The 55573-nt window shown below is 72.1% G+C and carries 54 protein-coding genes (1 of these 54 only partly in view); 35 read left to right on the top strand and 19 right to left on the bottom strand.

Going from position 1 to position 55573, the window contains the following annotated elements; all coding sequences use genetic code 11:
* Positions 1-874, bottom strand: the 5' portion of a protein-coding gene (locus tag ABZT12_RS08410) for an acyl-CoA dehydrogenase family protein (protein ID WP_356379385.1). 248 nt of this gene lie to the left of the window's left edge; 874 of the gene's 1122 nt are visible here — the first part of the coding sequence; it begins with the start codon at positions 872-874; the stop codon falls past the left edge of the window.
* A 118-nt stretch (positions 875-992) separates the two neighbouring features.
* Here ABZT12_RS08410 and ABZT12_RS08405 point away from each other — a divergent pair, with 118 nt between their 5' ends.
* Positions 993-2165: a thiolase family protein gene (locus ABZT12_RS08405; protein WP_356379382.1), complete on the top strand. Its 1173-nt coding sequence runs from the start codon at positions 993-995 to the stop codon at positions 2163-2165.
* A gap of 12 nt (positions 2166-2177) precedes the next feature.
* On the opposite strand, the gene ABZT12_RS08400 is transcribed toward ABZT12_RS08405, so the two are convergent.
* The 3 genes from ABZT12_RS08400 to ABZT12_RS08390 form a co-directional block, all read right to left on the bottom strand.
* Positions 2178-3656 (bottom strand): aldehyde dehydrogenase family protein, encoded by a 1479-nt coding sequence (locus tag ABZT12_RS08400; RefSeq protein WP_356379379.1) that lies wholly within the window; start codon positions 3654-3656, stop codon positions 2178-2180.
* A gap of 10 nt (positions 3657-3666) precedes the next feature.
* A complete protein-coding gene (locus ABZT12_RS08395; protein WP_356379721.1) occupies positions 3667-4671 on the bottom strand; it encodes an LLM class flavin-dependent oxidoreductase in 1005 nt (334 codons plus the stop codon).
* A 64-nt stretch (positions 4672-4735) separates the two neighbouring features.
* Positions 4736-5509, bottom strand: a complete 774-nt coding sequence (locus ABZT12_RS08390) for an enoyl-CoA hydratase/isomerase family protein (RefSeq protein ID WP_356379376.1) — start codon at positions 5507-5509, stop codon at positions 4736-4738.
* 146 nt (positions 5510-5655) lie between these two features.
* On the opposite strand from ABZT12_RS08390, the gene ABZT12_RS08385 reads away from it, so the two are divergent.
* Genes ABZT12_RS08385 through ABZT12_RS08375 form a run of 3 tightly spaced genes read left to right on the top strand, consistent with a single transcriptional unit; the run spans position 5656 to position 8545 of the window.
* Positions 5656-5967 (top strand): hypothetical protein, encoded by a 312-nt coding sequence (locus ABZT12_RS08385; RefSeq protein ID WP_356379373.1) that lies wholly within the window; start codon positions 5656-5658, stop codon positions 5965-5967.
* Positions 5968-5983: 16 nt separating this feature from the next.
* Entirely contained in the window at positions 5984-7489 is a 1506-nt protein-coding gene (locus ABZT12_RS08380) for a long-chain fatty acid--CoA ligase (protein WP_356379370.1), read from the top strand.
* Between the two features lie 42 nt (positions 7490-7531).
* Complete coding sequence (locus ABZT12_RS08375) at positions 7532-8545, top strand: phosphotransferase family protein (RefSeq protein ID WP_356379366.1); 1014 nt, start codon at positions 7532-7534, stop codon at positions 8543-8545.
* A gap of 28 nt (positions 8546-8573) precedes the next feature.
* On the opposite strand, the gene ABZT12_RS08370 is transcribed toward ABZT12_RS08375, so the two are convergent.
* Both ABZT12_RS08370 and ABZT12_RS08365 read right to left on the bottom strand, forming a co-directional pair.
* Positions 8574-9350, bottom strand: a complete 777-nt coding sequence (locus ABZT12_RS08370; protein ID WP_356379363.1) for a glucose 1-dehydrogenase — start codon at positions 9348-9350, stop codon at positions 8574-8576.
* Entirely contained in the window at positions 9347-10666 is a 1320-nt protein-coding gene (locus ABZT12_RS08365) for an acyl-CoA dehydrogenase family protein (protein ID WP_356379360.1), read from the bottom strand. The genes ABZT12_RS08370 and ABZT12_RS08365 overlap by 4 nt, the downstream gene beginning before the upstream one ends.
* 211 nt (positions 10667-10877) lie before the next feature.
* Here ABZT12_RS08365 and ABZT12_RS08360 point away from each other — a divergent pair, with 211 nt between their 5' ends.
* From ABZT12_RS08360 to ABZT12_RS08315, 10 genes are all read left to right on the top strand, one after another.
* Positions 10878-12110, top strand: a complete 1233-nt coding sequence (locus ABZT12_RS08360) for a CoA transferase (RefSeq protein WP_356379356.1) — start codon at positions 10878-10880, stop codon at positions 12108-12110.
* Positions 12111-12205: 95 nt separating this feature from the next.
* Positions 12206-13405: a cytochrome P450 gene (locus ABZT12_RS08355; RefSeq protein WP_356379353.1), complete on the top strand. Its 1200-nt coding sequence runs from the start codon at positions 12206-12208 to the stop codon at positions 13403-13405.
* Positions 13402-13887 carry a VOC family protein gene (locus tag ABZT12_RS08350; protein WP_356379350.1) on the top strand — a complete coding sequence of 162 codons (486 nt, stop codon included), beginning with the start codon at positions 13402-13404 and terminating at the stop codon, positions 13885-13887. Before ABZT12_RS08355 ends, ABZT12_RS08350 begins: the two co-directional genes overlap by 4 nt.
* 21 nt (positions 13888-13908) lie before the next feature.
* A complete protein-coding gene (locus ABZT12_RS08345) occupies positions 13909-15024 on the top strand; it encodes an acyl-CoA dehydrogenase family protein (RefSeq protein ID WP_356379347.1) in 1116 nt (371 codons plus the stop codon).
* Between the two features lie 136 nt (positions 15025-15160).
* The gene (locus tag ABZT12_RS08340) at positions 15161-16657 is read left to right on the top strand and encodes a fatty acid--CoA ligase family protein (RefSeq protein WP_356379344.1); all 1497 of its coding nucleotides are present in this window, start codon (positions 15161-15163) and stop codon (positions 16655-16657) included.
* 18 nt (positions 16658-16675) lie between these two features.
* The gene (locus ABZT12_RS08335; RefSeq protein WP_356379341.1) at positions 16676-17935 is read left to right on the top strand and encodes a MaoC family dehydratase N-terminal domain-containing protein; all 1260 of its coding nucleotides are present in this window, start codon (positions 16676-16678) and stop codon (positions 17933-17935) included.
* Positions 17936-17945: 10 nt separating this feature from the next.
* Positions 17946-18710 (top strand): crotonase/enoyl-CoA hydratase family protein, encoded by a 765-nt coding sequence (locus ABZT12_RS08330; protein ID WP_356379338.1) that lies wholly within the window; start codon positions 17946-17948, stop codon positions 18708-18710.
* Positions 18707-19879 (top strand): CaiB/BaiF CoA-transferase family protein, encoded by a 1173-nt coding sequence (locus tag ABZT12_RS08325; protein WP_356379335.1) that lies wholly within the window; start codon positions 18707-18709, stop codon positions 19877-19879. The genes ABZT12_RS08330 and ABZT12_RS08325 overlap by 4 nt, the downstream gene beginning before the upstream one ends.
* Positions 19876-21021 carry a thiolase family protein gene (locus tag ABZT12_RS08320; protein ID WP_356379332.1) on the top strand — a complete coding sequence of 382 codons (1146 nt, stop codon included), beginning with the start codon at positions 19876-19878 and terminating at the stop codon, positions 21019-21021. The genes ABZT12_RS08325 and ABZT12_RS08320 overlap by 4 nt, the downstream gene beginning before the upstream one ends.
* Positions 21018-22703, top strand: a complete 1686-nt coding sequence (locus ABZT12_RS08315) for an OB-fold domain-containing protein (RefSeq protein ID WP_356379329.1) — start codon at positions 21018-21020, stop codon at positions 22701-22703. The genes ABZT12_RS08320 and ABZT12_RS08315 overlap by 4 nt, the downstream gene beginning before the upstream one ends.
* A gap of 50 nt (positions 22704-22753) precedes the next feature.
* Here the strand turns inward: ABZT12_RS08315 and ABZT12_RS08310 are convergent, their stop codons facing one another.
* Positions 22754-23956 (bottom strand): acyl-CoA dehydrogenase family protein, encoded by a 1203-nt coding sequence (locus ABZT12_RS08310; RefSeq protein WP_356379326.1) that lies wholly within the window; start codon positions 23954-23956, stop codon positions 22754-22756.
* Positions 23957-24151: 195 nt separating this feature from the next.
* Here ABZT12_RS08310 and ABZT12_RS08305 point away from each other — a divergent pair, with 195 nt between their 5' ends.
* The 5 genes from ABZT12_RS08305 to ABZT12_RS08285 all read left to right on the top strand — a co-directional run bounded on the left by ABZT12_RS08305 (position 24152) and on the right by ABZT12_RS08285 (position 29921).
* Positions 24152-25633, top strand: a complete 1482-nt coding sequence (locus ABZT12_RS08305; protein ID WP_356379323.1) for an FCD domain-containing protein — start codon at positions 24152-24154, stop codon at positions 25631-25633.
* A gap of 141 nt (positions 25634-25774) precedes the next feature.
* Positions 25775-26923, top strand: a complete 1149-nt coding sequence (locus tag ABZT12_RS08300) for an acyl-CoA dehydrogenase family protein (RefSeq protein ID WP_356379320.1) — start codon at positions 25775-25777, stop codon at positions 26921-26923.
* Positions 26924-26932: 9 nt separating this feature from the next.
* Entirely contained in the window at positions 26933-27700 is a 768-nt protein-coding gene (locus tag ABZT12_RS08295) for an SDR family NAD(P)-dependent oxidoreductase (RefSeq protein WP_356379317.1), read from the top strand.
* Between the two features lie 29 nt (positions 27701-27729).
* Positions 27730-28944 (top strand): acyl-CoA dehydrogenase family protein, encoded by a 1215-nt coding sequence (locus ABZT12_RS08290; protein ID WP_356379314.1) that lies wholly within the window; start codon positions 27730-27732, stop codon positions 28942-28944.
* The gene (locus tag ABZT12_RS08285; RefSeq protein WP_356379311.1) at positions 28941-29921 is read left to right on the top strand and encodes an NADPH:quinone oxidoreductase family protein; all 981 of its coding nucleotides are present in this window, start codon (positions 28941-28943) and stop codon (positions 29919-29921) included. The genes ABZT12_RS08290 and ABZT12_RS08285 overlap by 4 nt, the downstream gene beginning before the upstream one ends.
* Before the next feature lie 17 nt (positions 29922-29938).
* Here the strand turns inward: ABZT12_RS08285 and ABZT12_RS08280 are convergent, their stop codons facing one another.
* Positions 29939-30802, bottom strand: coding sequence for a mycofactocin-coupled SDR family oxidoreductase (locus ABZT12_RS08280; protein ID WP_356379308.1), 864 nt, complete (start codon positions 30800-30802; stop codon positions 29939-29941).
* 193 nt (positions 30803-30995) lie between these two features.
* Here ABZT12_RS08280 and ABZT12_RS08275 point away from each other — a divergent pair, with 193 nt between their 5' ends.
* From ABZT12_RS08275 to ABZT12_RS08260, 4 genes are read left to right on the top strand one after another with little or no spacing between them, the layout of a single operon-like run.
* A complete protein-coding gene (locus ABZT12_RS08275) occupies positions 30996-32141 on the top strand; it encodes an amidohydrolase family protein (protein WP_356379305.1) in 1146 nt (381 codons plus the stop codon).
* On the top strand, positions 32138-32356 hold the full coding sequence (locus ABZT12_RS08270) for a hypothetical protein (protein WP_356379302.1): 219 nt from the start codon (positions 32138-32140) through the stop codon (positions 32354-32356). Before ABZT12_RS08275 ends, ABZT12_RS08270 begins: the two co-directional genes overlap by 4 nt.
* A 7-nt stretch (positions 32357-32363) precedes the next feature.
* On the top strand, positions 32364-33176 hold the full coding sequence (locus ABZT12_RS08265; RefSeq protein ID WP_356379299.1) for a mycofactocin-coupled SDR family oxidoreductase: 813 nt from the start codon (positions 32364-32366) through the stop codon (positions 33174-33176).
* Between the two features lie 32 nt (positions 33177-33208).
* Positions 33209-33397 carry a ferredoxin gene (locus tag ABZT12_RS08260; RefSeq protein ID WP_356379296.1) on the top strand — a complete coding sequence of 63 codons (189 nt, stop codon included), beginning with the start codon at positions 33209-33211 and terminating at the stop codon, positions 33395-33397.
* A gap of 10 nt (positions 33398-33407) precedes the next feature.
* Here the strand turns inward: ABZT12_RS08260 and ABZT12_RS08255 are convergent, their stop codons facing one another.
* Positions 33408-34280, bottom strand: a complete 873-nt coding sequence (locus ABZT12_RS08255) for a VOC family protein (protein ID WP_356379293.1) — start codon at positions 34278-34280, stop codon at positions 33408-33410.
* A gap of 188 nt (positions 34281-34468) precedes the next feature.
* On the opposite strand from ABZT12_RS08255, the gene ABZT12_RS08250 reads away from it, so the two are divergent.
* Positions 34469-35329: an alpha/beta fold hydrolase gene (locus tag ABZT12_RS08250; RefSeq protein WP_356379290.1), complete on the top strand. Its 861-nt coding sequence runs from the start codon at positions 34469-34471 to the stop codon at positions 35327-35329.
* 25 nt (positions 35330-35354) lie between these two features.
* Positions 35355-36005: a TetR family transcriptional regulator gene (locus ABZT12_RS08245; RefSeq protein WP_356379287.1), complete on the top strand. Its 651-nt coding sequence runs from the start codon at positions 35355-35357 to the stop codon at positions 36003-36005.
* 75 nt (positions 36006-36080) lie between these two features.
* On the opposite strand, the gene dmpG is transcribed toward ABZT12_RS08245, so the two are convergent.
* Genes dmpG through ABZT12_RS08230 form a run of 3 tightly spaced genes read right to left on the bottom strand, consistent with a single transcriptional unit; the run spans position 36081 to position 38937 of the window.
* On the bottom strand, positions 36081-37112 hold the full coding sequence (gene dmpG, locus ABZT12_RS08240) for a 4-hydroxy-2-oxovalerate aldolase (protein ID WP_356379284.1): 1032 nt from the start codon (positions 37110-37112) through the stop codon (positions 36081-36083).
* Positions 37109-38086, bottom strand: coding sequence for an acetaldehyde dehydrogenase (acetylating) (locus ABZT12_RS08235; protein WP_356379281.1), 978 nt, complete (start codon positions 38084-38086; stop codon positions 37109-37111). Before ABZT12_RS08235 ends, dmpG begins: the two co-directional genes overlap by 4 nt.
* Positions 38083-38937 carry a fumarylacetoacetate hydrolase family protein gene (locus ABZT12_RS08230; RefSeq protein ID WP_356379277.1) on the bottom strand — a complete coding sequence of 285 codons (855 nt, stop codon included), beginning with the start codon at positions 38935-38937 and terminating at the stop codon, positions 38083-38085. Before ABZT12_RS08230 ends, ABZT12_RS08235 begins: the two co-directional genes overlap by 4 nt.
* Before the next feature lie 220 nt (positions 38938-39157).
* Between ABZT12_RS08230 and ABZT12_RS08225 the strand changes: the two genes are divergently transcribed.
* Positions 39158-40759 carry an FAD-binding protein gene (locus ABZT12_RS08225; RefSeq protein WP_356379274.1) on the top strand — a complete coding sequence of 534 codons (1602 nt, stop codon included), beginning with the start codon at positions 39158-39160 and terminating at the stop codon, positions 40757-40759.
* A 176-nt stretch (positions 40760-40935) separates the two neighbouring features.
* The gene (locus tag ABZT12_RS08220) at positions 40936-41736 is read left to right on the top strand and encodes an IclR family transcriptional regulator (RefSeq protein WP_356379718.1); all 801 of its coding nucleotides are present in this window, start codon (positions 40936-40938) and stop codon (positions 41734-41736) included.
* Here the strand turns inward: ABZT12_RS08220 and ABZT12_RS08215 are convergent.
* A complete protein-coding gene (locus tag ABZT12_RS08215) occupies positions 41725-42648 on the bottom strand; it encodes an alpha/beta hydrolase (protein ID WP_356379271.1) in 924 nt (307 codons plus the stop codon). The genes ABZT12_RS08220 and ABZT12_RS08215 overlap by 12 nt on opposite strands.
* A 43-nt stretch (positions 42649-42691) precedes the next feature.
* Between ABZT12_RS08215 and ABZT12_RS08210 the strand changes: the two genes are divergently transcribed.
* Positions 42692-43168, top strand: coding sequence for a MarR family winged helix-turn-helix transcriptional regulator (locus ABZT12_RS08210; protein WP_356379268.1), 477 nt, complete (start codon positions 42692-42694; stop codon positions 43166-43168).
* Between the two features lie 109 nt (positions 43169-43277).
* Here ABZT12_RS08210 and tkt read toward each other — a convergent pair whose 3' ends face one another.
* The gene (gene tkt / locus ABZT12_RS08205; protein WP_356379265.1) at positions 43278-45506 is read right to left on the bottom strand and encodes a transketolase; all 2229 of its coding nucleotides are present in this window, start codon (positions 45504-45506) and stop codon (positions 43278-43280) included.
* A gap of 104 nt (positions 45507-45610) precedes the next feature.
* On the bottom strand, positions 45611-46084 hold the full coding sequence (locus tag ABZT12_RS08200) for a hemerythrin domain-containing protein (protein ID WP_356379262.1): 474 nt from the start codon (positions 46082-46084) through the stop codon (positions 45611-45613).
* 275 nt (positions 46085-46359) lie between these two features.
* Between ABZT12_RS08200 and ABZT12_RS08195 the strand changes: the two genes are divergently transcribed.
* Entirely contained in the window at positions 46360-46527 is a 168-nt protein-coding gene (locus ABZT12_RS08195; RefSeq protein WP_356379259.1) for a hypothetical protein, read from the top strand.
* A 56-nt stretch (positions 46528-46583) separates the two neighbouring features.
* On the opposite strand, the gene ABZT12_RS08190 is transcribed toward ABZT12_RS08195, so the two are convergent.
* The 3 genes from ABZT12_RS08190 to ABZT12_RS08180 all read right to left on the bottom strand — a co-directional run bounded on the left by ABZT12_RS08190 (position 46584) and on the right by ABZT12_RS08180 (position 49529).
* Positions 46584-47411 (bottom strand): SigB/SigF/SigG family RNA polymerase sigma factor, encoded by an 828-nt coding sequence (locus ABZT12_RS08190; RefSeq protein WP_356379256.1) that lies wholly within the window; start codon positions 47409-47411, stop codon positions 46584-46586.
* Positions 47412-47883: 472 nt separating this feature from the next.
* Positions 47884-48903 (bottom strand): hydroxyacid dehydrogenase, encoded by a 1020-nt coding sequence (locus ABZT12_RS08185; protein WP_356379253.1) that lies wholly within the window; start codon positions 48901-48903, stop codon positions 47884-47886.
* A 32-nt stretch (positions 48904-48935) separates the two neighbouring features.
* Positions 48936-49529: a TetR family transcriptional regulator gene (locus tag ABZT12_RS08180; RefSeq protein ID WP_356379250.1), complete on the bottom strand. Its 594-nt coding sequence runs from the start codon at positions 49527-49529 to the stop codon at positions 48936-48938.
* Positions 49530-49695: 166 nt separating this feature from the next.
* Between ABZT12_RS08180 and ABZT12_RS08175 the strand changes: the two genes are divergently transcribed.
* Positions 49696-50631, top strand: a complete 936-nt coding sequence (locus tag ABZT12_RS08175) for an SDR family oxidoreductase (RefSeq protein ID WP_356379247.1) — start codon at positions 49696-49698, stop codon at positions 50629-50631.
* 301 nt (positions 50632-50932) lie between these two features.
* Here ABZT12_RS08175 and ABZT12_RS08170 read toward each other — a convergent pair whose 3' ends face one another.
* Positions 50933-51640 carry a TetR/AcrR family transcriptional regulator gene (locus ABZT12_RS08170; protein ID WP_356379244.1) on the bottom strand — a complete coding sequence of 236 codons (708 nt, stop codon included), beginning with the start codon at positions 51638-51640 and terminating at the stop codon, positions 50933-50935.
* 504 nt (positions 51641-52144) lie between these two features.
* Between ABZT12_RS08170 and ABZT12_RS08165 the strand changes: the two genes are divergently transcribed.
* The 5 genes from ABZT12_RS08165 to ABZT12_RS08145 all read left to right on the top strand — a co-directional run bounded on the left by ABZT12_RS08165 (position 52145) and on the right by ABZT12_RS08145 (position 55496).
* The gene (locus ABZT12_RS08165) at positions 52145-52540 is read left to right on the top strand and encodes a nuclear transport factor 2 family protein (RefSeq protein WP_356379241.1); all 396 of its coding nucleotides are present in this window, start codon (positions 52145-52147) and stop codon (positions 52538-52540) included.
* 74 nt (positions 52541-52614) lie between these two features.
* Positions 52615-53013 (top strand): nuclear transport factor 2 family protein, encoded by a 399-nt coding sequence (locus ABZT12_RS08160; protein ID WP_356379238.1) that lies wholly within the window; start codon positions 52615-52617, stop codon positions 53011-53013.
* Between the two features lie 208 nt (positions 53014-53221).
* Positions 53222-53659, top strand: a complete 438-nt coding sequence (locus tag ABZT12_RS08155; RefSeq protein ID WP_356379236.1) for a carboxymuconolactone decarboxylase family protein — start codon at positions 53222-53224, stop codon at positions 53657-53659.
* Positions 53660-54018: 359 nt separating this feature from the next.
* Positions 54019-54213, top strand: a complete 195-nt coding sequence (locus tag ABZT12_RS08150; RefSeq protein ID WP_356379233.1) for a ferredoxin — start codon at positions 54019-54021, stop codon at positions 54211-54213.
* A gap of 44 nt (positions 54214-54257) precedes the next feature.
* Entirely contained in the window at positions 54258-55496 is a 1239-nt protein-coding gene (locus tag ABZT12_RS08145) for a cytochrome P450 (protein ID WP_356379230.1), read from the top strand.
* Positions 55497-55573: the final 77 nt, after the last annotated feature.

Here is a 55573-nt window from a genome sequence, read left to right as displayed (position 1 = left end):
TCGCCGCGTGGTAGGTGGCGGCACGGGCACCGTGCACGAGCATCGCCATGTCGGCACAGGCGTGCTTGACGGCCTGGAAGGTTCCGATCGGCCGCCCGAACTGCACGCGCGTACCGACGTGTTCGACGGTGAGTTCCAGCATGCGCTCCATCGCCCCGAGCGAGTCGGCGCAGACCAGCACCGCCGCGTCGTCGAGCAGTCGGCGGACCGCGCCGGGTCCGCCGTGGAGCCGGCTGCCGGAGGGCACGCGTACGGCCTCGAAGCGGACCTCGTAGAACGCGCGCGTCGGATCGAGGCCGCGCTGGCGCCTGACCGCCACCCCGGGAGCGTCCCGGTCGACGAGGAAGGAGGCCGGCACTCCGTCGTGCCGCGCGGTGACGAGCAGCCGGCCGGCGCCGCCCGCGTCCTGTACGGCCGTCTTGACCCCGTCGAGAACGAACTCGCCTTCTTCGCACCGGACTTCGGCGCGTACGCCGTCGGGCGTCCAGGGCGCCCGCGGCTCCGCGAAGGCCCAGGTGGCCCACGAGGTTCCCGCGGCGAGCTCGGGCAGCACCCGCGCCGCGAGCGGGGTCGGACCGGCGGCGGCGAGCGCGCGGCCGACGAGGGCGGTCGGCAGGAAGGGGACCCGTCCCAGCGCCCGCCCGGCCTCCTCGGCGACGAGCGCCAGCTCGACCAGGCCCTGCCCGGACCCGCCGTACTCCTCCGGCAGGGCCAGCCCCGGCCAGCCCAGCTCGGCCGCCGACGCCCAGAGCCGGGGGTCGGCATCGGCCTCCTCCAGCCCCGCCCGTACCCGTTCCATGGGCGACCTGTCGGTCAGCAGGTCGCGGGAGGCCGCGCGCACCATGCCCTGCTCGTCGCTGAGTTCGAAGTTCACCCGTCACCGCCTCGGTCGACAGCACTCCATTGACGATGAAGGTATCCTCTTTTGCTCCTCCGGTCGAGATTCTGACCGCGTATCGCCAGGAGCGGGAGGAGTTGAGTATCATCAATTCATGACTGATGCCGTGCTTCTCGCCGCGTGCCGCACCGCGATCGGAACCGCCCGGAGAGGCACCCTCCGGGACACCAGCGCCTTCGACCTCGCCACCGTCGTCGTCCGCGAGGCGGCGCGGCGCTGCGGGGTGCCGGCCGAGGAGATCGACGACGTGGTCCTCGGCGAATCCCTGGCCGGCGGCGGTGACATCGCCCGGTACGCGGCGCTCCGGGCGGGGCTCACCCACGTTCCGGGGCTGGCGCACAACCGGCACTGTGCCTCCGGGCTGGCGAGTGTGGCGACCGCCGCCGGCAGTGTGCTCGCCGGCATGGACCGGGTGGTGATCGCGGGCGGCACCCAGTCGTCGTCCACGGCGCCGGTGGCCCGGCGGCGCGTTCCCGGCACGGACGACTGGCAGGACCCCTGGATGTCGCCCACCCATGTGCCTGCCCCCGACGCGCCCAACGACGACATGGCGCTCCTCGTCGGCTGGAACACGGCCCGGCTGGCCGCCATCTCCCGTACGGAGATGGACGCTTGGGCACTGCGCTCGCACCGGCGGGCCGTCCGGGCCGTCGACGAGGGCAGGTTCGCGGACGAGATCGTCCCGGTGGAGGTCACCGGTCGGTCCGGCGACACCTCGCTCTTCGACGTGGACGAGCATCCCCGGCGGGACACCAGCGCCGAGAAGCTGGCCGCACTGAAGCCGCTGCACCCCGAGATCGAGGGTTTCTCCATCACCGCCGGGAACTCCAGCGGGGTCAACGACGGCGCCGCCGCGGTCGTCGTCGCCGGGTCCGACGTGGCCGCCCGGCACGGGCTCACCCCGCTCGCGACGGTCCGCGCCTGGGCGAGCGTCGGCGTCGAGCCGGTGCGGACGGGGCTCGCACCGGCCCTGGCGATCCGCAAGGCGCTCGACCGGGCCGGGCTCGCCCTGGGCGACGTGGACCTGTTCGAGATCAACGAGGCGTTCGCGGCCGTACCCCTCGCCGCGGTACGGGAGTTGGGGCTCGACCCGGACAGGGTCAACCCGTTCGGCAGCGGGTGCAGCCTCGGACACCCGGTGGCGACCACCGGCACCCGCATGATCGTCACCCTGGCCCACGAACTGCGCCGCCGGGGCGGTGGCACGGCGGTCGCCGCCATGTGCGCGGGCGGCGGCATGGGTTCCGCGCTGGTCCTGACGGCCTGAGCGGCGGCCGGGTCAGCGCGCCGCCCAGGTGACGGACTTGGTCTGCAGGTACTCGTCGAGTCCGGACGCGCCCCACTCCCGGCCCAGTCCGCTCTGCTTGTACCCGCCGAACGAGGACCGCGGACTCACCCCGGGGCTGCCGCCGTTGATGGTGACACCCCCGGCGCGGATACGGGTGGCGAGGTCGTACGCGGTCACGGTGTCGGCGCTCCAGACGGCGCCGGCCAGGCCGTAGGGGCTGTCGTTGGCGATGTGGACCGCCTCGTCGTCGGTGCGGAACGGGATGACCACGCCGACCGGTCCGAAGAACTCGGTGCGGGCGATCGTCATCGCGTTGCTCACGTCGACGAAGAGGGTCGGCTCGACGAAGTAGCCCCGGTCGAGGGCGGCGGGCCGGCCGCCGCCGCAGACCAGGCGCGCCCCCTCCTCCTCGCCGACGCGGATCAGCTTCTCCACCTTGTCGCGCTGCGCCTCGCTGATGAGCGGGCCCATCGTGGTCGACCCGTCCGCCGGATCGCCGACCCGGACCGTGGCGAGGGCGGCGCGCAGCCGCTCGACGAACTCGTCGTGGACCGACTGGTGCACCAGCGACCTGGTGAGCAGCGAACAGCCCTGCCCGGCATGGGTGGTGATGCCGGTGAACGCCGACCGGACCGCCCCGTCCAGGTCGGCGTCCGCGCGGACGATGTTCGCCGACTTGCCGCCGAGTTCGAGGACGACCTTCTTCAGCGAGGCCGCGGCCTGCGTGTGGACCATGCGGCCCACCGCGTCCGAGCCGGTGAAGCTGACGAGGTCCACGCGGGGATCGGTGGTCAGCTCCCGGCCCGCCTCGGCGTCCCCGGTCACGATGTTCAGCACACCCGGCGGCAGCCCGGCCGCGTCGGCGAAGTCCCCCAGCAGCAGGGACTCCAGCGGGGTCGCGGGCGCCGGTTTCAGGACGGCGGTGCAGCCCGCGGCGAGTGCGGGGATCACCTTCATCATGCTGAGGAAGAACGGGAAGTTGTAGGCGGGGATCAGCGCGCACACGCCGAACGCCTCGCGCCGCAGCACCCCTTGGGCGATCCCGACGCCCGGAGCCACCGTCGGCTCCATCGGGCGCTCCCAGGCGAAGGAGGGCAGTACCCGCTCGGCCATGTCCCGCAGATGCGCGAGCGGAACGCGCGTCTGGAGAGACTCGGCGAGCGACCGCACCGAGCCCGCCTCGGCCATGTTCACCGCGACGAGTTCGGGCAGCCGGCGCTCCAACTCCTCGGCCAGGCGCAGCAGTACGGCACCCCGCTCGGCGGGCCTCAGCCGCGGCCACGGCCCCTCGTCGAACGCCCTGCGCGCCGCACCGACCGCCCGGCGCACATCAGCGCCCGAGGACCGGGGCACCTCGGCGACGGGTTCCTCCGTGGCGGGGTTGCGTACGACCGTTCGGTCCCGCGACTCGCCGTCCGTGCGGCGCCCGTCGATGTAGAGCTGAGTGGAGAAGCTGTACGGCGTCGGCATGTCCGTCTCCTCAGTTTACGGCGGCCTCGGTGTCCCGTCCGGGCAGGGCGTCGAGCAGCGCCAGGCTGGAACGGGCGTACGCGGCACGGCGTTTGCGGCCGACCAGGAAGGTGGGCGGGGCGAAGTAGCCGACGTCGCGGGGGAGCGCGTCGGCGCGCGCGGCCAGGGCGGTCCGGGCGTCGGCGGTGGTGCCGCAGAGGGCGATCGAGGTGACCATCTCGTCGGTGACGGCCTTGGCCATGGCGTCGGTGTCCCCGGTGCGGAAGGCCGACCGGAGTCGCTCGACCGGGCCCTCCCAGCCGTGCCGGGCGACGAAGGGGTCGTAGGTCCGGACCGTGAGGTAGAAGGCGATCATGCGCCGGGCGTCCGCGACGGCGCGCTCGGGCGCGGCGTCGTCGATCGCGGTGATGAGCCAGCCGTGTTCGAGGGAGCGCGGCTTCTCACCCGCCCCCCGGCGCACGGCGGGGCGTACGACGTCGTTCCACCAGGAGCGGGTGAAGAGGCCGTGTCCGACGACGCCGTCGGCGACCCGGCCCGCGGTGGTGGCCATCCCGGAGTTGAACGCGGCGAGCAGGACGGGGATGTCGAGCCGGCCGAGCACCGGGGCGCGTACGTCGGCGTCGATGGCGTAGAACTCCCCTGTGTGGCGCACGGGTTGGCCGTTCTCCGCGTGCAGCCAGGTCCGGACGGCCGCGACGGTGTCGGCGATCCGGGCCACCGGCCGCTCGGCCGGTACCCCGAGCCAGTCGCGGTTGACGCGGAACGCGGCGCTGCCGAGCCCGAGGAAGAGCCGGCCGGGAGCCTGGGCGTGCAGCTGCCGCAGGGCGGTGGCGTGGGCGTAGGGGGTGCGGGAGAACGCGTACGCGATGGCGGGCCCGACGAGCGCGCGCTCGGTGTGGGCGACGATCTCCGCCAGGGTGACGTAGGCGTCGTGGTCGGCGAACTCAGCGGCGCAGAAGGCGCTCACGCCGGCTTCCTCGGCCTCGCGCCCCACCTCGGGTCCCGGCCATGGCATGCCGAACCGCATATCCACCTCCTGGATCGAATCAGTGCCCTCTTTTTAGGAGGGTAGGGAGGTGTCAGCGCAGTGTCCACTGCCCGCGGGAGACCGTTGAGCGGTCGACCTCGGCCTTGCCGAGCGGGTTGCCCAGCTGGGTGTAGGAGAGGCCGGTGCGCAGGGCCTGGGTGCGGGTCGCGTCCAGCGACTCCCAGATCGCCCGGACCGTGCCCTGGATCGCGGCGGGCGGCTTGGCGGCGATGACGCGGGCGATCTCGTCGGCCCGTTCCCACAGCCGCTCGCCCGGGATCACCTCGCTGACCAGGCCGATCTGGAGGGCGCGGGCCGCGGAGACCCGCTCGTCCAGGCCCAGCAGCGCGATCCGCAGCGCCTCGCCGAGCGGGACGCGCCGGGCCAGTCCGATCGGCTCCAGGGCCGCGGTGAGGCCGTAGCTGACATGCGGGTCGAAGAACGTCGCGTCTTCCGAACAGACCACGATGTCCGCCTCGTTGAGCCAGTAGAAGGCGCCGCCCGCGGCCATCCCCCGCACCGCGCACACCAGCGGTTTCCACACCCGGTTGAGCTTCGGCGACAGCTTCTCCCCGGGGTCGGTCTGGGACCAGACGTTGGGGTGGCGGTCGATGCCCTCCTTGACGTCCATGCCGGTGCTGAACGCGCGCTCGCCCGCCCCGCGCAGGACGACGACGCGCACGTCGTCGTCCTCCTTGACGGTGTGCCAGATCCGGGAGAAGTCGTCGAGCATCTCCTGCGTGAAGCTGTTCATGGCGTGCGGCCGGTCCAGCGTGACGGTGGCGACGTGGTCGGAGACCGCGTAACGGACGGTTGTGAGGTCCATCGGCGAAGCGTAGATCCGCCGGCCGCGGTCGCCGCCGGGTACCGCCCACTCACCGGGACGCCCCGTTCCTTCCCTCGACGTGATCGCGGTAAGCCGTATACTCTTTTTCGCCGGACGGCAGGTCGAGAGCCGCGGAGGAAGCTGCGATGAAGCCACGCGTGGGGCAGATGCTCGCCAGTACGGTCGACACGACGACGGTGGTCGTCGTGCGGGCGCCCGGCGGCGACCTGGAGATCACCTGCGGAGGGGCGGTGATGACCGAGCCGGGCGGGGGAGAGGCCGCCACCACCGGCGTCCCCGCGCCGGAGCGGACGGGCGGCTCGCTGCTCGGCAAGCGCTATGCCGACGAAGGGCTCGGCGTGGAACTGCTGTGCACCAAGGCCGGACCGGGGACCCTGGCCGTCAACGGCGTACCACTGGCCGTCAAGGGCCCCAAGCCGCTGCCGGCCTCGGACTGAGGGCGGGGCCGGGCCGATGAACCTGACGACACTGCTCGACATGGCCGCCGACGGGTTCGGCGACCGGATCGTGGTCGGACGCAACCACGACGGACTCACCCCGCGGCGCCTGCGCGCGCTCGCCGCGGGAGGCGCCCGCGCCGTCCGTGAGGCCGGCGCCGACGCGATCCTCCACCTCGCCGTGAACGGACCGGCCTTCCCGGTCGCGCTGTTCGCCGCCGCCCACGCCGGGGTGCCCCTGGTACCCGTCAACTACCGCTTGGGCGAAGCCCAGTTGGCGGTACTGCTGGCCAACCACCCGCGGGCCCTCGGCATCGCCGACCCGGAACAGGCCGAGGTGCTGCGCCGGGCCGGGCTGCCGGTGCTCACTCCGGCGCGCTGGCTGGAGACCGCCGCCGCCGGCGCGGACGGCCGCGACGGTCCGGCCGCCTCCGACGCCCCGGCCGTCATCATCTACACCAGCGGCACGACCGCGGCCCCCAAAGGTGTGCTCCTGCGCCCCCACAACCTGATGTCGTACGTGTTCGGCACCGTGGAGTTCGCCGGGGCGGACCCCGACGAGGCGGCGCTGGTGAGTGTTCCGCCGTACCACATAGCCGCCGTGTCGAACGTGCTGAGCAACCTCTACGCGGGGCGCCGCACGCTCACCCTCGAACAGTTCACCCCGCGGGGCTGGCTCGACCTCGTACGCGAACAGCGGATCACGCACGCGATGGTGGTGCCGACGATGCTCGCGCGGATCATGGACACCGACGGCCTGGACCGGTCGGTGCCGACCCTGCGTACGCTCGCCTACGGCGGGGCGAAGATGCCGCGCCGGGTGATCGAGGCCGCGCTCGGGGAGTGGCGGCACGTGCAGTTCGTGAACGCCTACGGGCTGACGGAGACCTCCTCCACGATCTCCGTCCTGGGCCCGGACGAGCACCGGGCGGCCGTCGCCGGCACCGATCCCGAGATCCGGGCGCGGCTCGGCTCGGCCGGGCTGCCGGTGCCCGGCGTGGAACTGGAGATCCGCGACGAGTCCGGCGCGGTCCTCGGCGGGGGGCGGCCCGGCCAGATCTGGGTACGGGGCGAACAGGTCTCCGGCGAGTACGCGGGACAGGGCTCCGCCACCGACGAGCGCGGCTTCTTCCCCACCCGCGACCGGGGCCGGCTCGACACCGCCGGCTACCTGTATGTCGAGGGCAGGGCCGACGACACCATCATCCGGGGCGCCGAGAACATCGCCCCGGCCGAGATCGAGGACGTCCTGCTCCGGCAGCCGGGCGTGCTCGACGCCGTGGTGGTCGGCGTCCCGGACGAGGAGTGGGGCCAGCGCATCGAGGCGGTCGTCGTCACCCGCGCCGGCGCCCGGGTCGACCCCGGGGAGCTGCGCACGGCGGTACGCGACACCCTGCGCGGATCGCGGACACCCGACCGCATCACCTACTGGCCCGAGCTGCCGCGCACCGCCACCGGCAAGCTCGTACGCCGGGACATCGTGGCGGCCCTGACCGCCGAGGGCCGGCCGGCCACCGGCTGACCATCCCGCCGAGAAGGGCAGGTCGAAGCGATGAGCACGGCCATGAACGGCACTGAACCGACAAGGGAGTTGACCGCGCGCACCGCGGCCGCGGTACGGCGGTGGGCCCCGGGGGCCGGTGTGCGCGGCGTCGAGCCGCTGACCGGGGGCACGTCGAGCCTGACCTACGTGGTCACCCTGTCGGACGCCCCGGCAGGGCACGAACGCGTCGTCCTCAAGGTGGCCCCGCCCGGCCTGGCGCCGGTGCGCAACCGGGACGTACTGCGGCAGGGGCGGATCATGGAGGCCCTGGCGGGCCGTCCGGGCGTACGGGTGCCGAAGGTGCTCTTCCACCACGAGGGCGAGCCGCCCGGCGTCCCGCCCTTCGTGGCGATGGAGCTGGTGCCCGGTGAGTGCGTGGAGCCGGTTCTCGTACCGCGCGGCACGGTCCCCGCCGAGCAGGTGCGCGCCCGCGCCCTGGACGCGGCCCGGCTGCTCGCCGCCCTGCACCGCGTCGACCCGCGCGAGTTCGTGCGGGCGGGGGAGCCGGTGGTCTCGCTCGACGACGAGATCGGCCGCTGGACACGCGCGTTCACCACCGTCCCCGAAGAACTCCGCACGGGGTACGAGAAGGTGGCCGGGCGGCTGCACGCCACCGTGCCCCGCGCGATGGACCCGGTCTTCACCCATGGCGACTACCGGCTCGGCAACACCCTGTGCGAGGGCGGGTCGGTCACCGCGGTCATCGACTGGGAGATCTGGTCGCTCGGCGACCCCAGGGTCGACGTGACCTGGCTGACCTTCTTCACCGACGAGGCGTGCCACCCCGCCGCCCTCTCCGCCGAACCGACCGGGATGCCCCGCAAGGCGGAACTCCTGGACGCCTACCAGCGGGCGCGCGGCGAACCGCTCGACGCGCTGCCCTGGTTCGAGGCACTGACCAAGTACAAGGAGTCCGCGGCGACGGCGCTGCTCATCAAACGGGCCCACAAGACGGGCCGGTTGAAGGACATGCACCGGCGCATGCTGCCCGCGCTCCCGGTGCTGCTCGACGACGCCCTGGAGCTGCTGGGGTGACCGCGTCCGCGATCACCCCCCAACTCCCCTAATACAGACCGCCGTCCACCCGGATCAGCGCTCCCGTGGTGTAACTGGCCGCGTCGCTCGCGAGGTAGAGCGCGGTGCCGACGATCTCCTCCGGCCGGCCGGGCCGGCCGATCGCGCTGCGGGTGCTCTGCCGGGACTCCGGGGCCCAGGAGCGGGAGACATCGGTCAGGAACGGTCCGGCCGAGATGGTGTTGACGCGCACCGTCGGGCCGTACTCCAGGGCGAAGACGGTGGTCAGCGCGTTCAGGGCGGCCTTGGCGCCCGCGTACGGCCCGAACCGGGGCTGCGGCATCAGCGCCCCCGACGAGGAGACGTTGATGATCGAGCCGCCGCCCGCCTCCGCCATCCGCCGGCCGATCAGCGAGGCGAGCCGGAACGGGCCCTTGAAGTTGACGCCGATCACCTTGTCGAAGAGTTCCTCGCCGGTCTCGGCCGAGGACGGGGCGAGCGGGGACATGCCGGCGTTGTTGACCAGGACGTCGACCCTGCCGAACGTGTCGTAGGCGGTGTCGGCGAGCCGGCCGAGGTCGTCCCAGTGGCCGACGTGGGCGGCGACCGGCAGCGCCCGCCGGCCGAGGGCGCGTACCTCGGCGGCGGCCGTCTCGCACGCCTCGGCCTTGCGGCTGGCGATCACCACGTCCGCCCCCGCGGCGGCGAAGGCCCGCACCATCTCCCGCCCGAGACCCCGGCTGCCGCCGGTGACCAGGGCGACCTTTCCGGAGAGGTCGAAGAGGTCCGCGGGCGCGGGGGAGGACTTCGCGGGTTCCCCGGTCATGCGTCCGCCCGGCCCGTCAGGCTCTCGTCCCCGATGATGTGCGCGTACCGCTTGCGGGCCGCTTCCCGCTTCGGCGGGATGTGCTCGCTGGGGAACATCCCCTCGGCGGGCCGGTACTCCTTCAGCACCTGCCTGGCGATCGTGGTGCGGTGCACCTCGGTCGGGCCGTCGGCGAGGGCGAGGTTGGGGGCGGCCATCCACCAGCGGGCCAGGGGCAGTTCGTTGGTGGTGCCGAGCGAGCCGTGCAGATGCAGGGCCCGCCCCACGATGTCGGGCAGCACCTTGGCGGTGGCGACCTTGCACATGGCGATCTGGGTGCGGGCGGCGCCGTGCGGCCGGTTGTCGATGATCCAGGCGGTGTGCAGGACGAGCAGCCGGAACTGCTGCAACTCCAGCCAGGAGTCCGCGATGAACTGCTGCACGGCCTGCTTGTCGGCGAGCAGGGTTCCCTGGGTGCGCCGCGACAGCGCCCGCTCGCACATCATGTCGAAGGCGCGGGCGCACTTGCCGACCGCGCGCATGGCGTGGTGCACACGGCCGCCCCCGAGGCGGGCCTGCGCCACCTTGAAGCCCTCGCCGGGGCCGCCGAGCATGGCGTCGAGCGGGACGCGTACCTGGTGGTAGCGGATGTAGGCGTGGATGCCCTCGTCGAGGGAATCGCGCTCGTCCATGGTGCCGACGTTGCGCTTGATCTCGATGCCCGGGGTCTCGGCGGGGACGATGAACATCGACATCCGGGAGTGCGGCGGCGCCTCCGGGTCGGTGACGGCCATGACGATGAGGAAGGCCGCGTACCGGGCGTTGGAGGAGAACCACTTCTCCCCGTCGATCACCCACTCCTCCCCGTCCCGCTCGGCCCGGCAGACGAACTCCTTGGGGTCCGCGCCGGCTTGGGGCTCCGTCATCGAGAAGGTGGAGACGATGTCGCCGTCGAGCAGCGGCTGGAGGTACCGCCTCCGTTGCTCCTCGGTGCCGAACATCGCCAGGATCTCCGCGTTGCCGGTGTCGGGGGCCGCGGTGCCGAACACCGTGGGGGCCCAGTAGGAGCGGCCGAGGATCTCGTTGAGGAGGGCGAGCTTCACCTGTCCGTAGCCGGGGCCGCCGAGTTCGGCGCCGAGATGGCAGGCCCACAGGCCCTGCGCGCGGACCTGTGCCTGGAGCGGCCGGAGGATGGCGCGGGCCTTCTCGTTGCGGGTGTCGTAGGGGTCGCCGCCGTGCGGGAAGAGGAGGTCGAGTGGCTCGACCTCCTCCCGCAGGAAGGCCGCGGCCCAGTCGAGCTTGGCCTGGAACTCGGGTTCGACTGAGAAGTCCAGCATCGGTCCTCCGCGCGAAAGAGTGGACGAAATAGGCGCCCCGTACCCCCGAATAAGGCGAACTGTGGGGAGCTTGATCTGAAATAAGTGTACGTAATTTCCGTCCGGTGTCTTCCTTGCATGCGAAGTCACACCTACTCTGACTCCGGGCCGTCGGCCCGGTCCGAGGTGATCCCGGTGAGTGGGCGCACCTACGTCAGGAGGGGTTGATCCGATGCCGAACCCGATGCAGGGCATACGGGTGCTGGAGGTCGCGCAGTTCACCTTCGTCCCGGCGGCGGGCGCCGTCCTCGCCGACTGGGGAGCCGAGGTCATCAAGGTCGAACACGCCGAACGCGGCGACGCGCAGCGCGGGTTGGTCCGGGTGCTCGGCTACGAGGCCACCAGCGAGGGCTCGTCGTTCTTCCCGATCATGGAGGGACCCAACCGGGGCAAACGCAGCGTCGGACTCGCGCTGGAGAAGCCGGGCGCCCGGCGGGTGCTCGACGAACTGATCCGCACCAGCGACGTGTTCCTCACCAACTTCCTGCCCGAGGCCCGCGCGAAGCTGGCCATCGACGTGGAAGACGTGCGCGCGGTCAACCCCGACATCATCTACGTACGCGGCAGCGGCTTCGGCGCCCGAGGCGCCGAGGCGGACAAGGGCGGCTACGACAGCACCGCCTTCTGGGCGCGCGGCGGCAGCGCCGCCGGTGTCACGACCCCCGGCGCGGACCGCATGACCCGGATGCCCGCCGGTGCCTACGGCGACTCGATGGGCGGACTGACGATCGCCGGGGGCATCGCCGCCGCCCTCTACTCCCGGGCCACGACCGGCCGGCCCTCCGTCGTGGACGTCTCGTTGCTCGGAGTCGGCGCGTGGGCCACCCAGTTCACCGTCAACCTCGCGCTGATGGCCGGCGGACCCCTCCCGCCCCGGAACCAGCCACGCCACGGCTCCGCCACCAACCCGCTCATCGGCGCGTATCTCACCGCCGACGGACGGTGGATCGAACTGTCGATGCTCCAACCCGGGCGGTACTGGGCGGAGTTCTGCGAACTGGCCGGCCGCGGCGAACTCGCCGCCGACGAACGGTTCGACAGCACCGAGAAGTTGATGGCGAACGCGCCCGAGGCCGCGGAACTCGTCGCCGCGATCATCGCCGGCCGCCCGTTCGCGGAGTGGGTGGAGATCCTCTCCCGGGGCGAGGGACAGTGGGCGGCCGTGCAGAACGGCTGGGAGGTCGGCCAGGACCCCTCGCTGCGCGCCAACGGGCTCATCGCGCCGCTCGTGGACGCCGACGGCGTCGAGCGCGAACTGGTCGCCAATCCCGTCCAGTTCGACGAGACCCCGGCCGCCCTGACCCGTGCGCCGCAGTTCGCGGAGCACACCGACGAGGTGCTGCTGTCGCTCGGCATCAGCCAGGAGGAACTCCTCGCCCTCAAGATCGACGGCGCTGTCAGCTGACGCGGACCTTCCCTGCCGCCCGCGTCCGGCGCCGCCGTGACGACGCGCGACGGCCCTTCGGCGCTCGGCCCCGCACAACGAAGAGAGGACCCGCGATGAGCACGACCCTCGAACCCGAGGGCACCCACGAAGGCGTGCCCGCCTACCACTTCGACAACCGTCTCGGCGGTCCGGTCCTCAGCCACCAGCACCGGTGGGACGAGATGTCCCGTGCCCACTCCGGTTTCCGGAGCACCATCGCGCAGGGCTACTGGGTCGTCACCGACGGCCCCGCCGTCCAGCGGGCACTTCAGGACTGGGAGACCTTCTCCAGCACCTCGGTGACGGCCCTCGAACCCAACCCCCGGTTCCTGTGGATCCCCGAGATGCTCGACCCGCCCCTGCACGGCAAGTGGCGCCGGCTGCTCGGCAAGGACTTCTCACCGAACGCCGTCGCCGCACGGGAGACGGAGATCCGCCGGGTCGCCGCGGACCTGATCGACGCGGTACGGGAGACCGGAGGCACCGACGTCCTCGACGCGTTCGCCCGTCGCTTCCCCACCCTGATCTTCATGCGGCTGATGGGCCTGCCCGAGGAGGACCTGGCCACCTTCCTGGCGTGGGTGCACAGCATCCTGCACCTCTCCTACGCCGAGGACCCGGACGGCGCCCGCCAGATCGCGGCCATGAACGAGGTGTCGGACTACTTCGAGGAGCAGATCGCCCTGCGCCGCCGGGAGCCCCGGGACGACCTGCTGTCGCGCGCGATGACCTGGCGGATCGACGGCGAGCCGATCGGCGACCGGGACATGCACGCCTTCTGCGTGCTGATGTTCCAGGCCGGCTTCGACACGGTACCCATCTCGATCGGCTGGGCGCTGTACCACCTCGCCACCCACCCGGAGCTGCGCGCCGCCATCGTCGCCGACCCCTCGCTCATCGCCACGAGCGTGGAGGAGACGCTGCGCGTCTACTCCTTCGTCGTCCCGGCCCGCAAGGCGGCGAAGGACGTGGAGATCGGCGGCTGCCCGGTCCGGGCGGGCGAGATGGTGATGCTTCCGCTCGCGGTCACCAACCGCGACCCCGCCCGGTTCGAGAACCCGCTGGAGGTCGACCCGCACCGGGAGACCACCAACCACGTCGCGTTCGGCTCCGGCCCCCACCGCTGCCTCGGCTCCCACCTCGCCCGGCTCGAACTGAACGTGGCCGTCGAGGAGTGGCACAAGCGGATCCCCGACTACCGGCTCACGCCCGGCCAGGAGTTGGAGCAGCACGGCAACATGTACGGCCTCAAGTCCCTCCGGCTCGCCTGGTGAGCGGCGCACGGGCCGTGCCCCGCCCCCTCGACGCGACGGATCTCTACCACACCGGGATCGTGGTGCCGGACCTGGCGGCGGGGAAGTCCGCGCTGACCGGGATCGCGGGTTACCGCTGGACGGACACGCTCGCCGTCGAGCTGCCGGTCCGGCTCGCCGACGGGGAGCGCACGCTGTGCCTGCGCTTCGCCTACTCCCTCGACGCCCCGCACGTCGAACTCGTGCAGGAGATCCCCGGCACCCCGTGGACCGCGACCCCCCACGCGGCGACCCACCACCTCGGCTACTTCTGCGACGACGTCCCGGCGACGGCCAAGCGGCTCCAGGAGGCCGGGTTCGCCCTGGAGGCCTGCGCGGTGGTCGACGGGTCTCCGGCGGTCTTCGCCTATCTGCTGGACCCGGCAGGTGTGCGGATCGAGATCGTCGACCGGGCCCGCATGCCTGACTTCCCAGAATATCTGCGGTCGAAGACCTCGGGCTGAACCCCGACGAGGAGGCACCAGGTGGCGCTGACGCTCACCGAGGAGCAGGACGAACTCCGGGCGATACTGCGCCGGTTCCTGTCGGAGAAGTCGCCGAGTGCGGCGGTGCGCCGGTGGTCGGAGTCCGAGGAGGGCCACGACCCGGCGCTCTGGCGTCAGATGGCCGGCCAACTCGGCCTCCAGGGGATGGCGTTGCCGACGGAGTACGGCGGAGCCGGATGCGGCCCGGTCGAACTGGGCGTGGTCGTACAGGAGTTGGGCCGGTCGTTGCTGCCGTCGCCGTACTTCGCGACCGTGGCCCTGGCCGGCCAGGCGCTGACCGTCAGCGGCGACGGCACCGCGAAGGCGCGCTGGCTGCCCGCGATCGCCGACGGTTCGCTGACCGCCACCCTGGCGCTCGCCGAGGAGAGCGGATCGTGGCGGCCCGAGGACGTCACCGCCGCGGCGCACCGCGGAGCGGGTGGCTGGACGCTCTCCGGCACCAAGATGTTCGTGATCGACGGCGACAGCGCGGGACTGCTGCTCGTCGTGGCGCGCGCGGACACCGGGCCGGCCCTGTTCGCCGTGGAGGGCGGTGCGCCCGGGGTGACGCGGGCCCGGCTCGACGCGCTCGACCCGACCCGGCGGCTGGCCAGGATCGATCTGGACGGCGCGCCCGCGCGGCGGATCGGCCCGGACGGCGACGCCTCCGCGTATCTGCGCGCCGTGACCGATCTCGCCCTCGTGGCACTCGCCGCCGAGCAGGTGGGCGGTGCGCAGGCATGTCTGGACGCGGCGGTGGGGTACGCCGGGATCCGGGTGCAGTTCGGCCGGCCGATCGGATCGTTCCAGGCGATCAAGCACAAGTGCGCGGACATGCTGCTGGAGGTCGAGTCGGCACGCTCGGCGGCCTACCACGCCGCGTCCGTGGCCGCGCGGGAGCCGGCCGCGCTGTCGGCGCCGGCCGCGCTCGCCGCCGCGTACTGCTCCGACGCCTTCACCCACGCGGCGAAGGAGAACCTCCAGATCCACGGCGGCATCGGCTACACGTGGGAGCACGACGCCCATCTGTATCTGAAGCGGGCGAAGTCGAGCGAGCACCTGTTCGGCGCCCCCGTGACGCACCGGGCCCGGCTGGCGGAGCTGACAGGGATCTGAAGCCCGAACATTCAGTGCACTCAAATGGCGCGATAGGAACCCTCAACGGAGTATGTGCTCCTCAAGGCGGCCAATAAGTGTACTCTGTTGAGGAATGGCGCAGTGCGTCACCTCGGCCTCCCGAAAGGCTGATCACGTGGGAATTCGCGACCGACTGTCCGTGCTGCTGGCCGAAGCGCCACCCGGCGCCGAGGCGATCGAGCACGACGGGGTGTGGTGGACATGGGGACAGGTGCAGCGGACCGCCCGTGAGGTCGGTGACGTGCTCGACACCGCGGGAGCGGGCGCCGGGGGCCGCGTCGGAGTCGTACTGGAGAACCGGCCCGAGCACATCGCGGTCGTCGCCGCCGTCATCGCCTCCCGGCGCTGCCTGGTGATGCTCAGCCCGCTGCAACCCGCCGCACGGCTGACGGCCGACGTCACCCGCTGCGCACCACCCGTCGTCGTCTCGGGCCCCGAACCCCTCGCCCGCGAGGGGGTGTTGGCCGCGGTCACCGGACACGGCACGGCGCTGGAACTGGGCCTCGACGGTGCCGTACGCGCCATCGGCGGCACCACGCCCACCGGCACCCCCACGAGTCCCGGCATCGCCGTGGAGATGCTCACCTCCGGCACCACCGGCCCGCCCAAGCGGGTGCGCCTGCGCGACGAGCAGCTCGACCAGGCGCTCGTCTCGGGCGGCCAGACACCCAAGTCCGGCCGCCTGCTGTCGGGTTCGGCGTCCCTCGTGGCCGCCCCGCTCGTGCACATCGGCGGACTGTGGCGGGCGCTGGCCTGTCTCGCCACCGGCCGCCGCATGGTGCTGCTGCCGAGGTTCGCGGTGGAACCGTGGGCCGACGCGGTGCAACGGCACGGACTGCGGGCGGCGAACCTGGTGCCCGCCGCCATCCGCGCCGTACTCGACGCCGACGTGCCCGCCGAGCGGCTGGCGAGCCTCCAGGTCGTCACCTCCGGCACCGCGCCCTGCCCGGCCGAGCTCGCCGACGCCTTCTTCCACAGGTACGGCATCCCGATCCTGATGACCTACGGCGCGACCGAGTTCGCCGGCGCCGTAGCCGGCTGGACCCTGCCGCTGCACCAGAGGTGGTGGCGGCGGAAGGCGGGCAGCGCCGGACGCGCCTTCCCCGGCGTCGACCTCCGGGTGACCGGAGACGACGGCACCGAACTGCCCGCCGGACGGACCGGGCGGCTGGAGGTGCGCACCGAACAGAGCACCAAGGGCGGTCGTACCTGGGTGCGCACCAGCGATCTGGCCCGCATCGACACCGACCGCTTCGTGTGGATCGAGGGCCGCGCCGACGACGCCATCGTCCGCGGCGGCTTCAAGGTCCAGCCCGAGACCGTCCGACGCGCCCTGGAATCACACCCGTCGGTGCGTGAGGCGGCCGTCGCCGGACTGCCCGAACCGCGCCTGGGCGAGATACCGGTGGCCGCTGTCGAGACGGAGCCGGGCCAACCGCCGCCCACAGCGGACGAGTTGGTCGCCCTGTGCCGGAAGCAGCTACTGCCGTACGAGGTGCCCGCCCATGTCGTCGTGCTCGACGCCCTGCCGCGCACACCGTCCGGAAAGGTCGGCCGGACGGAGCTGCTGGACCTGGTGCGCGCCCGCCTCGCCCACCCCACGACGGCCTGAGCGTCCGAGGAGGAACCGATGACCAGCACCGGCACGGAGCGCTTCGGCGCGCTGACCGACGAGGCGATCGAGCGCTCCCGGCGCCGCCTCGGCATCCCGGTACCGCAGCGCAACCCGCCGCACAACCTCGAGGTGAGCCAGGACGGCGTCCGCCACTTCGCGTACGGCTACGGCGACGACAATCCGCTGTACTGCGACCCCGAGCACGGGAAGAGGAGCCGCTGGGGAACGCTCGTGGCGCCGCCCACCTTCCTCTACACCATGGGCGAGGACGCCGCCCCCACGCCCGACCCGGCGACCAAGGCGCTGCTGAAGGGCGACCCCTTCGCCGGGCTCGGCTCCTACCAGGCGGTGATGGAGTACGAGTGGTGGCGCCCCCTCCGGCTGGGCGACCGCTGCCGGATGCTGGAGACGCAGGTCGGCGTCGAGCCGAGGCGCAGCAGTTTCGGCGGCCGCTCCGCGCACGTCGTCCGCGACTACCTCTACGCCGACGGGCAGGGCGAGTTGCACGCCGTGCGGCGCGGGACCTGGATCAACACCGAGCGGCACGCGTCCAAGAAGCGGGCCAAGGAACGGCTCGTCCAGGAGCCGTACACGGCCGCGCAGCTCGCCCGGATCGACGCGGCCTACGCGGCCGAGACCAGACGCGGCCCCGAACCACGCTACTGGGAGGACGTGCAGATCGGCGACGAACCGCAGCCGAGGGTGAAGGGGCCGCTCACCACCACGGACGTCGTCGTCTGGCATCTCGGCTGGGGTATGCAGCTCACCCCGCCCGGTGTCTTCGGCCTCTCCGCCCGGGTCCGGCGCAAGGCCCCCGGGCTCTACCCGCCCAACCCGCTCAACATCCCCGACACCGTGCAACGCCTGCACTGGGAGCCCGAACGGGCCCGCGAACTCGGCCTGCCGAACCCCTACGACTACGGGGGCATGCGCGAGACCTGGCTCTGCCACCTGCTCACCGACTGGATCGGCGACGACGGCTGGCTGTGGCGGCTGCGCTGCGAACACCGCCGCTTCAACTACCTCGGCGACACCACCTGGGTGCGCGGCCGGGTCGTGGACAAGCGGCGGACGGCCGACGGTGACGAGGTGCACCTCGCGGTGCGCTGCGAGAACCAGCGGGGCGAGGTGACGACGCCCGGCACGGCCGTCGTCCTCCTCCCGAGCCGGGACCTTCCCCTCACCCTGCCCGCGCCCCCCGCCGCCGGTCTTGACGGCATGGTCGCCCACGAACTGGCCCGATTCGCGGTGCCGTTGACGAACGACAACACCTGAAGGAGACAACGTGTCGGACGAGGTGCTGGTGGAGCGCCGTGGCGCGGTCCAGGTCATCACGATCAACCGGCCGACGGTCAGGAACGCGCTGGACGCCTCGGTGGCCGCCGGGGTGGCGGCGGCCGTGGACGAACTCGACGAGTCCGACGACCTGCGGGCCGGCGTCCTCACGGGCGCCGGCGGCACGTTCTCGGCCGGGATGGACCTCAAGGCGTGGCTGCGCGGCGAGACCCCCGCGATCGAGGGCCGGGGACTGTGCGGGATCACCGTGACCCCGCCGCGCAAACCGCTGATCGCCGCGGTCGAGGGCTGGGCCCTGGCCGGCGGCTTCGAACTCGTGCTGGCCTGCGATCTCGTCGTGGCGGCCCGCACCGCGCGGTTCGGCGTACCGGAGGTGAAGCGGTCGCTCGTCGCGCGGGCCGGCGCCGCGCTGCGACTGCCGCAGCGCATCCCGTACGCGATCGCCCTGGAACTGCTGCTCACCGGCGACCCGGTCGACGCCGTACGCGCGGCCTCGGTCGGCCTGGTCAACCGGCTCACCGACGAGGGCGAGGCCCTCGCCGGGGCGCTGGAACTCGCCGGGGCGATCGCCGCCAACGGCCCTCTCGCCGTGGCGGCCACCAAGGAGATAGCGCGCTCCGCGGCCGGCTGGACGGCGGCGGAGGGCTGGGCGAGACAGGCCGAGATCGCCGCGCCGGTCTTCTCCTCGCAGGACGCCCGGGAGGGCGCGGCGGCGTTCGCCGAGAAACGCCCGCCGGTGTGGAAGGGGCGATGACGGTGGCAGGGCCACTGGCCGGCTGCCGGGTGGTCGAACTGGGCGGGATCGGCCCCGGTCCGTTCGCCGGCATGTTCCTCGCCGACCTCGGCGCGGAGGTCGTGCGCGTGGACCGGCCCGCACGAGCCGCCGAAGCAGATGCGGGCGGACCCGCCGACGTCCTCAACAGGGGCAAGAAATCAGTGGTGTTGGACCTCAAGCGGCACTCCGCGCGCGCCGCGCTCCTCGCCCTCGTCGGACGCGCCGACATCCTGATCGAGGGGTTCCGCCCCGGCGTCACCGAACGGCTGGGCATCGGCCCGCACGACTGCCTGGCCCGCAACTCCCGCCTGGTGTACGGCCGGATGACCGGCTGGGGCCAGGACGGCCCGCTGGCCGCCACGGCCGGTCACGACCTCACCTACATCGCGGTCACCGGCGCGCTCGGAGCGATCGGCGAGGCGGGCGGCCCTCCGACGATCCCGCTCAACCTCGTCGGCGACTTCGGGGGCGGCGGCTGCTACCTCGTCATCGGCGTCCTGGCCGCGCTGCACGCCGTGCGGCGGACCGGCCGGGGACAGGTCGTGGACGCCGCGATCGTCGACGGCACCGCCCACCTGCTGGCGAGCACCTTCGGCAAGCTCGGCCGCGGCGAGTGGACCGACGAGCGGGGCGTCAACCGGTTCGACGGCGGCTGGCCGTTCTACGCCGTGTACGGCACCCGGGACGGCCGGCACATGGCGGTGGGCGCCCTGGAGCCCAAGTTCTACCGGCGCCTGGTCGAACTGCTCGGCCTCGACGTCGACCCGGACCGCCAGCACGACCGGTCCACCTGGCCGGACCTGCGCCGCCGCCTCGCGGAGCGGTTCGCGCAGCGCACCCGGGACGAGTGGGCGGAACTCTTCCTGGGGACCGACGCCTGTGTCGCACCGGTCCTCAGCCTCACCGAGGCGGCGGCCCACCCGCAGCTGCGGGCCCGCGCCGGCCTGGTCGACCGGGACGGGGTCGTACAGCCCGCCGCGGCCCCCCGGTTCTCCGCCACGCGCACCAGCCCCGGCACCACCGCACCGGCCGTCGGCGCCGACACCGCCGCCGTGCTCCGCGGCTGGGGGGTCGAGGGCCTGGACGAACTGCTCGACAGTGGCGCCGCCGTACAGCGCGGCCGGCCGAACGAGAGGATCCGACCATGAGGGACGCCGTCATCGTCGACGCCGTACGCACCCCCATCGGCAAGCGCGACGGCTCGCTGTCCGGGGTGCACGCGGCGGACCTGTCGGCCGAGGTGCTCCGCGCGCTGGTGGAGCGCACCGGAGTGGACCCCGGGACCGTGGACGACGTGATGTGGGGATGCGTGACCCAGGTCGGCGACCAGTCGAGCAACATCGGCAGGTTCGCGGTCCTGGCCGCCGGATGGCCCGAACACGTCCCCGGCGTGACCATCAACCGGGCATGCGGCTCCAGCCAGCAGGCGGTCGACTCCGCCGCGCACGCCGTCATGGCGGGACAGTACGACCTCGTGGTCGCCGGCGGTGTCGAGACGATGAGCAGAGTCCCGCTGGGCTCGCACCGCACCACGGGCATGCCCTACGGTCCGGCCGTCCTCGAACGCTACGACGGGTTCACCTTCAGCCAGGGCGTCGGCGCCGAACTCATCGCCGAACGCTGGGGGTTGAGCCGGAGCCGGCTCGACGAGTTCGCGACCGCCTCGCACGCCAAGGCCGCTGCCGCGATCGACGACGGGGCCTTCGACGACCACCTGGTGCCGATCGAGGTCGACGGTACGAAGTTCGCCGTGGACGAGGGGCTGCGCCGGGGCACCTCACCGGAGACGCTGGCCCGCCTCGCACCGTCGTTCAAGGAGGACGGGGTGATCCACGCCGGGAACTCCTCGCAGATCTCGGACGGTGCCGCCGCCCTGCTCGTCACCACCACGGAACGCGCCCGCGAACTGGGTCTCACCCCCATCGCCCGCTACCACTCGGGCGCGGTCAGCGGCGCGGACCCCGTCACCATGCTCACCGGCCCGATCCCCGCCACCGAGAAGGTGCTGCGCCGGGCCGGGCTCACCATCGACGACATCGGCGTCTTCGAGGTCAACGAGGCTTTCGCACCGGTGCCGTTGGCGTGGCTGGCCGAGACCGGCGCCGACCCCGAGCGGCTCAACCCGCTCGGCGGCGCCATCGCGGTCGGCCACCCGCTCGGCGGCTCCGGAGCGATCCTGATGACCCGGATGCTCGCCCGGATGCGCCGCCGCGACCTGCGCTACGGACTCCAGACCATGTGCGAGGGCGGCGGCACGGCGAACGCCACGATCATCGAGCTGCTGCGGTGACGGCCGGCCGGCCGCTGCCCCAACCCACCCTCGCCAGCGCCGAGTTCTGGCGCTCCGGCGCCGACGGCGTACTGCGGATCTCCCACTGCGACGACTGCGGACGCCGCTTCCATCCGCCGCTGCCGCTCTGTCCGTCCTGCCGCGGCCGTTCGGTGGCGCTCAAACCCGTCTCGGGGCGGGCGGTGGTCGTCGGGTTCACCGTCACCCACCAGAGCTGGCTGCCGTCCTTCCCGCCCCCGTACGTCGTGGCGGTGGTCGCCCTCGCCGAGGACGAGGGCGCCCGGCTGACGACCAACATCGTCGGCTGCGAACCGGACCGGGTGAGCGTCGGCATGCGGGTCCGGGTCCGCTTCGAGCGGACCGACGACGCCGAGAACGCCGAGGGCGACAGCGGCGCCGGGGCCGACGCCGTGTACCTTCCGCTCTTCGAACCGGACCCCGACGCCGACACCCCCGGCCCGTTGCCCGAGCCCCGCCAAGTCCGCACCGCTCCACGGCCGTTGGTGTCCCGGCACAAGTACGAGGACCGGGTCGCGCTCACCGGCGTAGGGCAGTCCCGTGTGGGCCGCCGGCTCATGGTCGACCCCCTCTCGCTCACCGTCGACGCCTGTCTGGCCGCGGTCGCCGACGCGGGCCTCACCCTGGACGAGATCGACGGTCTGTCCACCTACCCGGGACCGACGCCGGACGGTATGAGCGAGGGTGGGATCACCGCCCTGACCGAAGCGCTCCAACTCCGCCCCACCTGGGTCAACGGCGCTCGCGAGGTCCCCGGGCAGATCGGCTCGATCACCGCCGGCATGCTCGCGGTCGCGGCCGGACTCTGCCGGCACGTGCTGTGCTTCCGCACGGTCTGGGAGTCCTCCCACAACGCGCTGGTCCGGGCCGGCCGATGGCCCGCCGCCACCGGCCGCGCCACCGGCATGTTCGAGTGGCGCAGCCCCTTCGGCGCCGTGTCGGCCGCGCAGTGGATCGGCTGCAACGCCTCGCACTACATGCACCGTTACGGAGTCGGACGGGAGGCGCTCGCCGCCATCGCCGTCACCGAACGGGCCGGTGCCGCCCGCAACCCCGAGGCCCTCTACCGCGACCCGCTCACCCTCGACGACTACTACGCCGCCCGCACGGTCACCACCCCGTTCGGGCTCTACGACTGTGACGTGCCGTGCGACGGCGCGGTGGCCGTCGTCGTCTCCGCCGTCGAGACCGCCGCCGACCGCCCCCGGCCGCCCGTCCTGGTGGAGGCCGCCGGCACCGCGATCCTGGAACGGCTCAGCTGGGACCAGGACACCCTCGGCCACGTTCCCCAGTCCCTGGGCCCCTCCGCCCACCTGTGGACCCGCACCGGCCTCACCCCCGCCGACGTCGATGTCGCCCTCCTCTACGACGGGTTCACCTTCAACGCCCTGTCGTGGATGGAGGGCCTCGGCTTCTGCGGTCCCGGCGAGGTCACCGACTTCCTCGCCGGCGGCAGGACGATCGCCCTCGACGGCGACCTCCCGCTGAACCCGCACGGAGGACAGCTCTCCGCGGGCCGCTTGCACGGCTACGGCTTCGTCCGCGAGGCGATGCTGCAACTACGCGGTGAGGCGCACGGACGACAGGTCGACGGCGCCCGGACGGCCGTGGTCACGGCGGGCGGCGGAGTGCCCTCGGGGGCGCTGCTCCTGCGCACTCCGTAGCTGCCGGAGCCGGAGGGAGACGGGCGGCCCCGGCGCCCCCCGGTCCTCCGTCACCGGCGGGGTTCGCGGGGGAGCCCGAGGCCGCGTTCGGCGATCTGTGTGCGCAGGACCTCGTTGGCGCCGCCCGCGATGGTGAACGCCCGCGAGTACAGGTGCGCGTCCTGCCACCAGCCGTCCGCCACGGCGCCCGGGTCGCCCTCGGTGAGCAGCCCGTCGGTGCCCTGCAACCGCAGCCCGAACTCGACCAGATCATGGTTGAGTTCACTGAAGAAGATCTTGCCGAGCAGCGCGTCGGCGGGCCGCTCGGTGCCGGCCAGCATCCGCGACTGGGCCAGGCCGGTCATGGCCGCGTTCACCTGCACCCGCGCCGCCAGCTCGCCGATCGCCCGGCGGGTGGCCGAGTCGTCGAGCGCCGGCCGCCCGTCGACCGCGGTGGCCTCGGCGAGCCGCAGCAAGTCGTCGAGCACGGCGATCAGTTCGACCCCGCGCGCGGCCACGCCGGAGCGCTCGTGCCCCAGGCTGCTCATCGCCACTCGCCAGCCGTCGTTCACCTCGCCGATCACGTTCACCGCCGGAATCCGGACACCGTCGAGGAAGACCTCGTTGAAGTCGGCCGTACCGGTGATCTCACGCAGCGGCCGGACCTCCACCCCGGGGCTGCGCATGTCCAGCGCGAACGCGGTGATGCCCCGGTGCCTGGGCGCGTCCGGATCGGTGCGGGCGAGGAGGTAACCCATGTCCGCGTGCTGCCCGTTGGTGGTCCACACCTTCTGTCCGTCGACGACGAACACCGACTCCTCGCCTTCGCCCGTCCGGCGGGCCCGGGTCCGCAGTGACGCCAGGTCGCTGCCCGCCTCCGGTTCGCTGAACAACTGGCACCACACGTCCTGGCAGGCGCGGACGCGCGGCAGGAAACGGGCGCGCTGCCCGTCGGTACCGAACTCGATCAGGGCGGCCGACGCCAGCGAGCCGGCGCCGACCGGCGGCCAGGTCCGGGCCCGGCTGATCTCCTCGGCGACGACGGACGGTTCGAGCGGATGCGCGTCGGGCCGGCCACCGTACTCGGCCGGCCAGTCGATGCCGAGGTAGCCCGCCTCGTACAGCTTCGCGGTCCACTCCCGGACGGCCGGCATGAGACCGGGCTCGGGCGCGCGGACCCCCGCGTGCCGTTTGACGCCGGGAGCGTGCTCCGCGACGAAGGCCCGTACTTTCTTCCGGAACGCGTCGAGCTCCGGGGAGGACTCAAGCCGCATCGCTGTCCGCTCCTCGTCGTCTGGGATCAGGCGCCGCTATGAGGTCACTGTAAGAGCCGGGTCCAGGAGCCGACCAGGGTGCGTCCTGGATGTTTCTCTCCGGCAGGGGAGAAAGAGTGCACTCTCGCAGGCATCCGGGCCGTCCCCCGGACAACTAGACTGGGGCTCCGCGACCCCCGTCCGAGGAGTGCACCCATGGCGACCGCCGCCGACGTCGAGCCCGCCGACAGCGAGCCGGAGCCGGATCCCGAAGCGGCCGGGACCGGCACCCTGGCCGGGCAGATCGCCCAGCGCATCGAGGCGGACGTGATCCGCCGGGGCTGGCCCGTCGGGGAGTCGCTCGGCTCCGAGGTGGGGCTGCGCGAGCGCTTCGGGGTGAGCCGCGCGGTGCTGCGCGAGGCGGTGCGGCTGGTCGAGCACCACCAGGTCGCGAAGATGCGGCGCGGCCCGAACGGCGGACTCTTCGTCTCCGCCCCCGACGCCGGGCCCGCCACCCGGGCCATGGTGATCTACCTGGAGTACGTCGGCACCAGCGTCGCGGACCTGCTGCACGCCCGGCTCCTGCTGGAGCCCATCGCCGCCGGACTCGCCGCGGACCGGATCACCGAGGAGGGGATCGACACCCTCCGCGCCACCCTCGCCGACGAACTCGCCCACACGGACGAGCCGGGCGTCCACTCCCAGGACCCGCTCCACCCCGCGCTCGGCCGCCTGTCGGGCAACCCGGTGCTGCACCTCTTCGTCGACGTGCTCACCCGCCTCACCGCGCGGTACGCGCACACCTCCCGCCGGATCTCCAGAGCGGAGACGCTCACCGCCAAGGAGACCTCGCACGCGGCGCACAGCGCGGTCGTCGACGCGGTGATCGCGGGTGACGGAGCCCGCGCGCAGACCGAACTCGGCGCGCATCTGGAGTCGGTGGCCGGCTGGATCGAGAAGCACCGGGTGCGACGCGGGCCGCGGATCGCCGGCACCGTGGTCGAGCCAGAACTCGCCGAGGGTCCGCGGGCCAAGCTCGCGGAGGTGGTCGCCGCCCGCATCCACGACGACATCGCCGCGCGCGGCTGGCAACTCGGCCTGGTGCTCGGCTCGGAGACCGATCTGCTCGCCCGCTACGGCATCAGCAGGGCCGTACTGCGCGAGGCCGTACGGCTGTTGGAGTACCACTCGGTGGCCCGGATGCGCCGGGGGCCGGGCGGTGGCCTGATCGTCGCCGCCCCCGAACCGCAGGCCAGCATCGACACGATGGCGCTCTTCCTGGAGTTCCAGGGCGTCACGGCCGACGACCTGCGGATCGTCCGCAACGCCATCGAGCTCGGCATCGTCGCCCGGGTGGCGGCCCGCCACGACGACGGCGAGGTGGCCGGCCGCCTCGGCGACGCCGTGCGCTGGGCGACCGAGGGTCCCGCGGGCGACCCGCGCAAGGCCGACCTGTTCCACTCCGAACTCGCCGAGCTGGCGCAGAATCCCGTGCTGTCGCTGTTCCTCTCAATCATCACCGAGCTGTTCCGCAGACACGCGGCCGGCCATGACCAGCCGCTGCCGGGCGACACCGCCGCCGCCGAGGTCCAGCACGTGCACCAGCGCATCCTCGACGCGGTGCTGGAAGGGGACGCCGGCCTCGCCAGGCACCGGATGCGCCGCCATCTGGACGCGCTGATTCCCTGGTGGCACTGACGTGGTGACCCCGATGTGATGCCACTGTTTGATGACACTGATCTGACATCGCGCCCCGCACGGTCTCGCTGTGCGGGGCGTTCTCCTGTTCCCGGTGAGGCCAATTGCGTATACTGAATTGGCCGAGTCGAAGGAGATCCGATGCGCCGGTCGTTGTTCGCGCAGGACCATGAGGACTTCCGTCAGCTGGTCCGCGACTTCATCGCCCGCGAGGTCACCCCGGTCTACGAGGAGTGGCGGCGCGCCGGTCTCGTCCCCCGGGAACTCTTCACCGCGCTGGGCAAGCTCGGCATCATCGGCACGGCGATCCCGGAGGAGTACGGCGGGGGAGGACAGGACGACTACCGCTTCAACGTGGTCATCCAGGAGGAGTGCGCCCGCGCCGTGGTGACCCTGGGCGGCCTCCGTACCCATCTCGACGTCGTGGTCCCCTACTTCACCGGCCTCGCGGACGCGGACCAACGGGCGCGCTGGTTCCCGGGGTTGGCCTCCGGCGAGCTGTACACCGCGATCGCGATGAGCGAGCCCGGCACGGGTTCCGACCTCGCCGGGATCGCCACCCGTGCGGTCCGCGACGGGGACGATTACGTGCTGAGCGGAGCCAAGACCTTCATCACCGGCGGACACCACGCCGACCTGGTGATCGTCGTGGCCCGCACCGCCACCGACCCCGAGGACCGGCGGACCGGCCTCTCCCTCCTCGTGGTGGAGAAGGGCATGCCCGGATACACCGTCGGACGGCGGCTGGAGAAGATCGGACTCGCCACCCAGGACACGGTGGAGCTCTCCTTCGACGAGGTCCGCGTCCCCGCCGCCAACCTGCTGGGCGAGGAGGGCGCCGCCTTCACCCATCTGGGCCGCAACCTCGCCCAGGAGCGGCTGGCCATCGCCGTCGGCGCGGTCGCCCAGACCCGTACCGCCATCGACCTGACCGTCCGCTACGTCCGCGACCGGGCGGTGTTCGGCAGACCGCTCTCCCAGTTCCAGAACACCAAGTTCGAACTGGCCGCCATGGCAGCGGAGTCGGCGGCGGCGCTGAGCCTGCTCGACGCCTCGGTCGAGGCGCTGGTGGCCGGTGAGCTGAGCCCCGCGGACGCGGCCACCACCAAGCTGTTCTGCACCGAGACACAGGGCCGGGTGGTCGACCGCTGCCTCCAACTGCACGGCGGCTACGGCTACATCACCGAGTCCCCGATCGCCCGGCTGTACGCGGACGCCCGCGTGACCCGCATCTACGGCGGGACCAGCGAGGTCATGAAGACCATCATCGGCAAGTCCCTCGGACTGTAGGGAGTGTGCATGCGCATCGACGGTTCCTCGGCGCTGGTCACCGGCGGTGCCTCCGGGCTCGGCCTGGCCACCGCGCGCCGGATCATCGACCGCGGCGGACACGTGGTCGTCGCCGACATCTCGGAGGAACAGGGCGTCAAGGCCGTCGCCGAACTGGGCGGTGCCGCGCGGTTCGTGCGCGCGGACGTCACCGACGAGGTCTCGGTCACCGCCGCCCTCGACGCGGCCCGGGAGCACGGACCGGTGCGCTGCGTCGTGCACTGCGCCGGCCGGGGTGGCGACCGTACCCGGATCGTCGACCGCGCGGGAGCACCCGGTGACCTCGCCACGTTCGCCGAGGTCGTCCGGGTCAACCTGATCGGGACGTACAACGTGCTGCGGCTGGCCGCCGCCCGGCTCGCCGGCAACGAGGTCGTCGACGGCGACCGCGGCGCCGTGGTCCTGACCGCCTCGGTCGCCGCGTTCGACGGCCAGATAGGCCAGACCTCCTACACCGCCGCCAAGGCCGGTGTGCACGGGATGACCCTCGTCGCCGCCCGGGACCTGGCGAGCCGGCAGATCCGGGTGAACACCATCGCCCCCGGCATCATGGACACCCCCATGCTGGGCCGCCTCCGCGAGGACATCCGCGAGGGTCTCGCGGCCTCCGTGCCCCACCCCAGACGGCTGGGCGACCCCGACGACTTCGCCCGGCTCGCCGTCGAGATGCTGGAGAACCCCTACCTCAACGGCCAGACCGTCCGGCTCGACGGCGCCATCCGGATGGCACCGCGTTGACCGGGCGGCGCGGCGGGACGACGTCGGGTGTGCGGGAGCGCGCGAAGGACGGGGAGGAGAGCGACGACGAGTTCCGCACCCGTCTGCGGGGGTTCCTCACGGAACACCACCCCGGCCGCCGCCCCAAGGAGCCCGCCGAACGCCTGGCCTGGCAGAAGGCGTGGCTGGCCACGCTGTACGACGCCGGCTACGCCGGGCCGAGCTGGCCGCGCGAGTACGGCGGCATGGACCTGAGCTTCGCCCGCCAGGTCGTCTACCAGGAGGAGTACGCGCGAGCCAGGGTGCCGGGGCCGCTCGGCACCGGACTCGGCATCGCGGCGCCCACCCTCCTCGCCTACGGCACGGCGGAGCAGCAGGAGCGCTTCCTGCGGCCGATGCTGCGCGGCGACACGGTCTGGGCGCAGGGCTACTCCGAACCGGAGGCGGGTTCCGACCTCCCCGCGCTGCGCACCTCCGCGCGGCGCGAGGGCGGCGGCCCCGACGATCCCGGCGCGGAGTACGTGGTCAACGGGCAGAAGGTGTGGAACAGCGCGGCCGACATCGCCGACATCCTCTTCACCCTGGTCCGCACCGGGCCACCGGGCTCGCGCCAGGAGGGCATCAGCTACCTCCTGATCGACGCGCACGCGCCGGGCGTCACCGTACGGCCGCTGCGCGATCTCACCGGGGACGCCCACTTCTGCGAGATCTTCCTCAGCGACGTACGGGTGCCGGTCGCCGACCGGATCGGTGCGGAGAACGGCGGCTGGCCGCTGGTCCGTACGAGCCTCGGCCACGAGCGCGCGGCCGGGGCGATGAACCAGGCCGCCCGCTACCGCCGGGTGCTGGACGAGTTGACCGAGCTGGCACGCGAACGCGGGGCCACCGCCGACCCGTTGGTGCGCGACCGGCTCGCGGACTTCGAGATCCGCGTCTCGATCATGCGTCTCACCGGGATGCGGACGATCGCCGACATCATCGCCAAGGGCGAGCCCGGCCCCGCGTCGTCCACGTCACGGCTCTTCATCGCGGTGTTCGAGCAGGACCTGCACGAGTTCGCCCTGGACCTGCTCGGCCCCTACGGCATCCTCGGCCGCCGCGATCCGCACGCCGTCCAACGCGGGCGCTGGGTCTGGGGGTTCCTGCGCACCCGGGCCTCGACGATCGGGGCCGGCACGGCCGAGATCCAGCGCAACACCATCGCGGAGCAGGTACTGGGACTGCCCCGTGACCCGTCCATGCCGACCGCGGAGAGGACACGATGAGGGCCGCACGCTGTACGGAGTACGGGCCGCCGAAAGGCCTCACGGTCACCGAGACCGACGACCCCCGGCCCGGCCCCGGCGAGGTGCTGGTCCAGGTCCACGCCGCCGCCGTCAACTTCCCGGACGTGCTGATCGTGGCCGACCGCTACCAGGTGCCGGCCGCGCTGCCGTTCACCCCCGGCAGCGAGTTCGCCGGCGTCGTCGCGGGTCTCGGTCCCGGGGTGAGCGGGCCACCGGTCGGCTCACCGGTGGCCGGGGCGGTCCTCACCGGTGCCTTCGCCGAGCAGGTCGTCGTCCCCGCGGCGAGCCTGCGGCAGGTGCCCGACGGGCTCGACATGATCCACGCCGCCGCGTTCCACGTCACCTACGCGACCGCCTACCACTCCCTCGTCACCGTCGGCCGGGCGGCGGCGGGGGAGTGGGCGGTCGTGCTCGGCGCGGCGGGCGGGGTCGGCTCGGCGGCGGTCGACATCGCGGCCCGGCTCGGGCTGCGCGTGGTCGCCGCCGCGTCGGCCGAGGAGCGGCTCGCGGTCGCCCGCGGGCTCGGCGCCGAGGCGGGTGTCGACTACGTGCGGGAGAACCTCAAGCTGCGGGTCCGTGAACTGACCGGCGGCGAGGGCGCTCACCTCGTGATCGACCCGGTGGGCGGCCGGTACGCGGAGGCCGCCCTGCGCGGACTGCGCCGGGGCGGCCGGTTCGTGACGGTCGGCTACGCCGACGGGGAGATCCCGCGGATACCCCTGAACCTCGTACTCCTGAAGGACCTGGTCGTCCGGGGCTTCGAGATCCGGACCGTGCGCCGGTACGCGCCGGACGCGGTGGCCGAGGCCGACCGCGTTCTCGCCCGGCTGGTGCGCGAGGGGATGCGTCCGCTGGTCTCCCGCGTCCATCCCCTCGCCGGCGTCGCCGCCGCGCTGACCGACGTGGCCGAGCGCCGCACCACCGGGAAGGTCGTCCTCGACCTCACGGCCCGCTGAGTCGGACTCGACTCCGTTCAGAACGTGGGGAGTTGGGGCCTTCGCTTGACGTAACCCCCGGCGTCCACGCGCAGTTGCTGGCCGGTGATGTACCGGGACTCGTCCGAGACGAGGAAGAGCACGGTGTCCGCGATGTCCTCTGGCTCGACGTAGGGGATGCCGAAGCCGGTCGTGGCGGGGAAGGACGGCAGGGCGTCCGCACGGGTCGGGTGGGGGAGGTCCGGCCGGAACGAGCGGTACATGACGTCGCTGTTGAGCATGTCGGTGTTGACGTTCGTCGGGTGCAGCGCGTTGACCCGGATCCGCCGGGCGGTGAGCACGGTGGCGAGGTCGTGGACGAACGCCGCGACCTGGCGCTTGGCGAACGAATAGCCCAGCCCCCCGGGCCCGTTGGCGGGATTGTCGGTGGTCGCCGGGATCAGTGCCGCGATCGATCCGGTCGCGATGACGGAGGCACCGTCGGGCAGATGGGGCAGAGCGGCCTCGACCGCGTGCACCACACCGTGGAAGTCGACGGTGACCGCGTCGATGAAGGCCTGCGCGCTCTGCCCCGGGCCGATCGGGCAGATACCGGCCTGGGCGACCACGGCGTCGAGCCGTCCCAGCTCCGCGACACCCTCGGCCACCGCCGCCTTGAGCGCCGCGGCGTCGCGTACGTCCGCCTTGCGGGCGACGATCCGCCGGCCGAGCTTCTCGACCTGGCGCACGGTCTCGGCCAGGTCCTCCCCGGTGGCCAGCGGGTAGCCGTTGGTGGCGATGTCCTCGCACAGGTCCACGGCGATGATGTCGGCGCCCTCCGCGGCCAGCCGGAGGGCGTGCGCCCGCCCCTGCCCCCGCGCTGCTCCGGTGATGAAGACGACCTTGCCCTGTACTCGCCCCATGGTGTCTCCGTAAGGTGTCAGATGCTAGAAAGAGTGCACTGAATGCAGGTGTGGACGTGTGGATCGAACGACACTGCCACTCATGATCACGGACCCGCACGGAATTCGGCGGCCGGCTTCCACTGAGTGGGACTTGATCAGTGCACACAATTCGCCGACGTTGGAAAGTCTCCGAGACCGAGGGAGCACAAGGATGCCGTTGCAACCGTGGATGAAGCTGCTGTCGACCGACGACCACCTGATCGAACCTCCACGACTGTGGTCCGACCGCCTGCCCGCGAGGCTCCGTGAGGCGGGTCCGCGCATCGTGGAGCAGCCACGCCGGGAGGGCCAGGCACCGGCCGAGGTGTGGACGTACGAGGGCCGTGTCTACCCGTACATCGGCCTCAACGCCGTGGCGGGCAAGGACCCCGCGGAGTTCGGCGTCGAGCCGACGCGCTACGACGAGATGATCCCGGGCTGCTACGACCCCAAGGCCCGGCTGCGTGACATGGACCTCGACGGGGTGTGGGGCGCGCTCTGCTTCCCCTCGTTCCCGGGCTTCTCCGGCCACGTCTTCCTCGACGGCAAGGACCGCGAGCTGGCGCTCCTCTGCGTACAGGCGTGGAACGACTTCGTGCTCGACGAGTGGTGCGCCACCGCGCCCGGGCGGCTCATCCCGCTGGTCATCATGCCCATGTGGGACGTGCAGGCCTGTGTCACGGAGATCCACCGGACCGCGGCCAAGGGCGCGAAGGCCATCTCCTTCCCGGAGAACCCCGCCCCGCGCGGCCTGCCCTCCTTCCACACCGACTACTGGGACCCCATGTTCTCGGCGGCCGAGGAGACCGACCTCCCCCTCTGCCTGCACTTCGGCACCTCGGGCAAGCCGCCCAAGACGGCCGAGGAGGCCCCGTTCGCCGTCACCATCGCCCTGTTCGGCTGCAACGCCATGTTCGCCACCGCCGACCTGCTCTTCTCCCCGGTGCTCCACAAGCACCCGAAGCTGAAGATCGGCCTGTCCGAGGGCGGCATCGGCTGGATCCCCTACCTGCTGGAACGGAGCGACGGCACCTGGGAACGGCACCGCTTCTACCAGAACATCAACCAGAGCGTGCGGCCCTCGGAGTTGTTCCACAAGCACTTCCACGGCTGCTTCATCGACGACCGGTTCGGCATCGAGGTACGGCACCACGTGGGCATCGACAAGATCACCTGGGAGTGCGACTACCCGCACTCCGACTCGTACTGGCCCAAGAGCCGCGCCTACGCCGCCGAGGTCCTCGCCGACGTACCCGACGACGAGGTGCACAAGATCGTGGAACTGAACACCCGCCGCCTCTACAACCTCCCGGCATGAGCGCGCGCCCCGAGTCCGAGCGGTCCGACTGGACCGACCTGGACCTGCTGACCCGCGACGAGGCGTACGGACGGCTCCAGTCGGAGATCGGCGAGACCGAGAAACGGCTCGCCGGACTCGGTGACGGCGAGGCGGCCGAGCGCGAACTCCTCACCACGCGGCTGCGCGCCCTGCACGAGGCCGCCGCCGACCTGACCGACAACACGACGAACTGAGGTGCACATGGGGCGAGTTCAGGACAAGGTCGCACTCATCACGGGAGCCGCGCGGGGCCAGGGCCGCTCCCACGCCGTACGGCTCGCGGAGGAGGGCGCGGACATCGTCGTCACCGACGTCTGCCACGACATCAGCGAGGCGCTGCCCTATCCGCTGGCCTCCAAGGAAGAGCTGGAGGAGACGGCCGAGTTGGTCAGGGCCACCGGCCGGCGCTGTATCGCCGTGCAGGCGGACGTCCGCTCGGTGGGCGAGGTACGGGCCGCCGTCGACGCGGCGACGACCGGCCTCGGCCGGCTCGACATCGTCGTGGCCAACGCCGGCGTCATGAGCATCGGAGCCGCCTGGGAACTGACGGAGGAGGCCTGGGACGTCGTCCTGGACGTCAACCTCAAGGGCGCCTGGAACACGGCGAGAGCCGCGATCCCCCGGCTGATCGAGGCGGGCGAGGGCGGCTCCATCGTGATCACCAGCTCGGCCGCCGGCATCCGCGGCCATGTGCCGTACGCCCACTACGTGGCGAGCAAACACGGTGTGGTCGGACTGATGAAGGCGCTCTCCAACGAACTCGCCCCGCACCGGATCCGGGTGAACACCGTCCACCCCACCGGGGTCAGCGACACCGGCATCACCGTCGGCGTGCCCATCGAGGAACTCGCCGCGCGTGAACCGCTGTTCGCGCTCGCGGCGATGAACCCGCTGGCCCCGTACGTCGAACCGAGAGACGTCTCCAACGCCGTGCTCTTCCTGGCCTCGGAGGAGTCCCGGTACGTCACGGGCCTGCAGTTCACCGTGGACGCCGGCTCGACGAACAAGCCGTAGCGCGAACCAGTGACCGAGAACGGAGCGGTGCGATGAAGATCAGCATTGACACGACGGCGTGCTCCGGGCACGCGCGGTGCGCGGCGGCGGCCCCGGAGCTGTTCCGGCTGGACGACGACGGCTACGCCCTGCCCGTCGAGGGCGACGCTCCCCAGGACCTCGAGGAGGCCGCCCGCGACGGTGAACGCGCCTGCCCGGAGCGGGCGATCACCCTGCGCTGACCACCGGCTGTCAGCCCGCCGGCTGGGGCGGCGGCGAGAAGCGGTGGCCCCAGAAGGCGCCGTCGGTGATCTCGTAGACCGGCACCGGCTCCGGGACCCGCAGTCCGTTCCAGCCGAACTCGACGGCGTAGTTCTCCGGCGACCACACGTAGAAGGACACCATGTGGTCGTTGGTGTGCTTGCCCAGCGAGTGCATCATCGGGATCTCGTACTTCCCCGCCCGGTCCAGGGCCAGCCCCACATCGTCCAGGGTCGCCCCCTCGACCATGAAGTGCAGCAGCCGCCCCGGACCGGGCATCGGTGTGATGCCCAGGGTGTGGTGGCGGGGGTTGCACCCGAGGAACCAGGTCGTGCCGCCCGGCGAGCGCATCGTGTTGCGCTCGACGAAGCCGAGGACGTTGACGTAGAAGTCGAACGCGGCCCGGGCGTCCTCGGCGGAGATGATGGCGTGCCCCATGCCCATGTCGCCGGTGACGAACTCCGACACCAGCGGGGTGCTGACGGGCACATGGTCGAGGATGGGGCCGTAGAACAGCTCGACCGGGTTGCCGCCCGGATCGTTGAAGCGGACGAAACCGGTGACCCGGCGCTCCTGCGCCTCGGCCTCCGTCCCGGGGGACACCTTGATCCCCGCCCGCTCGACGTCGGCGACGAGGGTCGCCAACTCCCGCTCGTCCAGGACCTCGAAGCCCAGCGCCGTCATCCCGTCCTGCGCGCCGGGGGAGACAGCGATCCGGGCCGGGTAGCCGTCCAGCCGGAAGTACAACGACTCGGCGCTCCCGCCCTCGACGGGCATCAGCCCCAGGAAGTCACCGCCGAACAGTTTCCATTTCTCGATGTCGGTCGATTCCAGCCGCAGATATCCGAGCGAGCGCACACCCATCCGACTCTCCCCTTCACAGTGATCAGGTGACGGCCGGCGTGAGCCCCCGAGCCCCACGCCTCGGGCGACGGTAATCAGCCGGTCCCGGCCGCCGCCCCGGCCCGTCCCACTGATCGGGAGCCGGTGGAACGCCGACCGCCCGGACCGCGAAACGCTGGCTGTCACCTGTCGACCGGAGGGGCACAGCCATGACACTCACCCACGAGGACACCCTGCGCGAACTGGAGACCGACGAGGGCACGCTGCGCTACCACGAGGCGGGCGACGGGCCGCCGTTGCTGCTGCTGCACGGGTCGGGACCGGGCGTCACCGGCTGGCGCAACTACCGCGGCAACCTCCCCGCGCTCGCCCAGCACTTCCGCTGCCTCGCCCTGGAGTTCCCCGGCTTCGGCGTCAGCGACCCCACCGCCGAGAACCCGATGGCCGCCGCTCCCAAAGCGGTCCTGCGCTTCCTCGAAGGACTGGGACTCGACCGCGTCGACGTCGTGGGCAACTCCATGGGCGGGTACATCGCGGCGGGCCTTGCCGTGGCCCGCACCGACATCTTCCGCCGGATCGTCACGATCGGCGGCGTCGGCCGCAACATCCTCACCCCGGCCCCGAGCGAGGGCCTGAACCTGCTGATGGAGTTCGCCGAGAACCCCACCCGGCAGGCGCTCGCGCAGTGGCTGCGGTCGATGGTCCACGACCCGGCGCTGCTCACCGAGGAACTCGTCGAGGAGCGCTGGAACAGCGCCACCGACCCGGCCACGCTGGAGGCCTCCCGCCGGATCTACGGCCGTACGGCGATGGCGGCGACCCTGGCCGCGCAGGCCCACTCGGACCAGCCGATCTGGGCCGCTCTCCACCGGATCACCGCACCCACGCTGCTAACGTGGGGACGGGACGACCGGGTCACACCCCTGGAGAACGCCCTGCTGCCGATGCGCACCATCCCCAAGGCGGAACTGCACGTACTGCCGGACTGCGGGCACTGGGCGATGATCGAGCAGAAGGCGGCCTGGGAGAGTGCGGTACTGGCCTTCCTGACCCGCCCGGAGGCGTCCTGAGCGGCCGGCGGAGGAACCCGACGACATGGGGGACGGAGTGGCGAGGACGGCCGAGCCGCGGCAGCCTGCCGCTCCGGTGTCGCTGACCCAGCAGGCCCGCAGGGTGGCCATCCTCCGCGCCGCCGGCGAACTCGGCGCCCGCGAGGGCCTCGCCGGGGTGCAGATGCTGGACGTGGCCAAGGAGGCCGGCGTCGCGATCGCCACGCTGTACCGCTACTTCCCGTCCAAGACCCACCTCTTCACCGCGGTCCTGGAGTGGCACATCGAGATGTTCCTGGCGGGCCATCCCGATCGCACCGGCGCCCGGCTCCGGCCGGCGGCGGCCGTGACCGAGGTCGCCGAGACCCTCGTCGCGCTCACCGCGAAACTGCTCCAGAGTCCGCAGCTGGCCTCGGCCGTGGCGCTGTCGTCGTTCACCGAGTACGCGAGCGCGGTGCCGTCCCGCTACGACATCGCCGGGACCTGCCTCGGCCGGACGGTGCTGCGGCTGCTCGGCATCGGTGAACCGCGGGACGAGGACCACAGCACGGTGCGGCTGCTCATCTACAGCTGGTGGGGCCTGTTCGTCGCGGCGCAGACCGAGGAGCTCTCCACCCGGCAGGTGGAGGCGGACCTGCGCCTGGCCACCCGGCTGATCCTCGCGCCGTACACCGACCGCGACCCGCGTTCGCGGTGAACGGACCCGACCACGTCTGAGGGCCTCCCGGAGCACCGGGAGGCCCTCAGAACGCGGTCGGGTCCGTCCGGACCGCTACGCCGGTTCGGCGAGCGCCGGATCCGGCTCCCCGCTCAGATCGAGAGCGATGTCCACGATCATGTCCTCCTGGCCGCCGACCAGTCCGCGCCTGCCGACCTCCAGCAGGATCTGGCGCGCGTCGAGGTCGTAGTGGCGGGCCGCCGTCTCGGCATGGCGCAGAAAGCTGGAGTAGGCGCCCGCGTACCCCAGGGTGAGCGTCTCCCGGTCGACCCGTACCGGCCGGTCCTGGAGCGGGCGGACCAAGTCGTCGGCGGCGTCCTGGAGTTGGAAGAGGTCGCAGCTGTGCTCCCAGCCGTTCAGGGTCGCCACCGCGATGAACGGCTCGATCGGGCAGTTGCCCGCGCCCGCGCCCTGGCCGGCCAGCGACGCGTCCACGCGCGTGACGCCCTCCTCCACCGCGACGACGGAGTTCGCCACCGAGAGGGAGAGGTTCTCGTGCGCGTGGATACCGATCTCGGTCGCGGGGTCGAGGACGTCCCGGTAGGCGCGGACGCGCGCACGGACCCCGTCCATGGTGAGCCGGCCGCCCGAGTCGGTGACGTACACGCAGTGCGCGCCGTAGGACTCCATCAGCTTGGCCTGCTCGGCGAGTTTCCCGGCGGGTGCCATGTGGCTCATCATCAGGAACCCGGAGACGTCCATGCCGAGTTCGCGGGCGGTGGCGATGTGCTGCGCGGACACGTCCGCCTCGGTGCAGTGCGTGGCGATCCGCACCGACCGCACCCCGAGCGCGTAGGCGCGTTCCAGTTCGGCGATGGTGCCGATGCCGGGCAGGAGCAGGGAGGTGAGTACCGCCCGCTGGACCGCGCCGGCCGCCGCCTCGATCCACTCCCAGTCGGTGTGGCTGCCGGGACCGTAGTTGAGGCTGCCGCCGGTCAGACCGTCGCCGTGGGCCACCTCGATCGCGTCCACACCGGCCCGGTCCAGCGCCGCCGCGATCCGGGCCACGTTCTCGGGGGTGATCCGGTGCCGGACGGCGTGCATGCCGTCCCGCAGGGTCACGTCCTGTATGTACAGCTCGGTCATCGGGCGGTCACCTCGGTCACGGTCGTGGGCTCGCTGCCGGCGGTGACGCGGCCGGCCACGCGCTCGGCGACCCGCAGGGCGGCCGAGGTCATGATGTCCAGGTTTCCGGCGTACGCGGGCAGATAGTGCGCGGCACCCTCCACCTCCAGGAACACGGAGACCTTCGTGGTCACCGGGGGAGCGTCGTCCGCGAGCAGGGTGTGCACCGGCTCGCCCGGGGCGATCGGGGTGAACTGGACGCGCTGCTTGAGCCGGTACCCCGGCACGTACTCGGCGACCGTGCCGACCATCTCCTCGATCGACGCGCGGACCTCTTCCTGGTCCGCGTCGCCGATCAGGCAGAACACCGTGTCCCGCATGATCAGGGGCGGTTCGGCCGGGTTGAGAACGATGATCGCCTTGCCGCGCCCGGCCCCGCCGACCTGTCGGATCGCGGCGGCGGTGGTCTCGGTGAACTCGTCGATGTTGGCCCGGGTGCCGGGACCGGCCGACTTCGAGGCGATGGACGCGACGATCTCGGCGTAGGGCACCGGTGTGACCCGGCTGACCGCGTGGACGATCGGGATGGTCGCCTGGCCGCCGCAGGTGACGAGGTTGAGGTTGCCGACAGCGTTGTCCAGGTGTTCGTCCAGGTTCACCGGCGGAACGACGTACGGTCCGAGGGCCGCCGGGGTCAGGTCGACGAGGTGCTTGCCGTACGGCGCGAGCCGTTTGGCGTTCTCCACGTGCGCCTTCGCCGAGGTGGCGTCGAAGACGATCCGGATGTCGTCGAAGGCCGCCATCCGGATCAGCCCGTCCACGCCCTCGTGCGTGACCGGGACCTTCAGGCGTGCGGCGCGCGCCAGCCCGTCCGAGTCCGGATCGATGCCGACCATCGCGGCCATCTCCAGGGTGTCGGAGAGCCGCAGAATCTTGATCATCAGGTCGGTCCCGATGTTGCCGGAACCGATCACGGCCACTTTTGTCTTCGTCATCCTTGATCCTTGGGTGAGAGATCGTGGGGACCGTAGGGCGAGAACGCCGCGGTGACCGGACCGAGCGCGGAGAGCTCCGCCCGTACGGTGGTGCCGGGCGGCGTCGGGACCAGCGGGCCCAGGGCGCCGGAGAGCACGATCTGGCCGGCCCGGAGCGGGTCGCCGTACGCGCGCGCGGTCCGCGCCAGCCACAGCAGCGCCGCGAGCGGGTCGCCCAGGCAGGCCGAGCCGTCGCCTGCGGAGGCCGGCACACCGTCGGCGTAGAGCCGCATCGTCACGTCCCGGGGTGTGAACTCGCGCAGGGTGAGCCGGTGTTGGCCCAGGACGAACAGTCCGCTGGACGCGTTGTCGGCGACCGTGTCCGTGATCGCGATGTCCCAGCCGGCCACCCGGCTGTCCACGATCTCCAACGCGGCGACGGCGTAGTCGACCGCCGCCCGGACCTCTTCGGTACCGAGGTCGTCGGCGTCCAGATCGGCCGCGAGCACGAACGCGATCTCCGCCTCCGCCCTGGGCTGCAGCAGCCGTTCGCTGGGCAGCGCGGTCAGCGCGCTGGCGTCCATGTCGTCGAAGAGCACCCCGAAGTCGGGCCGGTCGACGCCGACTTGGCGCTGCACCGACGGTGACGTCAGACCGATCTTGCGACCCACCACCCTCGCCCCGTCAGCCAGGCGGCCGTCCGTGAGCCGCTGCTGGACGGCGTAGGCGAGGCCGATGTCGGCCGCCCCGAGCAGATCCCGCACCGGCGCGCACGGACGCCGGTCACGGGCGGCCCGCGCGAGCCGTTCCGCCGCGCCTGCCACGGCCGCCTCACGGTCGGCCACGGCCGTCGGTCTCCACACCTCAGTCATCCCGGTCCTCACCTCGTGGTCGACCCAAGCGTCGGGGCTCGCGCGGGATCACAGCCATACGGGGTTCCGCTCACCGGGACTCGGCGGCCGGCCCGTCGGCGGAGGCGGGGTCCCGCTCAGCGAGATGTCGCGGAGGGCGGGGGCGCGCCGGCTCACTACCGTCGTCGGCGCCGTCGCGCCGGTGCGGACCCGGGCGTCGGAACACACGAGGAGGTCAATGATGACCATCAGCGAGGACACCTACGACGTCATCGTCGTCGGCTCGGGCGGAGGCCTGGTCGGCGCCTACGTGGCGGCGTCGCGCGGGCTGCGGACGCTCGTCGTCGAGAAGACCGGCGCGGTCGGCGGCACGGTCGCCTACTCGGGGGCGGGCCTGTGGTTCCCGGGCTCCGCGCCGCTGCGCAGGGCGGGCGTCGAGGACGATGCCGAGAACGCGCGGACCTACCTGCGGGACGTCGTCGCCGACCCGTCCCGGGAGCGGCTCCAGGACGCCTATCTGCGGGCCGGTGCCCAGCTGATCGACGAACTCGAGGAGAACGCCTGGTTCCAGTCCTTCGTGCACGGGCCCGTGCCGGACTACTACTCGTGGCGTCCCGGCGGAACGACCGCGGGCCGCACGATCTTCCCGCCGCCCCTCCAAGTCAGCGACATCGGGGACAAGTTCGACCTCGTCCGACGCTCCATACCCACCGAACGGTGGGGCTTCGAGGAGGGTCCCGTGGTCAGCGGGGGCCGGGCGCTGATCGGCCGGGCGCTGGCCGCGTTCCTGGAGACGGGCAACGGCACGCTGCGGCTGGACACCGCGCTGGAGAGTCTCCTCGTCGAGGACGGCAGGGTCGTCGGCGTGGAGGCGGTCAGCGCGGGCGAACACGTCAGCTTCCGCGCCCGCCGGGGGGTCCTCCTCGCGGCCGGCGGCTTCGAGCGGGACCGCGAACTCCGGGAGCGCCACCAGCGCGTCCCGCTCACGGGCGAGTGGTCCAACGGGGCGCCGGCCAACACCGGGGACGCGCTGCGGGCCGGGATCGCGGCCGGCGCGGACACCGACCTCCTCGACGAGGCCTGGTTCATCCCCGGCCTGGTCCAGCCGGACGGCCTGCCGGTCTTCCACACCGGCACCCGCGGCGGGATCTGGGTCAACGGCGCCGGCGAACGCTTCGTCAACGAGACCCGCCCGTACGACCAGGCCGGACACGAGATCGTCCGGCTGCACGCCACCACCGGCGTCCGGCACATCCCCTGCCACTGGGTGTTCGACCAGCGGCAGCTGGACCGGGACAGCATCGGCGGGCCGCCGGACGAACCGCTGCCCGCGGCGTGGCTGGAGTCGGGCGCGCTGAAGAAGGCCGACACCCTGGAGGAACTGGCGGCGCTGATCGACGTCCCGTTCGACGGCCTGGACCGGACCGTCAAGGAGTTCAACGGGTACGCGGCCACCGGCGTCGACGAGAGGTTCCACCGCGGTGAGACGCCGTGGGACCAGATGTTCCAGCACATCGTCGGCTTCCCGGCGGACCCGCGACAGAACTTCGTGCCCCGTACCGTCCCCGGCTTCCCCAACCAGCTGCTGCTGCCGGTCGACACCCCGCCCTTCTACGCGGCGACCATCGTCCCGTCCGACATCGGCACCAAGGGCGGACTGAGGATCGACGAGCGCGCCAGGGTCCTGCGGCCGGACGGCCGGCCGATCGAGGGCCTGTACGCGACCGGGAACACCGCCGCCGCGATGTCGGGGCGGGTCTACCCGGGCGCGGGCACCCCGATCGGGTCGAGCCTCGCCTTCGGGTACCTCGCGGTGCTCGACATCGTCGATACCGTGGACTGACCGTTCGAAACAAAGTGTGCACGCCTCTTGGTCCGCGAGCGAGGGCGTTGGTACTTTGACGCCGGCGTCAAACTGAAATGTATTTCAGTTTTAGCAGAGAGGCACCGACGATGGCGTCTGCCCTTCGCCTTGACTCGCGACCAGAGACCGAACACCACGCGCTGCCCCCGTCGATGATGGAGCGCGTGACGCTGATCATGGACCTCTTCGAGTGTCCGCAGACCCGGCTCCCGCTGGAGACGGTCTCCCGCCGGACTGGGCTGCCACGCTCGACCACCCACCGTATACTCGACCAACTCGTCCGCCTCGACTGGCTCCGGCACACCCCGAGCGGCTACCTGCTCGGACCGCGCGCACTCGGTCTGGGCGGACGGGAGATCGGGCACAGCACGCTGCGCGCGGCCGCCGCGCCGCATCTGCTCGAACTCTCCGTGCGCACCAGGATGGTGGTGCATCTCGCGGTCCTCGACGGGCCCGAGATCTACTACCTCGACAAGGCCGGCGGCCGGGCGGCGGTGGACATCCCGTCGCGGGTGGGCGGCCGGGCGGTGGCGCACTGTACGGGGCTGGGCAAGGCGATGCTCGCCTGGCTGAGCCCCGAGGAGATCGACACGCGGTACGCGCAGGTGATGGAGCGCCGCACACCCCAGAGCATCGGCCACCTCGACGCCCTGCACCGCGAACTCGGCGCCGTACGCCGGCGCAACGGACTGGCCGTCGACCGGGGCGAGTGCTTCCCGGACATCGCGTGCGTCGGTCTCGCCATCCGCGGTCCGGACGGTCCGGTCGCCGCGATCTCGGCCGTCGGCGAGGGCGGTTCGGCGGTGGAACGCATCGCCCCGCTCGTCGTCAACGCCGTCCGGGCCATCTCCGACGAACTCTTCGAGCCCACCGAGCCGTACCGCGGCGAGGCGCCCGAGCCGGTACCGGTCACGGCCCGGCTCCGGCCCGGCGGCCACCCGGCGCTACGCCGCTGAGGTGTGCGCGGTCTGCCCGGCACGGACGCGCTGGGTGAGGAAGAGGGCCGCGCGGTCCAGCGACTCGTCCGCTTCGTCGAGGACCCCGGCGAACGCCTGGAACACATGCGGTACGTCGGCGGTGACCTCCAGGACGACATCGACTCCGGCCGCCCTGGCGCGCGTGGCCAGGCGGGTCGAGTCGTCCAACAGCATCTCGTTCCCGCCCACTTGGATCAGCAGCGGGGGGAAGCCGGTCAGGTCGGCGAGGACGGCCGGGCTGAGCAGGGGCTGGTGCGGGTCGGCCCCGGCGAGGTACATCGCCCCGGTGTGGTCGAGGCTCTCGCGGGTGAAGACGGGATCGATCCCCTCCTTGGTGGTCATGCTCTCGCCGGTGCGGGTGGCGTCGACGCCCGGGGAGAACGCCACGATCGCGGCGGGCAGCGGCAGCCCCGCGTCGCGGGCGGCGAGACAGGTGGTGACCGCCAGGCCGCCGCCCGCGGAGTCCCCGGCGAAGACGATGGCGGAGGGGTCCTCGCCGCTGTCGAGGAGGGCGCGGTAGGCGTCCAGGGTGTCCTCGACCGCGGCCGGGAACGGGTGCTCGGGGGCCAGTCGGTACTCCACCGAGTACGCCCCGAAGCCGGTTCTGGTCACCAGGTGTCCCGTCAGTGACAGGGCGGTCTCGGGGGAGCCGACAACCCAGCCGCCGCCGTGGAAGTACAGGATCGTCCCCGCCCGTGGTCCGCTCTCCGGCTCGACGCGCAGGGCGGGCCGGCCGCCGAGCGTCGTCCCGCTGGTGCGGATGCCGCCCGGCACGATCATCCGGGCCATCAGCGCTCTGAACCCGGCGCGGATCTCCTCGACCGAACCGGGTGTCTCGGGCCGCGGCTGCCGCAGCATCGCGTCGATCTGGGCACGCTGTTCCCTGCTCATGCGTATGCTCCCGTCGTAAGTAACTTCCAGTACACTATATGCCATGGCATCTAAGTCAACTGGCGAAGCGGCGGACCTCCCGTCCTTCTTCTCCGACCTGGTCCGCTGCGAGACGCGTCTGTACAACGCGCTCAACGACCGGCTCCGGGAGCGGCACGCGATCGTCACCTCGCAGTTCGAGTTCCTGCGCTACCTGCGTGACCACCCCGGGGCCCGGGTGGCGGACGTCGCCGCCGAGTTCGCCATCGGCATCGGGGCGACCAGCAAGGGTGCCGACCGCCTGGAGCGACAGGGATGGGCCGTCCGGCAGCCGAATCCGTCCGACCGGCGGTCCTCGCTGCTGGCCCTGACCGCCGACGGCGAACGACTTGTCGCCGCGGCGGAGAAGACCTTCACGGCGACCCTGGCCGAGCTGGTCACAGGCGCTCTCGACCACGCCTCGGTGTCGGCCGCCGCGCGGGCCCTCTCGGGACTGCGCTCCGCACTGGAGGCACAGCAGACCGGCACACCGACGGGCTGACCCCGGAGCCGTTGTCGATCCCGAAAACGCGCCGCTCCCGGCATCAGGTGCGGCCGAACGGGCCGGAGACCTGATGCCGGGAGCGGGGAGCCCGAGAGATGACGGTCCGTCAGGAAGGGTCGCCCGTACCGCCGGTGGTGGGGGCGGAGGTCTGGCGGGGGCCGCCCGGGCGCGGGGTGCCCTCGGCGTCCCGGATGCTGTCCCGGGCGGCCGCCGCGACCGCCTCGGGCGTGATGCCGAACTCCTTGTACAGGCGCTCGTAGTCGGCGGAGGCGCCGTAGTGCTCCAGGCTCACGATCCGCCCGGCGTCACCGACCACGTCGCGCCAGCCCTGTCCCACCGCGGCCTCGACGCTGACCCGGGCGCGCACCGAGGGCGGCAGGACCTCGTCCTGGTAGGCCGCGGGCTCGGCGGCGAACCACTCACGGCAGGGCATCGACACGACCCGCACCGCGAGACCGTCGGCCTCCAGCAGCGCGCGGGCCTCCAGGGCGATGTGCACCTCGGAGCCGGTCGCCACGAGGATGACGTCGGGCTTCGCCCCGTCCGCGGTGCCGGCGAGGACGTAGCCGCCGCGAGCGGCCTGCTCCGCGGCGGCGTGTTCTCCGCCGCTCCGGTCCAGCACGGGCACGTTCTGCCGGGTCAGCACCAGCGCGGCGGGCCGGTCGCGGTGTTCCAGGATCGTGCGCCAGCAGGCGGTGGTCTCGTTGGCGTCGGCGGGACGGACCACGTCCAGACCCGGGATGGCGCGCAGCGCGGCCAGGTGCTCCACGGGCTGGTGGGTGGGACCGTCCTCGCCCAGACCGATGGAGTCGTGGGTCCACACATAGGTGGCGGGCAGCTGCATCAGCGCCGCCAGCCGCACGGCCGGGCGCATGTAGTCGGAGAAGGTCAGGAACGTACCGCCGTAGGGGCGGGTCAGACTCTGCAGGGCGATCCCGTTGAGGATCGCGCCCATGGCGTGCTCACGGATGCCGAAGTGCAGGGTGCGCCCGTAGGGGCCGCCCTTCCAGTCCTTGGTCTGGCGGTCGGCGGGCACGAAGGACGGCTCGCCGTCCATCGTGGTGTTGTTGCTCCCGGCCAGGTCGGCGGAGCCGCCCCACAGCTCGGGCAGCACCGGGGCCAGCGCGCTCAGCACCTTCCCGGACGCGGCGCGGGTGGCCATGCCCTTGGCGTCGGCGGGAAAGTCGGGCAGGGCGTCGGTCCAGCCGTCGGGCAGGCGCTGTGCCTGGAGCCGGTCCAGCAGTTCGGCACGCTCGGGGTTGGCCTTCTGCCAGGCCTCGAACGCCTTGTTCCACTCGCTGTGCGCCTGCCGGCCGCGGTCGGTGGCCTGGCGGGTGCGCGCCAGCACCGCGTCCTCGACGACGAAGTGCCGCTCCGGGTCGAACCCGAGCAGCCGCTTGGTCGCCGCGACCTCGTCCTCGCCCAGCGCGGAGCCGTGGGCCTTGCCGGTGTTCTGCTTGGTGGGCGCGGGCCAGCCGATCAGGGTGCGCAGCATGATCAGCGAGGGCCGGCCCTGCTCCTGCTGGGCGGCGCGGGTGGCGGCCAGCAGGGCGTCGACGTCCTCGACGTAGTCGCCGGTGCGCGTCCAGTCGACGGTCTGCACATGCCATCCGTAGGAGGCGTAGCGGGCCGGGACGTCCTCGCTGAAGGCGACGTCGGTGTCGTCCTCGATCGAGATGTGGTTGGAGTCGTAGAAGACGACGAGGTTGCCCAGCTCCTGGTGCCCGGCCAGGGAGGCGGCCTCGCCGGTGACGCCCTCCATCATGTCGCCGTCGGAGGCGATGACGTAGACGTGGTGGTCGAACGGGCTGCCACCCGGCTCGGCGTCGGGGTCGAGCAGACCGCGTTCGCGACGGGCCGCCATCGCCATGCCGACCGCACTGGCCAGCCCCTGGCCCAGCGGCCCGGTGGTGATCTCCACGCCGCGGGTGTGGTGGTGCTCGGGGTGCCCCGGGGTGGCCGAGCCCCAGGTGCGGTACGCCTCCAGGTCCGACAGCTCCAGCCCGTAACCGGTCAGGTACAGCTGGATGTAGAGGGTCAGGCTGGAGTGCCCGCAGGAGAGCACGAACCGGTCGCGCCCCAGCCACTGGTCGTCGCCCGGATCGTGCCGCATGACGTTCTGGAACAGCAGGTGCGCCAACGGCGCGAGACTCATCGCCGTCCCGGGGTGGCCGTTGCCGACCTTCTGCACCGCGTCGGCGGCCAGCGCACGCGCGGTGTCCACCGCCCGCACATCCACCGCGTCCCACCCGGCGCGCTCCGCCACGGGGCTCGTCACGGACCGGTTCGGCCTGGTCGTCTCGCCGGTCGTCTTGCCGGACTGGTCACTCGTCATGCCATCGCTCCTCGTACGTACCGGTGGACGGGGGTGCCGTCCGTGGGGGTCAGCCGGACGGGCGGGGGAGGGGCCGCCGGCCCCGCCCCGCCCTCCCGCGTGGGTCACTCGCGCGCACTGGGAACCCGCAGGGGATCGCGGGGAGCGTCGGCCTTGGCGGCGTCGAGCTGTTCACCGATTTCGGCCAGCCGGTTGCGGCCGAGCGCGGAGCGGACCTCGGGGAACCACTCCTTCTCCTCCTCCTCGACGTGGTGCCGCACGTTCTCGATGAGCACGGTCATCTTGGCGTCGAAGCGCTCGTCCTGGGGGTCCATGCTCGCCAGCTCGGACAGCATCCACAGCACCACGTGGTGCTCCTCGACGCTCTCCAGGACGTGGTCACTGGTGTCCGGCACCGCCTCGCGGGCGGCCGGGTAGAAGATCTTCTCCTCGATCCAGGCGTGGACCGTGAGCTCCTCGATCACCTTGTCGGCGATCTTCCGCTTGGTCTGGTAGGCGCGGTCACCGGCCTGCTCGAACTCCTTGAACAGCTTCTCAACCGTCTGATGGTCGTCCTTCAGCAGCACAATCGCGTCCATTGGCCCCGCCTTCGTGTCGTGAGGTGAGCCCGCGGCATGCGGGCGTGTTTTCGCAGGTGAGAACCGAAACGGTCGGGTTCCCACGCTCCGGTTACCCCTGGCAGCGCGTCCGACTCACCCGAAACGCGCCGGGTCAGCACCGACGGACACCGCGTCAGGAACGACCGGCACGGTGTCAGGAACGACAAGGGGGGCACCCGATCGCCACGAGGTGGGGACCACACAGCCATGAGTGGGGACCACGGTGAACCCGAGCAAAGAGGTGGTGTTCCGCTATGGCTCTCTTCCTGTTTCTTGTCCTGATCGCCGTCGTGTTGGGAATCGTGGGGGTCGCCGCCCACGGGCTGGGCTACCTGCTGGCGATCGGCATCGTGGTGCTGGTGGCCGCTTTCGCCCTCAGCGCGGTGCGCTGGACTCGCCGCTCCGGCCGCCCCACTCGATAGCGGTGGCGCCGTGACGGGTACCGGTGGCCGTGCTCGGTGACGACGAGGGGCATCGCCTAGAGAACCAGGAGGCCGGTGCGGAGCTTGGCCATGATGTGGGTCAGCAGGCGGGATATCTGCATCTGCGAGACGTTCAGTTCGCGGCCGATCTCCGCCTGGGTCATCTCCTTGCCGAAGCGCATCTCGATGATGGTCCGCTCCCGCTCGTCCAGCCGCGCGAGCAGCGGTCCGAGCGCGTGCAGGTCCTCGAAGAGCTCCAGTGCCGGGTCGGCGCCGCCCAGTACGTCCGCGTACCGCTGGCCGGCTTCGCCGTCGTCGTCGCTGTCCGGGGTGTCGATGGACCCGGCGGCGTAGCCGTTGGCGGCGACGACCCCCTCGATCACCTCGTCCTGGGTCAGACCCAGGTACCGGGCGAGTTCCTCCGGGGTGGGCGTGCGGCCGAGGGCGCCGGTGAGCGCTTCCTTGCCCTTGGCGAGGTCGACGCGGAGTTCCTGTAGGCGCCGGGGGACGTGGACGGCCCAAGTGGTGTCGCGGAAAAGGCGTTTGATCTCGCCGACGATGTAGGGTATCGCGAAGGAGGTGAACTCGACTTCGCGGGACAGGTCGAACCGGTCGACGGCTTTGATCAGACCGATGGTGCCCGCCTGGATGACGTCGTCCATGTCGCCGTTGCCCCGGTTGCGGTACCGGCGGGCCGCGAAATGCACCAGGGAGAGGTTCATCTCGATCAGCGTGTTCCGGGCGTACTGGTACTCGTGCGTGCCCTCTTCCAGTGTGTGGAGGCGGTTCATGAAAAGCCTGGACAGCACGCGCGCGTCCTTGGGGGCGACCCGTCCGGCGTCCTCGATCCACGGCAGACCGCCCGCGACCCGGCACGCCGCCACAGTGGGGACTGTCGCTCGGGGAGCGTTGACGGAGGGCGTCATGATGCCGCCTAACTGGAAACCAGGGCGAGCGTGTCAGGTCCATTTCTGACCGTATCCACGTCGGAGCGGCCCCGCCACTTCAATGGCTGGGGCGCCCCGGCGCCGGGTCGGCGGTTCCGGTCACGCGAGGTGTGGGAACGCCGAGTGCCCGCGAAACGCGGGAGTATGCACGCGTACTTCCAGAGTGTTGGGCGGGGGGCGAACAGCCGCCTGCGCGGTGGCCGACGCGAGGGTTCCCTCGCGCGGGGTTCTGGTGGCCGACTTTCCGATCTGACCCATAGGGACGCATTTAGGGGGCATGCGTACCTGTGTGGCCGGAGCGGCCGGTGTACGCAGGGAACCTTGCGCCTCCAGCACCGTCCGCTCCGGCCGCTTCCGTGTGTCTGCCGGGGCGTGACCGGTCGGCGGTAGGTGTGAGGGTGCCGGTCGCTCAGGCCGTACGGGCCAGGTCCGCGTGGTGTATCTCGTGGGCCAGGGGCAGCCCGGCGGCCACGCGCTCCAGTTCGTCGACCACCACGCGGCCGAGACGCTCCAACTCGTTGCCGAGGGAGCCGGCGACGTGCGGGGTGAGGAAGACGTTGGGCAGGGTGTACAGCGGTGAGTCGGCGGGGAGCGGCTCGGGCTCGGTGACGTCGAGAATCGCCTGTAGCCGGCCGGAGAGCAGGTCGTCGGTGAGAGCGCTGTGGTCGACGAGGGCACCCCGGGAGGTGTTGATCAGCACGCCTCCGTCACGGATCAGCCCGAGACGGGCGCGGTCGAGCAGGTGCCGGGTCTCGGGGATGTCCGGGGCGTGCAGGCTCACGATGTCGCTGAGGCGCAGCAACTCCTCCAAGGGGAGCAGCCGGACGCCCAGTTCGGCGGCCTCGGCCGGGTTGACGTACGGGTCGTACAGCAGCACCTCGAAGTCGAACGGGCGCAGCAACTCCAGCAGCCGGCGGCCGACTCGGGACGCGCCGATGACACCGACCCGGCGGCCGACGTTGCCGACGGGTGCCGTCTCGGCGGCGGACGGGTGGGCGTGGGAGCGCCGGAACCGCTCGCGCAGCGCGAAGGCGTCCTTCCCCGCCAGCAGGATCATCGCCAGCGTGTACTCCGCGACCGGGACGGCGTTGGCGGTGACCGCGCTGGAGACGGTGACGCCGTGGTTCCAGAGGGCGGCGCCGACCAGCGAGCGGACGGAACCGGCGGCATGCAGCACGGTACGCAGCCGGGGCATCGCCGCGAGCGTCTCCGTGCCGAGCCGGGGCGAGCCCCAGCCGGTGATCAGAACGTCCGCTTCGGCCAGCGCGTGGGCGGCCTCGCGGCCAGGACCGGCGAAGTCCCGCACGACCAGGGAGGGATCGATCCGGGCCACCTCACCGAGCCGGGTCATGAGCGCCGCGGGGAACAACAGGGGGAGATGCACGGGGTCCAGGGCGAAGACGGCCACGGGCGGCTGCGCGCTGGACATGAGACTCCCGGTGTGTCGAGGGGGGCGGGCGCTCACGAACCGTCTGCGGCAGGGGCCGGTTGCCTGCCCGCGGTCACCGTTCTGAGTTCGGCGAGCGACTCCCGCAGGAAGTGCGCCAGCGTACGGTCCCCGTCCTGGCCGACCCAGCGCTCGAACCCGACCTTGAACACGGTGATGCCCGCCTCGGCGGTGAGTGTCGCGGCCGGCTCCGGGACGCCGCGCCCGCGCAGGGTGGCCGCGAGCGCGGCGGCGAGCGAGGCGAGTTTGACCAACTCCCGTTCGCGCAGCTCCGTGTTGGCGATGATGACGGCCTGGCGCTGCCTGGCGAACGTGTGACGTTCTTCGAAGAAGGTGGCCACGGACTCCAGCGTCGACGCGATCGCGTCGATCGGCAGGACTGAGTCCGGGATGTCGGTGAGGGTGTCCACGAAGAACTTCGCCAGCGCGGGCGCGCCCTCGAACAGCACTTCGCGCTTGTCGCGGTAGTGGCGGAAGAACGTCCGCTCGGTGAGCCCGGCGCGTTCGGCGATCTGGGCGGCGGTGGTCTGCTCGAACCCGCGCTCCTCGTAGAGGTCCAGTGCGGCCTGCGCAAGCCGCCCGCGCGCGTTCGGTTCCCATCGGCCCATGGCCCGATCCTACGTGATGGCAGTGACTGACGTCGGGTGCTACGGTGACGACAGTTACTGACATCGACCGTTCGCCGTACGCGGAAACGTGCGGCCGTGTGGGTCGTGGGCGCCGGGTCCAGGCGCGCCGCGGCGGGGGCGGTCGACCTATCCGGAGGTTCTCCCCATGCGTGTGTTCGTCACCGGAGCGTCTGGCTGGATCGGTTCAGCAGTCGTTCCGGAGCTCATCGGCGCCGGCCACCAGGTCGTCGGGCTCGCTCGCTCCGACGCCTCCGCCGCCGCCCTCACCGAAGCCGGCGCTGAGGTACGCCTCGGCACCATCGACGATCTCGACGCCTTGCGCGACGGGGCCGCCGACTCCGACGGCGTGATCCATCTCGCCTTCAAGCACGACATCGCGTTCAGTGGCGGCTTCGAGGAGGCCGCGGACGCCGACCGGCGCGCCATCGACACGTTCGGTGAGACGCTGGCGGCCTCCGACCGCCCGTTGGTGATCGCCTCCGGAGTGCTCGGGCTGGCGCCCGGAAGGCTGGCGACCGAGCGGGACGGCCACGCGCCGGTCCCGACCGACAGCCCGTGGGGCGCCGGCCCGGCCAAGCGGATGGCCAACGCGCAGGCGGTCATCGCCCTCGCCGAGCGCGGGGTGCGCTCGTCGGTCGTACGGCTCACCCCGACCGTGCACGGCGACGGGGACCACGGTTTCCTCGCCGCCATCGTCGCCATCGCCCGCGAGAAGGGCGTCTCCGGCTACATCGGTGACGGAGCGAACCGGTGGCCGGCCGTGCACCGGGTCGACGCCGCACACCTCTTCCGCCTGGCGCTGGAGCAGGCCCCGGCCGGCTCCACGTTGCACGCGGTCGCGGACGAGGGGGTACCGATCCGTACCGTCGCCGAGGTGATCGGACGCCACCTCGGTCTGCCCGTGGCCTCGGTCTCCCCCGAGGACGCGGCCGCCCACTTCACCTGGCTGGCCGGCTTCCTCGGCCTGGACAGCCCCACCTCCAGCGCCCACACCCGCGAACTGCTGGGGTGGCAGCCGACCCAGCAGGGTCTGGTCGACGACCTCGACAAGGGCCACTACTTCGCCACTCCGTCCGCCTGACCACCGGTACCGACCGGTCCCGCCGTCGGCCCCGGGGATGGGGCCGACGGCAGGACCGAGTCACTCCCACACCACTCTTCGGCACCCCACCCCCGGAACCCCGCCTTCGCCGTACGACCGCCGCCCAAGCGCGCCTACGACGACACGGGTGCCGGACGGCTGACCACGTCCGGCTCATCGGCCGCCGCGGGAACGGGAGTCGAGCAGTCCCTCGCCCCGCTGCCCGGGACACCGCCAGTCAACGTGCGGTCCCGCCCGACCGGTGTGGGAAGCCGAATGCGGCCACCAGCACACGACAGGTTCAGCCGCCGGCCGCGACCGGTTCCCACGCGGCCTCGGGATCGAGCGGGAGGTGGGGCCGGAGCCGGCGGAACGTCGCGGCCCGCTCCTCGACCGCCCCCAACGCGCCGTCGGCGGCGCCCAGTCCGCGGAACAGCGTGACGCAGTACTGGCGTGACAGGTGCGCCGGGTCCCAGCGGCCGCCCGGCTTCACCCACTGGTAGGTGTGGTTGTGCAGGTTGAGGAACTGCAGGGTGGCCAGGCGTGGTTCGGGCAGGCGGAAGTCGCCCTGCCCGGCCGCCTCCGTCAGCAGACCGGTGATCAGCTGCTCGAACTCCGCGCGCTGGTCCAGCAGGACCGTGAGTTCCGCGCCGCTCAGACTTCGGTAGTCGTGTTCGTAGACCCAGATGTGGTCGAGCCGGTGGTAGATGATCGTCAGCAGTGACTCAGAGAGCAGCCGCAGCCGCAGCAGGGGGTCCGCGTCGAGCTCGGCGATCTGGCGCGCGCGGGACAGGAGCGGGTTCATCACCCGCGCCTGGATCTCGATCAGCAGGTGTTCCTTCGAGCCGATGTAGTAGTACAGCGCTCCTCTGGCGAGCCCGACCGCACGGCCCAAGTCGTTGACGGAGGTTGCCGCGTAGCCCTGGCGGGCGAACAACTCCGCGGCCGTGTCGATGATTTTCTGGCGGCGGACCTCGAAGTCCGGTCCGTGGCCCGGCGGTCGTGGCATCGCGTCTCTCCCCTGACCCGGCTCCGCCTCGGGCGGCCTCGGGCTCGCCTGGGGGATGGCGGACCCCGGGACGTCGTCACTTCGATGTGCTGGCTCGAACGGCACGCAGGCGTGGACTTGCCCGTAGCGCCGTGGGCGCCTGGCATCCGCTCACGACGGCGTGAGGACGCGGCCCGTTGCCGTCATGCTCCGTCCCCAACTCACGTAATCGACGGGCGAGTTGTGAGCCAGCGCTGACGGAAGCCGTGACGCCTCCCGGCCGTGCGGGTCCCTGTGAGCCCGGCCGGCTCCGGTGTCCGGTCAGGCGGGGCTGCCTCTGCGTGCGACGGTCGCCATTGACAGCCGTCGGTATGTTATGGCGATTGGACCGTTCGGTCAACAATAATTGGACAGGGGTGATGGTCAGCTCTCTCCCTCATTCTCTTCCTTTGAAATAGACTGTCTGGTCGAAACCGGGAACGAGCCCTAGAGTCCGGGGTGGCACTTCCCGACCTTGGAGGAGAAATGAGCGAATCCACAGCGGCGTGGGTCGCGGCGGGCGTACGCGCCGTCCTCGGCGCGCACACCCAGGCGCAGGACGCCGGCCGTACCGAGGACATCGTCGCGCTGTACACGTCCGACGCCGTACTCGAACTGCCCGGAATGGACCCCATCGAGGGGCACGACGCGCTCAGGGACGCCTTCAAGTCGTGGGCGCCGACCCAGCCGCAGCTGCACCTGGTGACCAACACCGTCGTCACCGCGCGCACCGAGGACGAGGCCACCGCCACCAGTGACGTCGCCTTCCTCCAGCGCGGCGAGTCCGGGTGGGCCGTGCAGCTCGTCGGCCACTACGACGACACCCTGCGCCGCCACGAGGGTGCCTGGCGGCTGCATCGCCGCAGCACCACCTTCCAGTAGAGCGGCGGGCGCGACCGTCCCGTCCAGCACCCCCTCTCCGAGCACTCCCACCCCACGCACCCATCTGGAGCGAGATGAGCACTCCGACCGAAGCCTCGGTGGCGGCGCACGTGCAAGCCGCCGTCGGCGCCTACGCGCAGGCACTCGACGCCGGACGCGTCGACGAACTGGCCGACCTGTTCTGGCCCGACGGCGTCGCCGAGATCGCCGGCATCGGCACCTTCGAAGGGCAGGAGGCCATCCGCGAGGGATATGCGGCCTTCGCGCCGACCCAGCCCCAACTCCACTTGGCGGCCAACACAGTTGTCACCTCGTGGACAGAGGACGAGGCGACCGCGGTCAGCAACCTGGCGTTCCTCCAGCGCGGCGAGGCGGGCTGGGCGGTCCAACTCGTCGGCCGCTACGACGACGTCCTCAGCCGGCGCGACGGCGTCTGGCGCTTCCGGCGGAGGGTGACGACCTTCCTGCCGTAGCGCCGGTGAAGGTCCCCGCGAGACGGCGTGCCGCCGGGCGCATCGCGGGCGGGGGGCACGGCCGGCCGCACCGGCACGTGCCCCTCCGAACGGCGAGCAAGGGTCGCCGGCGGACCCGCGCTCCGAACCATTGATTGTACCGACCGGCTCATTTAACTTTCGCTCAAAGCGATCGACGCCTTCTCGGAAGAGAGATCAGGAGCCGCGAATGACCGGCAAGGGCAGCGACGACAGCCAGGTCACCTACGACAGTCAGGGCACCCACGACCCAGCGCCCGGCCCCGACCTGCGGACCGCGGGACTCAAGGCGCTGCGGGACGCGCTGCCCGGGGTGTTCCCCGAGGGGGACATCGATCTGCGGGACGGACTGCTGGGCGAGGATCTGGTCGAGATCGGGCTGACCAGTGTCTGGGGCGGTCTGTGGGCGCGGGAGGGGCTCGGCGCCCGCGACCGCAGTCTGGTCACCCTGGGGATCCTGATCGCGCTCGGCGCCGAGACCGAACTGCGGACCCATGTGCGGATCGCGCTGACGAACGGACTGACCGAGGACGAGATCGCGGAGGTCATCTACCACGCGGGCGGATACGCCGGCTTCCCGCGCGCGACGGCGGCCCGCACAGCGGCCCGCGCGGCGCTGGCCGACTGACGCGGGCGACAGCGCTCCCGGTGCCGGGTGCGGGTGCGGCGGCGTTGGCGGGTGCGTGCGCGCGGGCCCGGTGGCGGCGGCTGCCGTCGCGCGCAGGCCGACGCCCGCCTGCCCGGCCCGGTGCGCCTCCCGCATGCCGAGGCGGCGCCCGGCCCGCTCGGCGCGCCTCCCGCGTGCGGGCTTCCGTCTTCGCCGCGACCGCTCAGGTTGATTGTACCGACCGATAGGTCTACGTTTCCTGTAGGGTCTCCCCGTCCGCCGCGACGGAGTCGCGCAGGGCAGGCGGAGCCGCACCGCACGGGGGGTGCGGCCCCGGACACGTAGGCCGCCCTCGATTCACAGAACGATCAGGAGTGACCATGAAAGTTGTCGTCGACGAGGAGAAGTGCGTCGCCGCCGGACAGTGCGTGTCCGCTGCCGTGGACGTGTTCGACCAGCGTGACGAGGACGGCATCGTCGTCCTGCTCGACGAGAACCCGCCGTCCGAACTGGCCGAGGACGTCCGCACCGCCGCCGCGGTCTGCCCCGCCCTGGCCATTCGCATCGAGGAATAGAACGTCCCGCGTTTCCCCGCCCCCACATCTCTGGAGGAAAAGCCATGGCCGAGGCAGACACCCGGCTCGCCCACGACGAGCAGCTTTATGCCTACCAGGATGAAAGGGACGCCAAGTGCCCTTTCGCTCCGCCGCCCGGATTGCGTGCTCTCAATGACCACGCCCCCGTGACCCGTGGCCGGATCTGGGACGGCAGCACTCCCTGGCTCGTCACCGGGCATGCCGCTCAGCGGGCGATCCTGTCCGATCCCCGGGTGAGTTCGGACGACAAGCGGCCCGGTTTCCCGTACCCGAACCAGGCCATGGCGGAGAACGCCCCCCACCATCCCCTCACGATCTTCAACGCCGACGGAGTCGACCACACCCGGATCCGCCGGATGATGACCCGCCCGTTCACGCGCCCCCGGATGGAGGCGCTGCGTCCGGAGATCCAGAGGTTCACCGACGACCTCGTCGACAAGATGCTGGCCGGGCCGAACCCGGTGAACCTGGTGACCGCGCTGTCGCTGCCGCTGCCCTCGCTGATGATCTGCGCGCTGCTCGGAGTGCCGTACGCGGACCACGAGTTCTTCCAGGAACACGCCTCGCTGGCGACCCGCAGCGACAAGACGGCCGAGCAGGACCGCGCCGCGATGGAGGCGCTGGGCGGCTATCTGGCCGGGCTGATCCAGGTCAAGACGGAGGAGCCGGCCGACGACGTGCTCTCGGACTTCGCCGCGCGGGTCAAGGCGGGTGAACTCACGCTTCCCGAGGCCACGTTGCTGGCCATGATCCTGCTCATCGCCGGTCACGAGACCAGTGCCACCATGATCACGCTGGGCACCGCACTGCTCTTCGACAACCCGGCGCAACTGAGCCTGCTGCGCGAGACGGACGACCCGAAGGCCGTCGCGAACGCCGTCGAGGAACTGCTGCGCTACCTGACCGTGGCGCAGTTCGGACAGCGGCGGATCGCGAACGAGGACTTCGAGTTCGAGGGCGTGCGGATCAAGGCAGGCGACGGCATCGTCGTCCCGCTGCCCGCAGGCAACTGGGACGCGGAGGCATTCCCCGACCCGGAGCGGCTCGACCTCGGCCGGGAGGCCCGCCACCACCACGCCTTCGGCTGGGGCATCCACCAGTGCCTGGGCCAGCAACTCGCCCGCATCGAGCTCCAGGTCGTCTACGGCACCCTCTACCGCCGTATCCCGACCCTGCGGCTCGCCACCACCCTCGACGAGCTGAGCTTCCGGGGGGCCGACTCGCTCGCCTTCGGCATCCGCGAGCTGCCCGTCACCTGGTAGTGGCGCGGCCGGCGCCAGGCACACCTCCTCGTCCGTGTGCACCTCCACCCGCTGGTACTCGGCGACCTCGCCCACGG

The organism is Streptomyces sp. NPDC005423 (genome assembly GCF_040606415.1).
In the GTDB taxonomy this organism is placed as follows: Bacteria; Actinomycetota; Actinomycetes; order Streptomycetales; family Streptomycetaceae; genus Streptomyces.
This window is presented reverse-complemented; position numbering and strand designations above follow the sequence as displayed.

Coding starts and splice junctions, on each gene's coding strand:
- ABZT12_RS08405 (WP_356379382.1), top strand. CDS start 993: ATGACTGATGCCGTGCTTCTCGCCGCGTGCCGCACCGCGATCGGAACC.
- ABZT12_RS08400 (WP_356379379.1), bottom strand. CDS start 3,656: ATGCCGACGCCGTACAGCTTCTCCACTCAGCTCTACATCGACGGGCGC.
- ABZT12_RS08395 (WP_356379721.1), bottom strand. CDS start 4,671: ATGCCATGGCCGGGACCCGAGGTGGGGCGCGAGGCCGAGGAAGCCGGC.
- ABZT12_RS08390 (WP_356379376.1), bottom strand. CDS start 5,509: ATGGACCTCACAACCGTCCGTTACGCGGTCTCCGACCACGTCGCCACC.
- ABZT12_RS08385 (WP_356379373.1), top strand. CDS start 5,656: ATGAAGCCACGCGTGGGGCAGATGCTCGCCAGTACGGTCGACACGACG.
- ABZT12_RS08380 (WP_356379370.1), top strand. CDS start 5,984: ATGAACCTGACGACACTGCTCGACATGGCCGCCGACGGGTTCGGCGAC.
- ABZT12_RS08375 (WP_356379366.1), top strand. CDS start 7,532: ATGAACGGCACTGAACCGACAAGGGAGTTGACCGCGCGCACCGCGGCC.
- ABZT12_RS08370 (WP_356379363.1), bottom strand. CDS start 9,350: ATGACCGGGGAACCCGCGAAGTCCTCCCCCGCGCCCGCGGACCTCTTC.
- ABZT12_RS08365 (WP_356379360.1), bottom strand. CDS start 10,666: ATGCTGGACTTCTCAGTCGAACCCGAGTTCCAGGCCAAGCTCGACTGG.
- ABZT12_RS08360 (WP_356379356.1), top strand. CDS start 10,878: ATGCCGAACCCGATGCAGGGCATACGGGTGCTGGAGGTCGCGCAGTTC.
- ABZT12_RS08355 (WP_356379353.1), top strand. CDS start 12,206: ATGAGCACGACCCTCGAACCCGAGGGCACCCACGAAGGCGTGCCCGCC.
- ABZT12_RS08335 (WP_356379341.1), top strand. CDS start 16,676: ATGACCAGCACCGGCACGGAGCGCTTCGGCGCGCTGACCGACGAGGCG.
- ABZT12_RS08325 (WP_356379335.1), top strand. CDS start 18,707: ATGACGGTGGCAGGGCCACTGGCCGGCTGCCGGGTGGTCGAACTGGGC.
- ABZT12_RS08320 (WP_356379332.1), top strand. CDS start 19,876: ATGAGGGACGCCGTCATCGTCGACGCCGTACGCACCCCCATCGGCAAG.
- ABZT12_RS08310 (WP_356379326.1), bottom strand. CDS start 23,956: ATGCGGCTTGAGTCCTCCCCGGAGCTCGACGCGTTCCGGAAGAAAGTA.
- ABZT12_RS08305 (WP_356379323.1), top strand. CDS start 24,152: ATGGCGACCGCCGCCGACGTCGAGCCCGCCGACAGCGAGCCGGAGCCG.
- ABZT12_RS08300 (WP_356379320.1), top strand. CDS start 25,775: ATGCGCCGGTCGTTGTTCGCGCAGGACCATGAGGACTTCCGTCAGCTG.
- ABZT12_RS08295 (WP_356379317.1), top strand. CDS start 26,933: ATGCGCATCGACGGTTCCTCGGCGCTGGTCACCGGCGGTGCCTCCGGG.
- ABZT12_RS08285 (WP_356379311.1), top strand. CDS start 28,941: ATGAGGGCCGCACGCTGTACGGAGTACGGGCCGCCGAAAGGCCTCACG.
- ABZT12_RS08280 (WP_356379308.1), bottom strand. CDS start 30,802: ATGGGGCGAGTACAGGGCAAGGTCGTCTTCATCACCGGAGCAGCGCGG.
- ABZT12_RS08275 (WP_356379305.1), top strand. CDS start 30,996: ATGCCGTTGCAACCGTGGATGAAGCTGCTGTCGACCGACGACCACCTG.
- ABZT12_RS08270 (WP_356379302.1), top strand. CDS start 32,138: ATGAGCGCGCGCCCCGAGTCCGAGCGGTCCGACTGGACCGACCTGGAC.
- ABZT12_RS08265 (WP_356379299.1), top strand. CDS start 32,364: ATGGGGCGAGTTCAGGACAAGGTCGCACTCATCACGGGAGCCGCGCGG.
- ABZT12_RS08260 (WP_356379296.1), top strand. CDS start 33,209: ATGAAGATCAGCATTGACACGACGGCGTGCTCCGGGCACGCGCGGTGC.
- ABZT12_RS08255 (WP_356379293.1), bottom strand. CDS start 34,280: ATGGGTGTGCGCTCGCTCGGATATCTGCGGCTGGAATCGACCGACATC.
- ABZT12_RS08250 (WP_356379290.1), top strand. CDS start 34,469: ATGACACTCACCCACGAGGACACCCTGCGCGAACTGGAGACCGACGAG.
- ABZT12_RS08245 (WP_356379287.1), top strand. CDS start 35,355: ATGGGGGACGGAGTGGCGAGGACGGCCGAGCCGCGGCAGCCTGCCGCT.
- dmpG (WP_356379284.1), bottom strand. CDS start 37,112: ATGACCGAGCTGTACATACAGGACGTGACCCTGCGGGACGGCATGCAC.
- ABZT12_RS08235 (WP_356379281.1), bottom strand. CDS start 38,086: ATGACGAAGACAAAAGTGGCCGTGATCGGTTCCGGCAACATCGGGACC.
- ABZT12_RS08230 (WP_356379277.1), bottom strand. CDS start 38,937: ATGACTGAGGTGTGGAGACCGACGGCCGTGGCCGACCGTGAGGCGGCC.
- ABZT12_RS08225 (WP_356379274.1), top strand. CDS start 39,158: ATGACCATCAGCGAGGACACCTACGACGTCATCGTCGTCGGCTCGGGC.
- ABZT12_RS08220 (WP_356379718.1), top strand. CDS start 40,936: ATGGAGCGCGTGACGCTGATCATGGACCTCTTCGAGTGTCCGCAGACC.
- ABZT12_RS08215 (WP_356379271.1), bottom strand. CDS start 42,648: ATGAGCAGGGAACAGCGTGCCCAGATCGACGCGATGCTGCGGCAGCCG.
- ABZT12_RS08210 (WP_356379268.1), top strand. CDS start 42,692: ATGGCATCTAAGTCAACTGGCGAAGCGGCGGACCTCCCGTCCTTCTTC.
- tkt (WP_356379265.1), bottom strand. CDS start 45,506: ATGACGAGTGACCAGTCCGGCAAGACGACCGGCGAGACGACCAGGCCG.
- ABZT12_RS08200 (WP_356379262.1), bottom strand. CDS start 46,084: ATGGACGCGATTGTGCTGCTGAAGGACGACCATCAGACGGTTGAGAAG.
- ABZT12_RS08195 (WP_356379259.1), top strand. CDS start 46,360: ATGGCTCTCTTCCTGTTTCTTGTCCTGATCGCCGTCGTGTTGGGAATC.
- ABZT12_RS08185 (WP_356379253.1), bottom strand. CDS start 48,903: ATGTCCAGCGCGCAGCCGCCCGTGGCCGTCTTCGCCCTGGACCCCGTG.
- ABZT12_RS08180 (WP_356379250.1), bottom strand. CDS start 49,529: ATGGGCCGATGGGAACCGAACGCGCGCGGGCGGCTTGCGCAGGCCGCA.
- ABZT12_RS08175 (WP_356379247.1), top strand. CDS start 49,696: ATGCGTGTGTTCGTCACCGGAGCGTCTGGCTGGATCGGTTCAGCAGTC.
- ABZT12_RS08170 (WP_356379244.1), bottom strand. CDS start 51,640: ATGCCACGACCGCCGGGCCACGGACCGGACTTCGAGGTCCGCCGCCAG.
- ABZT12_RS08165 (WP_356379241.1), top strand. CDS start 52,145: ATGAGCGAATCCACAGCGGCGTGGGTCGCGGCGGGCGTACGCGCCGTC.
- ABZT12_RS08160 (WP_356379238.1), top strand. CDS start 52,615: ATGAGCACTCCGACCGAAGCCTCGGTGGCGGCGCACGTGCAAGCCGCC.
- ABZT12_RS08155 (WP_356379236.1), top strand. CDS start 53,222: ATGACCGGCAAGGGCAGCGACGACAGCCAGGTCACCTACGACAGTCAG.
- ABZT12_RS08150 (WP_356379233.1), top strand. CDS start 54,019: ATGAAAGTTGTCGTCGACGAGGAGAAGTGCGTCGCCGCCGGACAGTGC.
- ABZT12_RS08145 (WP_356379230.1), top strand. CDS start 54,258: ATGGCCGAGGCAGACACCCGGCTCGCCCACGACGAGCAGCTTTATGCC.